The sequence below is a fragment of the Falsiroseomonas sp. CW058 genome (assembly GCF_050563535.1).
Taxonomy (GTDB): domain Bacteria; phylum Pseudomonadota; class Alphaproteobacteria; order Acetobacterales; family Acetobacteraceae; genus Falsiroseomonas.
In genome coordinates, this window is record NZ_JBNXUO010000036.1 from 1 (window position 1) to 46,110 (window position 46,110).

Consider the following 46,110-nt stretch of genomic DNA (forward strand, 5'->3'; position numbering starts at 1 on the left):
CGCCCTGGGCCTTCGTGGCGGCGCCGGAACACGCGGCCTCGGCCACCGCCATCCGGGCGGGGATCGCGCCCGCGAAGCCGCCGCCGCGGGCGGAGTTTCCGCGGGTGCTGCGCGCATGGCGGATGCAGCCGGACGCGCTGGCTGCTAGTTGACGTCGAATCGAACGAGAGAGGAGGCGGCCATAGCCCGCGCCCCGAAGGCAGACGACGAAACCCCGAAGCCGCGGCGCACCGCGGCGAAGCCCGCCGCGAAGCCGAAATCCGGCGCCGCCGGCACCCGGCCGGCCGCGAAGGCGGCCACGAAGCCGAAGGCAAGCGCGCCGAAGGCCGCGGCCGGGAAGGCGGCGACCAAACCGAAGGCGGCAGCGCCGAAGGCCGCCGCGAAGACGAAGGCCGCCGCGCCGAAGGCCGCGCCCAGCAAGGCCGCGGCGAAACCCGAGGCCCCGGCCGGGGCGAAGCCGAAGGCGGCGGCCGCGAAGCCGAAGGCCGCCGCGGCCCGGAAGGCGGCCGCCGGAACGTCGAAGGCCGCCGCGCCCCGGAAGGCGGCCGCGAAGCCCGGGGCAGCCGCGAAGGCGGCCGCCCGCAAGCCGGCCAGCCCGCCAGCCCCGCCCCGCCCCGCCCGCGCGAAGCGCGCGCCGCGCCAGAAGGTCGAGCCCGCGCTGCTCGACCGCCTGGTCGTCGCCGCGACGCGGAGCCTGGAGGACGACAAGGCCGAGAATGTCCTCGTGCTCGACGTCACCGGCCGCGCCGACTACGCCGACCGCCTGGTGATCGCCACCGGCCTCGCCGACCGGCAGATCCAGGCCATGGCGACGCATCTGGAGGACGCCTTCGAGAAGGAGGGCATGAAGCTGAAGCGCGATGCCATCCAGGGCTCGCCGGATTGGGTGCTGATCGACTGCGGCGACCTGGTGGTCCACCTGTTCAAGCCGGAGGCCCGCGCGCTCTACGCACTGGAACGGATGTGGGGGCCCGACAGCCCCTCCGCGCAGGACCGGACGCCGCTGCCGGATGACGGCGCGGGCGGGTCGACCGCGGGGGAGGAGGACGAGGAATAGCGGCGCCGATGCCGGCCGCGCCCCGCCCCGGCGCGCCCGCGCGGGGCGGGCCGGGGTTGGCGGCGTGACCGCGCGCGCCGTCACGCTTCTCGCGGTCGGGCGGATGAAGCCCGGCCCGGAACGCGCGCTCTACGAGCATTATGCCGAACGGCTCCGCCCCGCCCCCGTGGTGGTGGAGATCCCGGAAGCCCGCGGCAGCGCCGCGGAGATCCGCCGGCGCGAGGGCGCGGCGCTGCTCGCCGCGCTGCCCGCGGGGGCGGTCGCCGTCGCGCTCGACCTCGGCGGGGAGGCGCCGGGCAGCGAGGGCTTCGCCGCCCTGCTCGACCGCTGGGCGGGCACCGGCAAGCCGCTCGCCTTCCTGGTCGGCGGGGCGGAGGGGCTGGACCCCGGGGTGCTGGCGCGGGCCGACCACCGCATCGCGCTCGGCCCCATGACATGGCCTCATTTCCTGGTGCGGGGGCTGCTGGCCGAACAGCTCTACCGCGCGCAGGCGATCCGGCGGAACCACCCTTACCACCGCGCCTGGCGGCCCGGGTGACGGGGCGGCACGCGGCGGCTGTTGCGGGGAAGGGGCATGGTGGGGGCATCATGCGCGGCACCCCGAATCGGACCCGCGCCCCATGACCGCCCTGATCCTCGCCGCCCTGCTCTGGGTCTTCATCCATGTCGGCATCTCCGGCACGCGGCTGCGCGATGCCGTGGTGGCGCGGCTGGGGGAGCGGCGGTTCACCCTGGTCTTCTCCGTCGCCTCCGCCGTCGCGATCCTGCTGCTCGTGATGGCCTGGCGGGGGGCGGAGACCACCTTCCTCTGGGCCGCGCCGGCGTGGCTGCGCTGGATCCTCGCGGCGCTGATGCTGCCGGCCTTCGTGCTGTTCATGGCCAGCCACCGGCGAAACCCCACCGCGGTCGGCGCGAAGGGCCTGGGGGAGGAGCCGCGCGGCATCCAGCGCATCACCCGCCACCCGATGCTGTGGTCCTTCGCCATCTGGGGCTTCGTGCATGTCGTTGGCAACGGCGACAGCGCCAGCCTGGTGTTCTTCGGCACCTTCCTCGTCACCGCCCTGGCCGGGATGCCCTCGATCGACGCGAAGCTGGCACGGCGCCACGGCGTGGCGTGGGACGGCTTCGCGGCGAGGACATCCGTGGTCCCCTTCGCGGCCATCGCCGCCGGGCGGAACCGGCTGGCGCTGGGGGAGATCGGGTGGATGCCGCCGGTGGCGGGCCTGGTGCTGTGGGCGGCGCTGCTGCATTTCCACCGCGGCATCTTCGGCGTGCCGGCGCTGATCCTGGGCTGAGCCGCGGGCGGCCCTTGAAGCCGGGGCGCGGCCGGGCCATTCCCTGCCGCGCCGCATCAAGGGGGCCGGGGTCGGATGCAGGAAGTTCTCATCGCGGCGGATGCCGCCGACACGCCGCGCGCGCGCGTCGCGCGGCTCGTCGCCTCCGCGCCGTTCCAGCGGACGGTGATCGGGCTGATCCTGTTCAACGCCCTCACCCTCGGGCTCGAGACCTCGGATGCGGTGATGGAGGAGTGGGGCGGGCTGCTGCATGCGGTCGACCGCGCGCTGCTGGTGCTGTTCAGCGTGGAGCTCGCGCTGCGCGCCTATGCCTTCCGCGCCCGCTTCCTGCGCGACCCCTGGGGCATCTTCGACCTGGTGGTGGTCGCCGTCTCCTGGGCGCCGGACAGCGGGCCATTGGCGGTGCTGCGCGCATTGCGCGTGCTGCGCGTGCTGCGGCTGGCGAGCGTGGTGCCGAGCCTGCGGACGGTGGTGGAGGCGATGCTGGCCGCGCTGCCGGGGATGGGCAGCATCGTGCTGCTGATGCTGCTGATCTTCTACGTCTTCGCGGTGATGGCGGTGAAGCTGTTCGGCGGCGCGATGGAGGAGCAGTTCGGCGACCTCGGCACCGCGCTGTTCACGCTGTTCCAGCTGATGGCGATGGACGACTTCGGGAATGTCGTGCGCCAGGCGATGGGCCACCACCCCTGGGCCTGGCTGTTCTTCATCCCCTTTTCCATCATCGCCACCTTCGTGGTGCTGAACCTGTTCATCGGCGTCATCGTCGAGAGCATCCAGACGCTGCGCGAACAGCGCGAGAGCGCGGATGCGCGCGCCGCGCAGGTCGCCACCGACGCGGCGCGGAGCGAGGCGCACCTGGACGCGCAGGCGCTGCTGGCCGAGATCCGCGCGCTGCGGGCGGAGGTCGCGGCGCTGCGGCAGGAGAGGGCCGGTTGACCGCCCGCGCGACGCGGCGCTAGGTCCGCCGAAGCCCCGCCGGAGAACGCCCGATGCCCGCCCCCCGCCCCGTGATGCTCGTGATCCTCGATGGCTGGGGCTGGCGTGAGGAGGCGGCGGACAATGCCGTGCGGCAGGCCGACACGCCCTGCTTCGACGCGCTCTGGGCGAAGGGGCCGCGCGCCTTCCTCCGCACCTCGGGCCGCGATGTCGGCCTGCCCGACGGGCAGATGGGCAATTCGGAGGTCGGGCACCTCAACATCGGCGCGGGGCGCGTGGTGATGCAGGACCTGGTGCGCATCGACGCCGCCTGCGAGGACGGGTCCATCGCCGCCATGCCGCCGCTGGCGGAGCTGTTCGGCCGGGTGAAGGCCGCGGGCGGCGTGCTGCACCTGATGGGCCTGCTCTCCCCGGGCGGCGTGCACAGCCACCAGGACCACGCCGTCGCGCTGGCGCGCGCCGCAACCGGGCAGGGCCTGCGCGTGCTGGTCCATGCCTGGACCGACGGGCGCGACACGCCGCCGCAATCCGCGCCCGGCTACCTCGCCCGGTTCGAGGCGGCGCTGCCCGCGGGCGCGAAGGTCGCGACCCTGTCCGGCCGCTACTTCGCGATGGACCGCGACAACCGCTGGGAACGCGTGCGCCTGGCGCATGACGCGATGGCCGCCGCCCGCGCGCCGCGCTTCGCCACCGCGCAGGCCGCGGTCGCCGCCGCCCATGCCGCCGGCACGACGGACGAGTTCATCCCCCCCGCAGCCATCGGCGACTTCGCGGGGATGCGCGACGGCGACGGGCTGCTCTGCTTCAACTTCCGCGCCGACCGGGTGCGGCAGACACTGGCCGCCTTCCTCGATCCCGGCTTCGGCGGCTTCCCCGTCTCCCCCGCCATCCGCTTCGCCGGCGCGCTGGGGATGACGGAGTACAGCGCCGCGCTGAACCCCTTCATCGCGACCCTGTTCCCGCCGCAGTCCATGGCCAACATCCTGGGCCAGGTGGTCGCCGCGGCGGGGCGCACGCAGCTGCACATGGCGGAGACGGAGAAATACCCGCACGTCACCTACTTCCTGAACGGCGGCGAGGAGGCGCCCTATCCCGGCGAGGACCGCATCATGGTCCCCTCCCCCAAGGTCGCGACCTACGACCTCCAGCCCGAGATGTCGGCGGCCGAGCTCGGCGCGAAGGCGGAAGCCGCGATCCGCAGCGGCAGGTACGACCTGATCGTGCTGAACTTCGCCAACCCCGACATGGTGGGCCACACCGGCAGCCTGCCCGCCGCCATCCGCGCCTGCGAGGCGGTGGACCACGAGCTGGCGCGCATCGCCGAGGCGGTGGAGGCGATGGGCGGCTGCCTGCTGGTCACCGCCGACCACGGCAATGCGGAGCTGATGCGCGACCCCGCCACCGGCGGCCCCCACACCGCGCACACGACCAACCCCGTGCCGGTGCTGCTGCACATGCCGCCCCGCGCGGCGTCGCAGGGCGGCCCCGCCGTGGTGCTGCATGACGGGCGGCTGGCCGACATCGCGCCGACGCTGCTGGCGCTGATGGACCTGCCGCAGCCGCCGGAGATGACCGGGCGGTCCCTGCTGGGGTAGCGGCCCGCCCCGTCAGCCCAGCAGGCGGCGATACGCCCCGGCCTCCACGCAGGCGGCCTGGGCCGCGACGCCCGCCTCGATCGCGTCGCGGAAGCCGCCCTCGGACCGGGACCGGATGTAGTCCTTGCTGGCCCGGAAGGCGTCCGGGTCGGCGGCGGCCATCGCCTGCGCGGCGGCGACAGCGCGCGCGGGCAGCACGGCCGCCGGCACCACCGCATCCACCAGCCCCGCGGCCCGCGCGGCCTCCGCATCCAGGCCCTCGCAGGCGAGCGCCATGCGGCGGACCACGCCCTCGCCCGCATGCAGCCCGATCAGGAAGGGGCCCATCACGCTGGCCAGGCCGGCGCGGATCTCGGGCTGGAGCAGCCGCGCCGCCGGCGACGCCAGGCGCAGGTCGCAGCACAGCGCCATCTGCAGCCCCGCGCCCGCCGCCGCGCCGCCGACCGCGGCGACCATCGGCTTCGGGAAGCGCCGGATGGCGTCGTACAGCGCGCCGAGCCCGCGCACCCAGCCCTCCACATTGGCGGCATCCAGCGCCCGCAGCACCGCCCGGTCCTGCCCGGCGCAGAAGCCCTCGTCGGTGCCGCCGAGCACGACGGCCCGCACCGCGGGGTCGGCCGCCGCCCCGTCCAGCGCGGCGATGAGGGAGAGGCGCATCGCCTCGGTCAGCGCGTTGCGCCGGCCCGGATGGAACAAGGTGAGGAGGAGGATGCCCTCCTCCGGCGTGGTGGACAGGACGGCGTCGTTCGGCATCCGCCCCGCATAGCGCGCCCCTAGTTCAGCAGGAACTGCCCGTCGGCATAGGTCAGCTCCGCCGGCCGCATCAGGGCGGAGGAGGCGACGCGGACGGAATGCAGCGGCGCCTCGATCTCGCGCTTCCAGAAGTCGAGGAAGCGGCCGAGTTCGGGGAAGCGGGGCGCCATGTCGTGCTTCTGCCAGATGAAGGTCTGGAGCAGGCCCGGATGGTCCGGCAGGTGATAGAGGATCTCGGCGGTGGTCAGCCGCCAGTCCGGCAGCGTTTTGAAGCGGGCGAGGTGCTGGAGGTGGCTGAGATCCATCTTGCTCCCCATGCGGCCCCGCGATGCGGGGCGGTTGCCGGTTGCGCCGCCGCGCGGCGTTCCTTTCCTGTTCCGGCGCCGGTTGCGGATGCGGTGGCGCCGGAGGGAAAGGATGCCACGAGGTCAGGGCGGGAACGCAAGAAAAAGCTTTTGGTTTCAATGCATTAGCACTCGCACTCCGAGAGTGCTGCCGATGCTTGACGCAGCCGCGTGCTTCCCCTAGATCGTTGGCACTCCTCTGGGGGGAGTGCCAACGGGTGCCGCAACGGGCCCGGCGGCCGACATGATCTCCGGAAGAGCTTGCCACTCAATTGGAAGCGACAGGAGAGGATCCTATGAAGTTCCGACCCCTGCATGACCGCGTTCTCGTTCGTCGCGTGACGGCCGAGGAGAAGACCGCGGGCGGCATCATCATCCCCGACACCGCCAAGGAAAAGCCGCAGGAGGGCGAGGTCATCGCCGTCGGCTCCGGCACGCTGAACGACAAGGGCGAGCTGCGCGCGCTCGACGTCAAGGCGGGCGACCGCATCCTGTTCGGCAAGTGGTCGGGCACCGAGGTGAAGCTCAATGGTGAGGAGCTCCTCATCATGAAGGAGAGCGACATCATGGGCATCCTCGACAACCCTTCCGTGGCGAAGGCCGCCTGACGACGCAAGGGGGCGGGCGCGCGGATCGCGACAGCCCCCTGAGGTCGGCCTCCAGGCCGCATCTTCGCATCGTCTCCTCAACGGACCAGATCAGGGATTAACCACACATGGCTGCCAAGGACGTGAAGTTCGGCGCCGGCGCGCGCGAGCGGATGCTGCGCGGCGTCGACATCCTCGCCGATGCGGTGAAGGTGACGCTCGGCCCCAAGGGCCGCAACGTCGTGATCGACAAGAGCTTCGGCGCGCCGCGGATCACCAAGGACGGCGTGACCGTCGCCAAGGAGATCGAGCTGGCCGACAAGTTCGAGAACATGGGCGCGCAGATGGTGCGCGAAGTGGCCTCGAAGACCAACGACATCGCGGGCGACGGCACCACCACCGCCACCGTGCTGGCCCAGGCGATCGTGCGCGAGGGCGCCAAGTCGGTCGCCGCCGGCATGAACCCGATGGACCTGAAGCGCGGCGTCGACAAGGCGGTGGCCGAGGTCGTCAAGTACCTCGAGTCCAACACCAAGAAGATCACGACCTCCGCCGAGGTCGCCCAGGTCGGCACGCTGTCGGCCAACGGCGAGGCCGAGATCGGCGAGATGATCGCCAAGGCGATGGAGAAGGTCGGCAACGAGGGCGTCATCACGGTCGAGGAAGCCAAGAGCATCCAGACCGAGCTCGACGTCGTCGAGGGCATGCAGTTCGACCGCGGCTACGTCTCCCCGTATTTCATCACGAATGCGGAGAAGATGATCGCCGAGATGGACAACCCCTACATCCTGATCTTCGAGAAGAAGCTGTCGGGCCTGCAGCCCATGCTTCCCCTGCTCGAGTCGGTGGTGCAGTCGGGCCGTCCGCTGGTGATCGTGGCCGAGGACGTCGAGGGCGAGGCCCTCGCCACGCTCGTCGTCAACAAGCTGCGCGGCGGCCTGAAGGTCGCGGCCGTCAAGGCGCCGGGCTTCGGTGATCGCCGCAAGGCGATGCTCGAGGACATCGCGATCCTGACCGGCGGCCAGGTGATCTCCGAGGATCTCGGCATCAAGCTCGAGAACGTCACCCTCAACATGCTGGGCAAGGCCAAGACCGTCCGCATCGAGAAGGAGAACACCACGATCGTCGACGGCGCCGGCTCCAAGGAGGAGATCAACGGCCGCTGCGAGCAGATCAAGGCGCAGATCGAGGAGACCACCTCGGACTACGACCGCGAGAAGCTGCAGGAGCGGCTGGCGAAGCTCGCCGGCGGCGTCGCCGTGATCCGCGTGGGCGGCTCCACCGAGGTCGAGGTGAAGGAGCGCAAGGACCGCGTCGACGACGCGCTGCACGCGACCCGCGCCGCGGTCGAGGAAGGCATCGTGCCGGGCGGCGGCGTCGCCCTGCTGCGCGCCTCAACCAAGCTCGGCCACCTCAAGGGCCTGAACAACGACGAGCAGGTCGGCATCGAGATCGTCCGCCGCGCCATCCAGGCGCCGCTGAAGCAGATCGCCGAGAACGCCGGCAAGGACGGCGCGGTCGTGGCGGGCGAGACGCTCCGCAACGACAGCCCGACCTTCGGCTACGACGCCCAGAAGGACGAGTACAAGGACCTCGTGGCCGCCGGCATCATCGACCCGACCAAGGTCGTGCGCACGGCGCTGCAGGATGCGGCTTCCGTCGCGTCGCTGCTGATCACCACCGAGGCGATGATCGCCGAGCGTCCGGAGAAGAAGGCCGCGGCCCCGGCCGGCGGCCCCGGCATGGGCGGCGACATGGACTTCTGATCCGCTCCGCGGATCGGGGACTTCTGATCCGCTCCGCGGATCGGGGACTTCCAATCCGCCACGCGGATCGGATGCGAAGGGGGGCGGGCCGCAAGGCCCGCCCCTTTTTTCATTCCTGCCCGCACCGCCGCCGTTGCATTGACAAGCGCGTGACCGACCCGCCCCGTCGTTGATTCACGCGCGCGGCACCGCGCATCCTCGGCCCGTCATCGCGTGTGGTTCGCCTTGCCGTGCCTCCCGGGCCGTCGCCCGGGCCGCCTCCAGGTTCCGCCGTCGCATGGCGCCCCGTCCGGGCGATCGGCGCCCGGACACAGGTCTTGAGGAGCGCGGATCGCATGGCGACCGGCACCGTGAAGTGGTTCAACGCGACCAAGGGCTTCGGCTTCATCGTCCCGCAGGATGGCGGGAAGGACGTGTTCGTCCACATCACCGCCGTGCAGAAGGCAGGGCTCCAGGGCCTGAACGAGGGCCAGAAGGTGACGTACGAGATCGCGATGGAACGCGGCAAGGCCGCCGCCATCAACCTCCGCCCCGCCTGATTCGGCCGGCAGGGGGCGACCGGTCACCCCACGTGACCGGTCCCGCCTGACGCCGCCACCGGGCCGGCGGGGCCGGCCCCCGGCGTCACCCCGCGCGCGTCTCCTGCACGAAGACGCGGCGCGCCCCGGCTTCCCGCAGCAGCTGCTCCACCCGCGCGCGCGTCTCGGCATCCGGCGCCTGCAGGCCGATCACCGGGCCATCCGCCACCGGCGGGTCCATCGCGCGGCCGCTGTCGGTCGCCGGCGCCGCGGCGTTGCCGATCGCCTCCCCCACCGCGCCGGAGGCGACCCCGGCCGCCGCCGCGGCCGCCACCGCCGGCAGCGCCGCCCCGCCGGTGGCGATGACGATGCCGGCCGCCGCCATGGCGCTGCCCGCCATTGCGATGCCGACCGCGTTCTGGCGCAGGTTCCGGCGGTCCGCCTGCTCGGGATTTTCGTCGGGCGGGCCGACCTGGCCCTCATTCGCGGCGATGCCGGCCGGCGCGACGCCGGCCGGCGCGGCTTCCAGCCCGGGGTCGCGCGCGCCGGCGGCGCGCAGCCGCGCCATGGCGTTGTCGCGCGCCGCCTCGTCGGCGAATTCGCCCCAGACGACGGGGATCGCAAGCGGCGTCTCGTCCCGCTCGCCCGTCCACTGGCTGCTGTCGACCACGATGGCCATGGCTGCACCCTCCGCTATGCTTGGCTGTCGCCGCGGTGAACGCCGCGCCGCCACCATGTTTCCGCCGGAGGCCCCCGCGTGTTCGACCTGCCCGCCCTGGAGGACGCCGCCCGCCTGGTGCATGGCGTCTTCCCGCCCACGCCCCAATACGCCTGGCCCCTGCTGGCCGCGCGCAGCGGGGCGGAGGTCTGGGTCAAGCACGAGAACCACACGCCGACCGGCGCCTTCAAGGTCCGAGGCGGCCTGGTCTACCTCGACCGGCTGAAGCGGGAACGCCCGGCCACGCCCGGCATCGTCTCCGCCACCCGCGGCAACCACGGGCAGAGCCTCGCCTTCGCCGGCGCGCGGGCGGGCGTGCCGGTGACCGTCGTCGTCCCCCGCGGCAACAGCACGGAAAAGAACGCCGCGATGCGCGCCCAGGGCGCGCGCCTGGTCGAGCACGGCGCGGATTTCGACGCGGCGCGGGAGGAGGCGATGCGCCTCGCGGCCGAAGGGGGGCTGGAATTCGCGCCCTCCTTCGCGCCGGACCTGGTGCGCGGCGTCGCAACCTATGCGCTGGAACTGTTCCGGGGCGCGCCGCCGCTCGATGCGCTCTATGTCCCGGTCGGGCTCGGGTCCGGCATCTGCGGCTGCATCATGGCGCGCGACCTGCTCGGCCTGCGGACCGAGATCATCGGCGTGCAGAGCACGGGCGCGCCGGCCTATGCGCTCTCCCTCGCCGCCGGGCATGTCGTGACCACGCCCACCGCCGTCACCCATGCCGACGGCATGGCGACGCGGGTGCCCGACCCGGCAGCCTTCGAGATGATCCGGCGCGGCGCATCACGCATCGTCACCGTGACGGATGACGAGGTGGCGGCCGCCATCCGCGCCTACTGGCAGGACACCCACAACCTGGCCGAGGGCGCCGGCGCCGCCCCCCTCGCCGCCCTGCTGCAGGAGAGGGAGAGGATGCGCGGCCGGCGCGTCGCCACCATCCTGTGCGGCGGCAACATCGACCTCGACCTGTTCCGCGACTGGGTGCTGGCATGACCGGCCTGCTGATCCGCGACTGCCGCCCGATGGGCGGGCCGGCGGCGGACATCCTCGTCGCCGCCGGGCGCATCGCGGCGATCGGCCCGGGCCTTTCCGCCCCCGCCGGGACGCCGGTGGAGGAGGGCCGCGGCCTGCTCGCCCTGCCCGCCTTCGTCGAGGGGCACACCCATCTCGACAAGACGCTCTGGGGCACGCCCTGGTGGGTGAACGAGGTCGGCCCGCGGTTGATCGACCGGATCGAGGCGGAGCGGCGGGAACTCGCCCGCCGCGACCACGACCCCGCGGCCGCGGCGGAACGCCTGGCGCGCGCCTTCCTCCTCCGCGGCACCACCCGCATCCGCAGCCATGCCGATGTCGCGCCGGAGATCGGTACCCGCCACGCCGATGCGCTGGTCGCGCTGCGGGACGCGCTGCGCGGGACGATGGACATCCAGGTGGTCGCCTTCCCGCAATCCGGCCTGCTGGTGCGGCCCGGCACGCTGGACCTGCTGGACCGCGCGCTGCGGAACGGGGCGGACATCCTGGGCGGGCTCGACCCCTCCGGCATCGACCGCGACCCGAAGGGGCATTGCGACGCGATCTTCGGCCTGGCGGCGCGGCACGGCGTGCCGCTCGACATCCACCTGCACGAGCCGGGCGAGCTCGGCGCCTTCGCGCTGGAGCTGATCATCGAGCGGACGCTGGCGCAGGGCATGCAGGGCCGCGTGGTGGTCAGCCACGCCTTCTGCCTGGGCGAGGTGGCGCGCGCCCCGGCGCTGCACGAGGCGCTGGCCGCGGCGGGCATCGCGCTGGCCACCACCGCGCCGCCGTCGCGGCCGGTGCCCTCGGTCCGGGCGGCGCGGGCGGCGGGGGGGCGGATCTTCGCCGGCAATGACGGCATCCGCGACACCTGGAACCCCAACAACGGCCCGGACATGCTCCAGCGCGCCTGGCTCGTCGCGCTGAAGAACGACTTCCGGCGCGACGACGAGATGGAGCTCGCCTTCCGCATGGTCACCGACTGGGCGGCCGCGGCCTGCGGCTTCGAGGCCTGCGCCCTGGCGGAAGGGCAACGCGCCGACCTCGTGCTGCTGGAGGCGGAGAACCCGCTGGAGGCGGTGGCGGTGCAGCCGCCGCGGCGGCTGGTGGTCAGCCATGGGCGGGTGGTGGCACGGGACGGCGCGGCGGTTCCGTAACGAACGACGGGGGCGCGGCGCCGTTTCCTGCCGGAACGCCGCAGGAGCCGCGCATGAAGATCCACCATCTCGACCTCGGCCCGTGCCGCCCGCTCGGCGGCCGGCTGATGGATGGCGTCAGCCCCGGCACGGTGGCGCGGCTGTCCTGCCACTGCCTGCTGGTCGAGACGGACCACCACGGTCTGGTGCTGGTCGATACCGGCTTCGGCCTGCGCGACGCGCTGCGCCCGGCGCCGCGGCTGCCCGCCTGGAACATCGCCCTGCTGCGCCCGCGGCTCGACCCCGAACGCACGGCGATCCGGCGGCTGAAGAAGATCGGCTTCCGACCGACCGATGTGCGCCACATCGTGATGACGCACCTGGATTTCGACCATGCCGGCGGGCTGGTGGACTTCCCGCATGCCGCCGTCCACCTGACCGCCGCCGAGGCCGAGGCCGCGACCCATCCGCGCGGCCTGCGCGACCGCACGCGCTGGCGGCGGGTGCAGTGGGGCGACACGCGGCGCTGGCACACGGTGGAGACGCGGCTGGGCAGCCGGGGCGGCGGGGAGACGTTCTTCGGCCTGCGCAACGTTCGAGAGATCGAGGGGCTGCCGCCGGACTTCCTGTTCGTCCCCCTGCCCGGCCACACGCCGGGCCATGCCGGCGTCGCGGTGAAGGGCCCGCGCGGCTGGATGCTGCATGCGGGCGACGCCTATTTCAACCGCGACGAGGCGCATGGCGACGGATCGGCCCCGCCGCTGGTCGCGGCCTATGAGCGGCTGATGGCCGACAACGACGCGGCGCAGCGCGACAGCCTGATGCGCCTGCGGCAGATGCTCCGCACGCCGGAGGCCGACCTCGCGGTGTTCTGCACCCATGACGCGGTGGAGTTCGTCGCCATGGCCGCCTGGAGCGAGAGCGACTACGCGCCCCCCGTCTCGGCCCCCGCGCCGGCCGCCGGGAACGAGGCGCTCGCGGCGGACGAGGCCGCGGCCTGACGCGCGGCCCACTTCGTGGGCCGCTTTGCGCGCCCTCAGGCGCCGGGCGGCCGCATCCGCGGCCTTGGCTCGCCGCACATGCGGCGGCGGCCATCCGGCCGCTCGGCCCACTTCGTGGGCCGCACAGGCCACCGCCTTGTGCCGCTCGCGTCAATCGGCCAGCGCGCGTGCCGCGCTCAATCGGCCAACGCGCGTCCCGCGCGATGCCGCCGCAGCAGCCACAGCCCGATCCCCACCGACACCGCCAGCAGCACCACGGCCAAGCCGAGCTGCCACGTCCCCTCGACCCGGACCCCCTTGCCGAGCAGCGCGAAGACCACGGTCTGCGGCAGGTAGCCCACCGCCGACCCCAGCAGGAAGGGCAGCGCCTTCAGCCCCGCCAGCCCCGCCAGCAGGTTCAGCGCCAGGTTGTTGCCGACCGGCAGCAGCCGCAGCGCCAGCGTCGCCTCGAAGGGGTTGGCGGTCAGCGCGTCGCGCAGCGGCCGCAGGCGGTGGCCGAAGCGCCCGGCCATCCGCCGCTCCGCCCAGTCCCGCCCCAGCAGCCGCGCCCAGCCATAGCTGGCAGCGCAGCCCAGGAGCTGCGCCCCCAGCCCCAGCAGCGTGCCGAGCGCCGCGCCGAAGGCGTAGCCGCCGAGGAAAGCCACGCCCTGCCGCGGCACGCCAGCCGCGGTGATGGCGGCGCCGACCAGCACGAAGACCAGCTCGCCCCACAGGCCCTCGTCCCGGATCGAGGCATCGACCCAGGCCGTGCCGGGCACGCCGCCCATCTCGCGCAGCAGCGCGCCCGCGGCGACCAGCCCCGCCGCCAGCACCAGCAGCTTGCCCAGCGCCCGCCAGCGGCCCTGCATCAGCCCGCCGGCCCGGCCTGCCCCGCCGGCGGCACGCCGGCCATCCGCTCCGCCACCGGCGGCACGCCGGCCATCCGCTCCGCCACCGGCCGCTTCCAGCGCCGCTGCAGCCAGATGACGCCCAGCATGTCAGCGATGCTCACCGCCAGCCGGTCCAGCGTGCCGTAGTTGGACACGCCGCGGATCCGCGGCCGGTGGTTCACCGCCTCGCTCACCACCCGCCCGCCCTGGCGCAGCACCAGCGCGGGAAGGTAGCGGTGCATGTGGTCGAAGCGCGGCAGGTCCAGGAACAGGGCGCGCGGGAACAGCTTCAGCCCGCAGCCGGTGTCGGGCGTCGCATCGCCCAGCAGCCGCGCGCGCACGGCATTGGCCACCCGGCTGCTGATCCGCTTCACGCCGCTGTCCCGGCGCGTCACGCGGTGGCCCGCCACCATCACCATCGGCGCCGCCGTCCCCGCCGCCTCGGACCGCGCGCGGGCCCAGAGCCGGGGGATGTCCGACGGATCGTTCTGCCCGTCGCCATCGAGCGTCGCGATCCAGGGCGCGCGGGCGGCGAGCACGCCGCTGACCACCCCGGCCGACTGCCCGCAGGATGCGCGATGGCGCAGCACCACCACGGGAAAGCGCGCCGCGGCCTCCGCCAGCCGCGCCGCCGTGTCGTCGGTGGAGCCGTCGTCGACGCAGACCACCTCGTGCGGCGTGTCGCCCAGCGCGCGGGCGATCTCCTCGACCAGGGGCAGGACGTTCGGGCCCTCGTTGCGCATCGGGATGACCACGGACAGCAGCGGGGCATCGGGCAGGGGGCGGGATGGGAAGGCGGGCGCCGGGTCGGCGCCGAGCGGCCGGTCCGGCCCCGTGATGTGGTCGGGGGCCATGCGGCGCGGGGTAGCAGGGGGCGCCCGGGCCGGCAAGCGCGCATGATGCCGCGCGGCATTCTGCGGAGTGGGGCTGCTGCGAAGTCGGAAACTCGCTTCTATATAGCGCCCATGCCCTTCGACCTGCATCCCCTGACCCTTCCCGATGCCGAACGTCCCGCCCGCCGCGATGCCCGCGCGGTCGCGCTCTGGCTGCTGTCCGTGGCGGGGCTGGTCTGGGCGATGGTGGCGATCGGCGGCGCGACGCGGCTGACCGGGTCGGGCCTGTCCATCATGGAATGGGCCCCGCTGTCCGGCGCCATCCCGCCGCTGACGGAAGCCGAATGGCGCCGGCTCTACGACCTCTACCGCACCATCCCGCAATACGCCCTGGTCAACCAGGGCTTCGGGATCGAGGGGTTCAAGGAGATCTTCTGGCTGGAATGGATCCACCGGCAGTGGGGCCGGCTGATCGGGCTGGCCTATGCCGGCGGCCTCGCCTGGTTCTGGCTGCGCGGGCGCATCCCGGCCGGCGCCAAGCCGAAGCTGCTCGGGCTGCTCGCGCTTGGCGGGCTGCAGGGCGCGATCGGGTGGTACATGGTCGCCTCCGGCTTCGAGGCGGACCGCACCGCCGTCTCCCCCTATCGGCTGGTCATCCACCTCGGCCTGGCGCTGGTGATCTTCTCCGCCCTGCTCTGGACCGCGCTCGGCCTGCTGCGGCCCGAAGGCGCGGCGCCGGCCGAGGCACGGCCGGTGCGGCGAATGGTGAAGGCCGCCGCCTGGGCGGTGGTGGCGGCGATGCTGGCGGGCGGCTTCGTCGCCGGCATCCGCGCCGGCTTCACCTACAACACCTTCCCGCTGATGGACGGGCGGCTGGTGCCGGAAGGGTATCTCGACCTCGCGCCCTGGTGGCGGAACCTGACCGCCAACCTCGCCGCGGTGCAGTTCAACCACCGCCTGCTCGCCACCCTGGCCGGGCTGATGGCGGCGGGCAGCGTCTGGGCGGCCTTCCGCCGCCTGCCGGACAGCTTCGCCCGGCGCGCGGTGCTGGCCTTCGGGGCCGCGGTCGCGCTGCAATACGCGCTCGGCGTGGTGACGCTGCTGCATGTGGTGCCCGTCGCCCTCGGCACCGCCCACCAGGCGGTGGCGGTCCTGGTGCTCGCCGCCGCGCTCGTCGCGCTGCATGCGCTGCGGCCGAAGCCGGGCACGGCATGACGGACGGGCCCGCCCTGCGCCCGGTGCTCGACGCGCTGCCCTATGGCATCGCCGTCATCGATGGCGCGTCGCGGCTGGCCTACACCAATGCGGGTTTCTGGCGGCTCGTCGGGGTGGATGCGGCGCTCTGCCCGCCGGGGACGGCCCTGCGCGACCTCGTGCGGATGCTCTGCTACCGCGGCTTCTACGGCGCGGGTGACCCCGAGGCGCAGACCGTGGCGGTGATGGCGGTGGACCGCAGCCGCCCCTCGGTCCGGCGCCTGCGCCTGCTGGACGGCACGCGCATGGTGGAGATCGCCTCCGTCCCGCTGCCCGGCGGCGCCTTTGCCACCTGCGCGCACGAGATCACGGACCTGGTGCAGGCCGGCGCGCAGGCGCAGGACCGCGTGCGCCTGGCCGAGAACGTGCTGGCCAGCCTGAGCGGCGGGGTCATCGCCTATGACGGCGCGCACCGCGTGACGCTGGCCAATGCCGCGATGGAGACGCTGACCGGCTGCCTGCCGGGCTCCATCCGGCCCGGCATGACGCATCGCGACGTGCTCGCCGCGCAGGTCGCGCGCGGCGAGTTCATCAACACCGATGCCGCCGCCGAGGTGGCGGAGCGGCTGGCGCGCAACCGCGCGGTGCATTCGGTGCGTCAGCGCGAACGCCCGGACGGCAGCGTGCTCCGGCTGGAAAGCCACCCGCTGGCCGATGGCGGCTTCGTGGTGGAGGTGAACGACATCACCGCCCTGAAGCGCGCCGAGGACGAGGCGCGCCGCCGCGCGGCCGTGCTGGACGGCGTGCTGGAGGCGCTGCCGCACGGCGTGGTGGTGTTCGGCCCCGACCGGCGCGCGGTGATGTTCAACGCCGCCTATGCCCGCATCATGTCCGGCACCGGCGCGCGCATCGGCGAGACGGTGGAGGACCTCGTCGCCCGCCGCCGCGCCGAGGGCGAATACGACGAGGCGACCGCAGCCCAGGTCCTGCTGCGCTTCGCCGCGACGGCGGAAGGGGAGGCGGCGCGCCGGGCCGGCATGTACCGCGTGCGCCGCGACGGCACCGCGGTCGACAACCGCATGGCGCGGCTGCCCGACGGCGGCATCATCTCCGTCTTCACCGACGTCACCGCCCTGCACCGCGCGGAGGAGGATGCGCGCGCCCGTGCCGCCCTGCTCGACGCCGTGCTGGATGCGCTGCCGGACGGGGTCGTGGTCTACGACGCCGACCGGCGCGCGCGCATGGCCAACGCCGCCTACCGCCGCATCATGGGCGAGGCGGGGGTGCGGATCGGCGAGACCCTGGAGGAGGTCGCGGCCCGCCGCGTCGCCTCGGGCGAGCTGACGCGGGAACTGGCGGACGAGCTGCTGTGCCGCCATTCCGGCCCGGTCGAGCAGACGGGGCGGCCGATCCGGCGCGTGCGCGCCAACGGCACCGCCATCCTCACCCGCGCCGGGCGCCTGCCGGATGGGGGCCACATCGCGGTGATCAGCGACATCACCGCCCTGCACCGCGCGGAGGAGGAGCTGCAGCGCCGGGCCGCGCTGCTGGAGGCGAGCTTCGCCGCGATCCGCCACGGCATCGCGATCTTCGGCCCCGACCACCGCCTGCTCGCCTGGAACGACCGCACCGCCGATCTGTCGGGCATCCCGCTGGTGCACCACGCGGTCGGCCGCAGCATGGCGGAGCTGGTGGAGGAGCAGGTCGCGACCGGCGTGCTCTCCGCCGCGCAGGCGGAGGAGGCGGCGCTGATCGACCGCGCGCGCCCGCACCGCGTGGTGCGCGCGCGCGACGACGGCCGGCTGATCGAGATGCTGAGCGACCCGACGCCCGATGGCGGCTTCGTGGTCACCTTCACCGACGTCACCGCGCTGCACCGCGCCGAGGCCGAGGCGCAGCACCGCGCCGCGATGCTGGAGGCGATGCTCGGCACCATCCGCCACGGCATCATCATGTACGGCCCGGACCGCCGGCTTCTCGCGGCCAACGCCAAGGCCGCGGAGCTCACCGGGCTGCCGGCCGGGCGGATGCGCCCCGGCCGTTCCCTCGACGAGCTGATCGACGAGACGGTGCAGCTCGCGCAGCTCTCCCCGCAGGCTGGGGCGGAGATGAAGGCGATGGACCGCGACCGGCCGCAGCGGTACTGGCGCCACAAGCCGGATGGCCGCGTGCTCGACGTCGCCTCCGACCCGACGCCGGATGGCGGCTTCGTCATCACCTATGGCGACGTCACCGACGAACAGCGCATCCGCGCCGAGCTCCAGGCGGCGCGGGAGGCGGCGGAGGCGGGATCGGCCGCCAAGTCCCGCTTCCTGGCCACGATGAGCCACGAGCTGCGCACGCCGCTGAACGCGGTGATCGGCTTCTCCGAGGCGATCGCGGGCGAAGCCGACCGCGCCCGCATCGAGGACTACGCCGCTGCCATCAACGACGCCGGGCGCCAGCTGCTGCTGGTGATCGACGACATCCTCGACGTCGCGCGCAGCCAGACCGGCGCGCTGGCCATCGCGGAGGAGCCGGTGGCGATCGCGCCGCTGCTGCAGGCCGCGGCGCGCGACATGGCGCCCGCCGCCAAGGCGGCCGGGCTGGCGCTGGAACTCGTCCTGCCGGACGGCCTGCCGGCGCTGCGCGGCGACCCGCGGCGGCTGGCGCAGGTGCTGCACAAGCTGCTGTCCAACGCGGTGAAGTTCACCCCCGCGGGCGGCCGCGTCTCCCTCTCGGCCGGGCAGGAGGCGGGGGGGGTTGCGATCCGCGTGGCCGACAGCGGCATCGGCATCCCGCCCGGGGACCGCGAGCGCAGCTTCGAGCCCTTCACCCAGCTCGACGGCTCGCTCGCCCGGCGCTTCCAGGGCTCCGGCCTCGGCCTGCATCTCGCGCGCAGCCTCGCCACCGCGCTCGGCGGCACGCTCACCCTCGAGGATGCGGAGGGGCCGGGGATCGTCGCGGTGCTCCGCTTCCCCGCCGCACGCCTGGTGCAGCCGGCCACGGCCAGGTGATCTCGAACGGAAGGAGTCCGACGTGACGGACGCATTGGCTGCCACCGACACCCTGTTCTTCTCCACCCTCGACCGCGCCGCGGCCGAACGCCGGGTCGCGGAGGCGACGCGCGGCGCCGAGGACGGGGAGCTGTTCCTCGAACACCGCGAGAGCGAGGCGATCAGCCTGGAGGACGGGCGCATCCGCAGCGCCTCCTTCGACGCCACGCGCGGCTTCGGACTGCGGAGCGTGGCGGGCGAGGCCGCGGGCTACGCCCATGCCGCCGAGCTGAGCGACGCCGCGCTGGGCCGCGCGGCGGAGACGGTGAAGGCGGTGGCGGCGGGCCGTTCCGGCACGCTCGACGTGGCGCCGCGCGCCACCAACCTCCGGCTCTATTCCGAGCTGAACCCGCTTTCCGCCATGGACTTCGCGCGCAAGACCGCGCTGCTGCAGGAGATCGACGCCTTCGCCCGCGCGCGCGACGGCCGCGTGAAGCAGGTGATGGCGTCCATCACCGGCGAATGGCAGGCGGTGCAGATCCTGCGCCCCGACGGCCGGCGCGTCGCGGACCTGCGCCCGCTCGTGCGGCTCGGCGTCTCCGTCGTGGTGGAGGCGAATGGCCGGCGGGAGACGGGAAGCTTCGGCACCGGCGGCCGCTTCGCCTATGACCGGGTGCTGGGCGAGGCGTCGTGGAAGGCGGCGGTGGAGGAGGCGCTGCGCCAGGCGCTGGTCAACCTCGACAGCATCCCCGCCCCGGCGGGCGAGATGGAGGTGGTGCTCGGCCCCGGCTGGCCGGGCATCCTGCTGCACGAGGCGATCGGACACGGGCTGGAAGGCGACTTCAACCGCAAGAAGACCAGCGCCTTCGCCGGGCTGCTCGGCCAGCGCATCGCCAGCCCCGGCGTGACGGTGGTGGATGACGGCACCATCCCCGACCGCCGCGGCAGCCTGACGGTGGATGACGAGGGCACGCCCACGGGCCGCACCACGCTGATCGAGGACGGCATCCTGGTGGGCTTCCTCCAGGACCGCCAGAATGCCCGCCTGATGGGCGTGGCGCCCACCGGCAACGGGCGGCGCCAGAGCCACGCGCACATCCCGATGCCGCGCATGACCAACACCGTCATGCTCGGCGGCGCGCACGACCCGGCGGAGGTGCTGGCCAGCGTGAAGCGCGGCATCTACGCGGTGAATTTCGGCGGCGGGCAGGTGGACATCACCTCCGGCAAGTTCGTCTTCAGCGCCTCCGAGGCCTACCTGATCGAGGACGGGAAGCTCGGCGCGCCGGTGAAGGGCGCGACGCTGATCGGCAACGGGCCGGATGCGCTGACGAAGGTGGCGATGGTCGGCAACGACATGGGCCTCGACCCCGGCATCGGCACCTGCGGCAAGCAGGGGCAGGGCGTGCCGGTGGGCGTCGGCCAGCCGACGCTGAAGATGACGGGGCTGACCATCGGCGGCACGGCCGTCTGAAGGGGGCGCTGCGTCAGGGGCGCGGCGTCACCAGCTTCCCCAACGCCGCCGCCCATTGCGCCCCGTCGCCCTCGTGGTCGGTGGTGTCGGGCTCCAGCACGGCCAGCGGCAGGCCGCAGCCGCGCGCATCCGGGGCGAGGCGCGACGCATAGGCGACGAACAGCACCTCCGTCCCCTCGGCGCCGAACAGCGCCTGCACGGCCCCCGCCACCGCGCGCATTCGTCGCGCATCCAGGCGGAAATCCAGCCGCTGCGGCGCGATGTCGGGCAGGCGCGCCAGGTTGTTCTGCGTGTTGGACAGCACGAAGACGCGGCGTTCGAGCGACCGCAGCGCGACGAAGCGGTCCCAGCGGCGGGCCATGCGGGCCTGCATCGCCGCGAAATCCCCTGCCGCGCCGTCCCCCTCCATCGGGTCGTGCCACAACCAGACGCCGTGGCGCGGCCAGAAGGGGCGCTGCGCCGCCACCAGTTCGCCCGGCTCGGCCGGGATGCGGGTCTCGCTCCGCAGCAGCCGCGCCACCGCATCGGGCGGCGCGAACATCCAGTCCAGCGGGAAGGACCGCGGGGCCAGCGCCTCGCCCATGCGTTCGGCCAGCAGCGGGGCGTGCAGCCGGATCTGCCGCGCCGTCTGGCAGGACGCGCCGAGGCTGACCACGGCCGAGCGGGCACCGAGGAGGGACATGCGCGCGGACCATCGCAGGGTGGGCCCCGGCGCGGAACCCCGGCGCTTTCCTTTTCGCCCGTTTGCGCGGACAAACCATGGTGGGGCGGAACCGCGCCCCGCCAGACGTCCAGGGACGACACCATGCTGCTGCGCGGCCGTCACTTCTTCGCCAATCCGGGCCCCACCAATATCCCCGACAGCGTGCTGCACGCCGTGTCGCACCACACGGTGGACTTCATGGGCCCCGACTTCCTCGCGGTCTACGATGCCTGCGTGGCCGGGCTGAAGCGCGTGCTGCGGACGGAGCAGCACCTGTTCATGTACACCGGCTCGGGCCATGCGGCGTGGGAGGCGACGCTCGCCAACCTGTTCTCGGCGGGCGACCGCATCCTCATCGTCGAGACGGGGCATTTCTCCGTCTCATGGGGCGCCATGGCGGCCGATCTCGGGCTGGTGGTGGAAGGCTGCGCGGCGGATTGGCGGCGCGGGCTGGACTACGCCGCGCTGCGCGCCGCGCTCGCCGCCGATGCGGCTCACGGGCTGAAGGCGGTCTGCGTGGTCCACAACGAGACCTCCACCGGCATGACGCTCGACCTGCCGCGCATCCGCGCCATCCTGGACGAGACGGGGCACCCCGCGCTGCTGCTGGCCGACACCATCTCCTCGCTCGGCTCCATCGAGTTCCGGATGGACGAATGGGGCGTCGATGCCGCGGTGGGCGGCAGCCAGAAGGGGCTGATGCTGCCGGTCGGCTTCAGCTTCACCGGCGTGTCGGAAAAGGCGATGGCGGCGCACCGGGCCTCGACCCTGCCGAAGCACTATTTCGGCTGGACCACCATGCTCCAGCGCCGCCACAAGTCCTTCATCGGCACCGTGCCCATCGCGCTGTTCTACGGCCTGCAGGAGGCGCTGCGCCTGATCGAGGAGGAGGGGCTGGACCGCGTGCTGGCCCGCCATGCGCGGCTGGCGGAGGCGACGCGCCGCGCGGTGCGGCACTGGGCGGGCAATGACGGCCCGCAGTTGTTCTGCCTGTCGCCCGAGCGCGTGTCGAACTCCGTCACCTCCATCCTGGTCCCGGAGGGGTTCGACGCCGAGGCGCTGCGCCGGCGCGTGGCGACGATGAATGTCGCGCTCGGCACCGGGCTCGGCCGGCTGCACGGCAAGGTCTTCCGCATCGGCCATCTCGGCGACCTGAACGAGCCGATGATCCTAGGCACCCTCGCCGCGACCGAGATCGCGCTGAAGCTCGAAGGCGTGCCGCATGCGCCGGGCGGCGTCGATGCGGCGATGGCCTGGCTCGCGCAGACCGCGGGCTGAGCGGAGCGGGGGCGGCGCGCGCCACCCCCGCCCGCCGCGCTCCTACCCCGCCAGCGCCGCGCGCACGCGGTCCGGCGTGAAGGGGATCTCCGCCACGCGGCGGCCCGTCGCGTCGAGGATGGCGTTGGCGATCGCCGCCCCGGTCGGGCCCTGGCTGCCCTCTCCCACGCCGAGCGAGGGCAGGTCGGGGCGGTCCATCAGCACGCTCTCGATCGGCGGCACCGCCTCGAATCCCAGGATCGGGTAGGCGGCGTAGTCCTCGCTGACCATGCGCCGCGCGTCCCAGCGCCCCTCCTCCAGCAGCGTCCAGGACGCCGCCTGCACCATGCCGCCCTCGATCTGGTTGGTGACGCCGTCCGGGTTCACCAGCCGCCCGGCCTCGGTCGCGGCCCACATCTTCCGGACATGGACCCTGCCGGTCGCGGGCTCCACCGCCACGCGGGCGACCACGGCGACATGGCTGTCGCTGTTCTTGTATTTCGACAGCCCGACGCCGGTGCCGACCAGCAGCGTCCCCTCCGCCTGCCCGCGGCCGGGGGTCACGGCGCGCGGCTGCCAGCCCGAGACCTCGACCGCGCGGCGCAGCACGGCGGCCAGCCGCGGGTCCCGCAGGTGGCGCAGCCGCCAGGCCACCGGATCGACCCCGGCCTCGGCCGCCAGGTCGTCCATGAACATCTCCGCCGCGACCGCGTTGAAATAGCCGCCGAGCGTGCGGAGCGCGGAGGTGCGGACCGGCATCTCCGCGTGGAAATGCGTGGTCACGCGCTGGCCGGGCACGGCGTAGATCGGCACCGCGTTGCGCGCGGCGGCGCCGTTCGGCAGCGGCCCGTCCACCACCGGCGACATCGGCACCGGGTTCTCCAGGTACCAGGCGGAGCGCAGGTTGCAGCCCGTGGTGCCGCCCGGCCGGGTGGAATGGGGGAAGGACCAGACATCGTGCCCCCAGGACGCGATGGACCCGTCCGCGCCGAGCCCCGCTTCCATCCGCACCACCATGGCGGAGCCCCAGGGCTCCCACACCATCTCCTCCTCATGCGTCCAGTGGACGCGCACGGGGCGGCCGGGCACGGCGCGCGCCAGCAGCGCGGCATCCAGCGCCACGTCGTCGGCGCCGTTGTGGCCGTAGCAGCCCGAGCCCTGGACATGGATGACGCGCACCGCCGCCGCGTCCATCCGCAGCCCGCGCGCCAGGTCGCCGCGCAGCGGGAAGGGCCCCTGGGCGTGCGACCAGACGGTCAGCCGCCCGTCCTTCCACTCCGCCAGCGCGCAGGACGCGCCGATCGAGGCATGCGCCTGGAAGCCGCGGCGGTACTCCGCCCGTTTCGTGCGCACCGCGGCGGGACCGGCGGGGGTCGTGTGGATGGTGTCCACCTTCGCCGGCGCGGTCAGCAGGTGGTCGAACACGCCCCGGCCGCCGAAGATCGGCGCGCCGTCCTGCCAGGTGGCGGCGGCGGCGATGCGGCGGGCGGCGTCGTTGGCCTGTTCCTCGCGCCGGGCCACCACGCCCAGGAAGCTGCCGTCGCGCACCACCTCCACCACGCCCGGCAGGGACTTCGCCCAGGCGAGGTCGAGCGCCACGAGCCGCGCCGCATAGGCCGGCGGCCGCGCCACGGCGCCGAACAGCATCCCCTCCGGCCGCAGGTCGTGGATGAAGACCTGCCGGCCGAACACCTTGGCCGGGATGTCGGTGCGCGGCATCGAGGTGCCGACAAGGGTCGCGGCCCCCGGCGGCTTGCGCCGCGCCGCCGTGTCCACCGGCCGCACCAGGGACACGCGGGCGGCGGCTTCCGCATAGGTCATGCGGTGGCCGCCGATGCCCTCGATCACGCCGTCCTTCACGCTGACCGCCGCGCGTTCCACCCCCCAGGCCTCGGCCGCGACGCCCACCAGCGTGGCGCGCGCATCGGCGCAGGCGACGCCCAGCGCCTCCCCCCCGAAGCGGATGGACTGGCTGCCGGCGGTGACCCCCTCATCCGCCGTCTCGGCGGTGTCGCCGGAGATCAGCTCCAGCCGGTCGGGCGCGACGTCCAGTTCTTCCGCCGCGATCTGGCGCATCGCGGTCAGCACGCCCTGGCCCAGCTCGACCCGGCCGGTCAGCACCACGATGCGCCCGTCCGGCGTGATGCGGACCCAGCTGTCGAGCCGCGGGTTGGCGCGCAGCATCGGCGTGACGGCCGGCGCCTGCGCCTGCGCGCCGTCCAGCCGGAAGCCGATGGCGAGGCCGGCCGCGCCGGCACCGAGTGCCGCGAGGAAGCCGCGGCGGGAGGGGGAGAGGCTCTCGGCGCCCATGGTCATGCCCCCTGCCCGCCGGCCGCGCGCATCACGGCGCGGACGATGCGCGGCTGCGTGCCGCAGCGGCACAGGTTGTGGTCCAGCGCGTCGCGCACCGCCGCCTCGCTCACCGGGCCACGATGCTCGGCGAGCAGCCCGGCCGCCTGCATGATCATGCCATTGGTGCAGTAGCCGCATTGCGCCGCCTGTTCGGCGATGAAGGCGGCCTGGAGGGGATGCGGGCGTTCCGGCGTGCCGAGGCCCTCGAGCGTCGTGATCTCGTGGCCCACCGCGTCGCCCGCGCGCATCTGGCAGGACCGCGTGGCGCGGCCGTCGACCAGCACGGTGCAGGCGCCGCATTGCCCGCGCCCGCAGCCGAGCTTGGGTCCGTTGAGCCGCAGGTCGTTCCGCAGCGCATAGACCAGCGGCGTGTCGGCCTCGGCCTCCACCGCGGACGCGCGCCCGTTGACACGGAGCTGGAGCATCCGGCGTTTCCTTTCCCCTCATTGCCCCGCGGTCGCGCCGCGGAACTTGGGCGAAAGGATATATCCGGGTCGCCTCCGCTGGGAAGCGGCCCGTTGCTCAGCCGAACTGCACCAGGTGGCGGTTGCCGAACAGGAAGTTCTTCTTGTAGCCGATGGCCTTGTAGTATTTCGGGAACCAGGCCGCGAGCGAACCCTGCGCCGTCGGGTTGTCGTTCCACTGCCACCAGCCGGAATTGGCATCGAACATGATGACCGGGCCACGGGTGTCGAAGGCGATGGCGTGGCCCGTGGTGTTCCAGAAGTTCCGCAGCGCGAGGTAGTAGAGCCCGGGCGGGTTGAACATCTCCTTGATGATGGACCCCTTGTTGCCCAGCATCTTGTCGCCGTTCTGGTCCAGGTCGCCGCGGTTGCGGGTGGAGATGGGGTGCTTGCCGGCCAGGGTCAGCTTCGTCGCATGGACCTTGGCGTGGACGTCCTGGATGATCATCGCCTGCCGCACCGCGGTGCTGTCGCCCATGCCCAGAGCGAATTCGGCGAAGGGGCGGGTGAAGCGGATGCCCGCGCCGTTGACCCCGCCGAAATCGGGGTCCGAACTGGCCTTCGGCGGGTTCAGGCGGAAATGGATGAAGTAGAGCGCCAGGGCGCGGCATACCCCGGCCTCGCTGACGCGCTTCTCGCCGTTCGACCCGCGCTCCCGGTTCAGCTCCCGCAGCATCTGGCCCTGGTCGAGCGGGTAGATGAAGTGGTTGGCGTCGTTGTTGAGCTTCTGGAAGTCGCTCCTCACATCGGCCGGTGCGATGTCGATGAAGGTCTTCGTCATGCCTGCCCCCGTGACGAGGACCGCAGGTTACGGATTTCTCCCCGTCATTCAACTGTCGCTTGCACCCTTGACCGCGCCTGCCGGCTGGGCGACGTCCCGGGCATGACCGGCCCATCATCGGAGGCCCGCGCGGCGCTCGACGCCGCGGGGCAGCTGCAGGACGAGGAGATCGACATCGCCTCGGTCGCCCTGCAGCTTGCGCGCATCGATGCGCCGGAGGCGGACTGGCGCGCCGGGGCGGAACTGCTGACCGCGATCGCCCGCGCGGCCGTGGAAGCCGCCGCGGCGGACCCGCAGGCCGATGGCGGCGACCTGCAACGCCGCCGCGCCGTGCTGGCGGAGGTGCTGCACGGCCGCTTCGGCTTCGCCGGCGACGGCGAGACCTATGACGACCTGTCGAACGCCAACCTGCTGCGGGTGATGGAACGGCGGCGCGGCCTGCCGGTCGCGCTCGGCATCCTCTGGCTGCACGCGGCGGAAGCGGCGGGCTGGGCGGCGCATGGGGTGGATTTCCCCGGCCATTTCCTGGTGGCGCTGGCCGGGCGCGGGCAGGTGGTGGTGGATGTCTTCGCGGGCGGCGCGGCGATGGATGCCCGCGCCCTGCGCGGCCTGCTGAAGCGCTTCGCCGGCGATGCCGCGGAACTCGGCCCCGACACGCTGGCGCCGATGGGCCGGCGCGCGGTGCTGCTGCGGCTGCAGAACAACATCAAGGTGCGCCGCCTGCGGGATTCCGACCTGCGCGGCGCGGTCGCCTGCACGGAGGACATGCTGCGCATCGCGCCCGACGCCGCGCCGCTGTGGCGCGAGGCGGGGCTGATGCACCAGCGGCTGGACCATATCGGCGCCGCGATCGCCTGCCTCGAAAGGTTCCTCGCCCTGGCGCCCGACGGCCCCCAGGCAGGCCGCGTGCGCGGCCTGCTGGAGGAATTGCGGCAGCGGCTGAACTGATACGATGGGTCGGATGCCTCGACCCATCGTATGCTTTTTCGTGCCCTCGTACCGGCCGGCGTTGAAGGTGATCCGATGGCGGCGGGCGAAGCCCGCCGAGCCGCCGGATGGCAGCCGCCGCATCTGCGGCGAAGCCGGGGGACGCGGATGCGGCCCGCCCGGCGTCTGAAGGGCGTGAATGTGTCAGCATTCACGCCGGTCAGTATCAGACGCCGGGCGCCGGCATCCGCCGGCTGGGCTTCGCAGCATTTGCCGCGGCGGCCGCTCGGCCGCTCGGCCCGCTCCGTGGGCCGCATGGGTCGGTGCATGACGCCGGGCGCATGACCGCGCCCGGTGCGTCCGGCGCTGCCGCTACTTCACCGTCATGTTGCCGAACATCAGCACCTTGCGGTCGAGGTCGAAGGTGGTGTGCGCGCTGCGCGCGAACAGCTTCAGGATGACGTCGATATCGTCGGAGTCGGGTTGCAGGATGTATTCCTCGACCCCGTTGTCGAGGATGAGCTGGAGGGTGAACTTCCCCTCCTCGCCGCGCTCCGTCTCCGTCCAGGAAGCCTGGATGTTGGTCACCTGGCGGATCGTGTAGCGGCGCTTCGTCTGTTCGTCGTCCCGGCTCATGCGCGGCCTCCTTGCTGGCGGCGAGGGGACGCGGGGCGGCGGCGCGGGTTCCCTGCGGCGGTCAGTGGACCCGGGCCTGCGCGGCGCGCAGGTCCTCCACGAACCTTGCATATTCGCGCTGCTGCCCGGCCTGGTCGGGCAGGCGCAGCAGGTAGCTGGGATGGACGGTGGCGAAGACCGGGTGGCCTTCCAGCCCCGCCACCACCTGCCCCCGCGTCTTCATCACCGGCATCGGCTTGCCCGTCAGCGCCCGCAGCGCGGTGGCGCCGAGCGCGACGACGAGCTTCGGGCCGACGATGCCGACCTCCCGCAGCAGGAAGGGGCGGTACCAGGCGATGTCGCCGGCATCGGGGGACTGGTGCAGGCGCCGCCGGCCGGTGGGGACGAACTTGAAGTGCTTCACCGCATTGGTGACATAGGCCGCCTCGCGCGGCACCCCCGCCTCGGCCAGCGCGCGGTCGAACAGGCGGCCGGCGGGGCCGACGAAGGGGCGGCCCTGGATGTCCTCCTCGTCGCCCGGCTGTTCGCCCACGAACAGCAGCGGCGCGCCGGGCGGCCCCTCGCCGAAGACCGGTTGGGTGGCGCGGGCGGCGAAGTCCGGCAGGTCGTTGCGGCCCAGCAGTTCCTGCCGAAGGGCGGCGAGCGCGGCGGCGGGATCGTCGGGGGTGTCGAGCAGGTCCATGCCCTCGCCAACGCATGGGGCGGGCGCGAGGTGCAGGCGCCGCTGCGGGCGCGGGTTGGGCGCGGTGCCGCCGCGGGCCACCATCTCCGCCACGCGCTTCGGCGCCTCGGCGATCAGGCGGGGGATCTCCGCCGTCTCCGGCATGTTGCGCCAGTACCTCCGCGGCATCTCGGCGCGCATCGCGCCGGGCTTCAGCCGGGCGGGGTTGAAGATGGCAGCGTAGTAGGCGCGCCACAGCGGCTCCACCGCGTCGTCGGGCGGCACGTCCCGGCGGCTGCCGCCGGGGCCGAGGCGGAGCGCCCCGCCATCCCAGTGGACGCTGCGCTTCGGCGTGACGATCGACCATTGCAGCCCGGCGAAGCGGCGGACGAAGAAGCCCGCCTCCGCCTCCTCGATGTGGTGCTCCGGCTCGAACCAGGCGACGTGGCGGACGCCGTCCTCCGTGGGCACCATCCGGAAGCGCAGGAAGGCGTGCATCTTGTGCGCGTCGCGCCGCACCGCCTTCGCCATGGCGTGCAGCCTTGCCGTGTCCGGGTCCGTCGCGACCTCCATCAGCGAAGGCTCGCCATGCGTCAGGCGCCACAGCATGCGGTAGAGCAGGCCGAAGCGGTCCCGGTCGGCATGGCGGATCGCGGTGGCGGCAGCCTCGACGAAGGCGCGCGGCACACGGGGGACGCCCGCATCCGGGCCAGGGGCGGAGGGGTGCGCGGCTTCGGCGAACAGGCCGGCGGCCTCGCCCGGGACGCACCACTCCGCCTCCGCGGGCGGCACGCCGGCTGCCAGCAGGCCGCGCGCGGCGTCGCGCCAGGCGTCGAAATCGGCCGGGCCGGGCAGGACGGTGGCGACCGTCATCTCAGAACAGGGAGAGCTGCGCGGGACGCGCCGCCGCGGCGAAGGCGGTGCGCGGCACGACCAGCCCGCGCAGCCCGGCGCTGTCGAGCAGACGCGGGCGGTGGTCGGCGGTGACGACGAAGGGCAGCACCTTCGCCAGGCTGACGCGCAGCCGCGCCAGGTCCTCGGTGCGGATCGCCCGGTGGCGGCGCGCCGCGACCAGCCGGTCCACCGCCTTCACGCCGAGGCCGGGGACGCGCAGCATCGCCTCCCGCTCCGCGCGGTTCAGGTCGACCGGGAAATCGGCGCGGTGCTTCAGCGCCCAGGCCGTCTTGGGGTCGAGCTCGGGGTCGAGCATCCCGCCCTCCCCGCCCGCGATCACCTCCTCCTTCGTGAAGCCGTAGAAGCGCAGCAGCCAGTCGGCCTGGTACAGCCGGTGCTCCCGCACCAGCGGGGGGGCGATGAGGGGCAGCAGGCGCGACGCGTCGGGGATGGGCGAGTAGGCCGAGTAGTAGACGCGCCGCAGCCGGTAGCCGGCATAGAGGTCCGTCGCGGTGCCCAGGATCGCCGCGTCGTCGGCGGCATCGGCGCCGACGATCATCTGCGTGCTCTGCCCGGCCGGGGCGAAGCGCGGGGCGGCGGCGCGGCGGGCGGCCCGCGCCTCCTCCTTCGCGCCGTCGATGCGGGTGCGCAGCCCGGCCATGGCGCGGCGGATGCCGGTGGCGTCCTTCTCCGGCGCCAGCGCCTTCAGGCTGGCCGGCTGCGGCAGCTCGATGTTGATCGACAGGCGGTCGGCATGGCGCCCCGCCTCCTCCAGCAGGGCCGGGTCGGCGTCGGGGATGGTCTTGAGGTGGATGTAGCCCTGGAAGCCGTGCTCCTCCCGCAGGGTGCGGGCGACGCGGACCATCTGCTCCATCGTCGCGTCGGGCGAGCGGATGATGCCGGAGGAGAGGAACAACCCCTCGATCGCGTTGCGGCGGTAGAAGTCGAGCGTGAGCTGCACGACCTCCTCCACCGTGAAGCGCGCCCGCGGCACGTTGGAGGAGGCGCGGTTGACGCAGTAGACGCAGTCGAAGACGCAGGCATTGGTCAGCAGGATCTTCAGCAGCGAGATGCAGCGCCCGTCCGGGGCATAGGCATGGCAGATGCCGCTGCCTTCCGTACTGCCGAGCCCACCCCGCAGGCTGTCCCGCTTCGCCGTGCCCGAGGAGGCGCAGGAGGCGTCGTATTTCGCGGCATCGGCGAGAAGCTCGAGCTTCCGGAGGAGGTCCATCGCGGCTCCGCGGCAGGGTGGCAGGGTCTGTTCATATTATGTTCCAGACCCGCCGCCGCAAGCGGTTCCATGGCCCTCATTGCGGATGGCGGTCCCGCCAGGCGCGCATCGTGGCGATCCAGGCGCCGATCCCGCCGACCAGCAGCACCGAACCGCCGGCCCAGACGGCCAGCGCCAGCAGCAACAGGCCGGGAAGCGACATGTCCGGCGGAAGGATGGCCCAGTCCGCGCCTGCCGCGTTCTCGTGCCCTCCTCCCGCCATCAGTCCGCCTCCTGACGTCCTTGCGAGGAAAACGCGGCGGTCACGGATCGGTGGGCGTTGATCGCGCAATCGTGATTGCAACGCAGGGAGGGGTGGCCGCCCCATCTGTCCAGATGCGTGGCGCGCGTCCATCATGGACGCATGACGGCATGTTCCTGCCCGGGACGGTCAGTCCCGCATGAGTGACCCGCAGCACCCGGCGGCACCGGTGGCCGACCCGCCGGCCCCGACACTCGAAGGCGTGGTGGCCGCGCTGCGCCGCCTGGCCATCACCGCGCTGGATGCGGGGCATCCGATGGCGGCCGCCCAGATCGCCGGCACGGCGGACAGGGTGGAGGCGGAGGCGTGGCCGCCGCTGCCTGCGCGGCCGGACTACCGGGCGCCGCCCCGGCGATAGCGCGCGCGCAGCGGGGTGGTACCGGGACGCTTCAGGTGCGGCGCGGCGGAGTCCGGGCGCGCCCCGGCGCGGGTCCGGCGCGCCCCGGTGCGGGTCCGGCGCGCCCCGGCGCGACGACGAGGCAGTGGTGCATCGCCTGGCGGAAGGTGGGGGGCAGGTCCGCCTCGATCCGCTGGAAGGCGGCGGCGCGCAGTTCCGGCGTCATGCAGCCGGCGCCGGGGGCATGGACCCCGCGCGGGTCATGCGACACCTGCTCGGCCGCCCGCGCGGATCCGGCCGCGCAGAGCATCAGCAACAGTGCAAGGCGCATCTCGGCTTCGCCTCCGGTCTTGACACGACGTCTCAGCTGCGTTCCGCAACGCGACGAAGGGCCTGCCCGTTGCGCGGGAATTTGTCCTGCGCTGCGGAACCGTCCATGCCGCCACCGTCTAAAGGGGCGGAGCGCGCGCCGCAGCCGCGCCGAAGGGGGCAGGATGTCAGACTATTCCGACGACGACGAAGTCGACCTCGGCGTCAGCCTCGAGACGGTGGCGACGGTGGTCGACCATGTCAGGGCGTTGCAGGGCAAGGAGGAGACGGAGCCCGAGCAGGCCAGCGAGGACGAGAACAGCGAGGCCGCGCTGCTGCAGGAGACGCCCGACGACATGACCGAGGCGGCGCTGCGCGCCTTCCTCGGCGAGTTGAACGAGGACGAGCAGGCGAGCCTCATCGCGCTCGCCTGGACCGGGCGCGGCGACTACGGCCCGGAGGAATGGGACGAGGCGCGCGCCCTTGCGGTGGAACGCAACGACGGGCGCGACATCGGCGACTACCTGCTCAGCATGGACAATCTCGGCGACCTGCTGGCCGAGGGCGTCGCGGCCTTCGGCCTGTCGATCGAGGATGTGGAGCGGTAGGCGCCGCGCGGCGGGCTATCCGCGCATCAGCCCGGGCCCGTCGCGGCCCGCGATCTCCCGGATCAGCTTGCGGCGCACGGCCTGGCCGAAGGCCTCGAAATCCTCGGCGGCGATGACGAAGGCGCCGGCCCCGCCGATCACGCTCTCGCGGAAGTAGATGTCGAGCGGGACGGGCGGCGGGCGGCCGAAGGTCGGGCGGTCGTTCAGGATGGGCAGGCCATTGATGGTGATGCCTTCCGCCACCGCGCGGTCGCGCGCCTGTTCGGCCGGCGGGCCGCTGTTGTTCACGCCGTCGCCGGAGACGTCGATCACCCGCCGCGTCGCCTCGTAGGGACATTCGCCGAGCACCCGGCGCGCATGGTCGATCCCGCCCGAGACGGAGGTCCAGGACAGCGACGCCCGCGGCGCCTGCGCCAGCGCCTCCGCCCAGGCCTCCGCATCGCGCTGGCTGGCGATGCGCGTCCAGGGGATCACCAGGCGCTGGTACTCGACGCCGGCCCATTCGGTGTAGGCGACCGCGACCGATCCCAGCATGCCGCCGCGGATCGCCTCCACCACGCGCGGGTCGCTGACCGCCGCGCGGTAGCCCTCGCGCTGCAGCCGCGCCTCGTCCTCGTCGATCGAGCGGCTGACATCGACGGCCATGACGAGCGCGACATCCACCGGTTCCTCGGCGCGGGCCGGCGGCACCCGGTGGAGGCTCGCCGCGGCGCCGGCCACGGCGAGGAGGGATCTGCGGCGCATCCGCGCCTCCTGCTGCGTCTTGCGTCATGCAACAGCAACAGGGCGCACCGGTTCAAGCGCGAAGTCGGCCGGCGCTGGAAGGGCGCGCGGTCAGGCCGCGGCGCGCACCGCCGCGACCACCCGCGCGACCTCCTCCTCCGTCAGGTAGGGGTGCATGGGCAGGGACAGGATGCGCCCGCACAGCATCTCGCTCACCGGCAGCGGCGGCGGGCCGCCGGCGACCGCCCCGGCATGGGCGGCGGCATAGGCGGGCTGGTGGTGCAGCGGCTTCGGGTAGTAGATGCCGGTCGGCACCCCCGCCGCCTGGCAGGCCGCCTGCACCCGCGCCCGCGCCGCCGCGTCCTCCACCAGGATGGAATAGAGCCCCCAGGCATGGTCCGCGCCGGGGGTGGAGGACGGCACCCCCACCGCGCCGGCCAGCCCTTCGCCATAGCGCGCGGCGATGCGCGCGCGGGCGGCGAGTTCGGCTTCCATCAGCGGCAGCTTGCACAGCAGGATCGCCGCCTGGATGGTGTCGAGCCGGCCGTTCATGCCGGTGCGCTCCACCTCGTAGCGGGTCTTGCCTTCCCCATGGGTGCGGAGCTGGCGGTAGAGATCGGCGCGCTCCGCGCTGTCGGTCAGCAGCGCGCCGCCATCGCCGTAGCAGCCGAGCGTCTTGGTCGGGTAGAAGCTGAGCGCCGCGGCGCCGCCCCAGCGGCCGAGCCGCCGGCCGTGCAGCCCCGCGCCGAAGGCCTGCGCCGCATCGTCCAGCGCGAACATGCCGTGGCGCGCGCAGACCGCCTCGATCGCCGGCCAGTCAGCGGGCAGGCCGAACAGATCCACGCCCACCACCGCACGCGGCCGCAGCCGCCCTTCCGCCTGCACCAGCGCGATGCGCCGTTCGAGGTCGGCGAGGTCGATGTTGAAGGTGGCCGGGTCCACGTCCACGAAGACCGGCGTCGCGCCGAGCACCAGCGGCACCTCCGCCGTCGCGGTGTAGGTGAAGGCGGGCAGGAACACCGCGTCACCGCGGCCGATCCCCTCCGCCATCATCGCGATCTGCAGCGCATCGGTGCCCGAGGAGACGCCGACCGCGTGCGCGCATCCCGCGAAGGCGGCCAGCTTCCCTTCCAGCTCCACCACCTCCGGCCCGTTGATGAAACGCCCGCCGTCGAGCACGGAGGCGAGGCGGCGGTCGATCTCGGCGCGGATCAGCGCCTGCTGCGCCTTCATGTCGAACAGCGCGATGGGGGCGGGAGAGGTCATGGAGGTCCGTGGCAGCGGGAAGGAAGGGCGTTCTAGCCCCGGCCGGCGGCCCCGGCCAAATCACCGGGGGTTTCGATGCGTTGCGGAACGACCGGGCGGGGGTCAGCCGCCCGGCGCGTCATGCTCGAATTCCGGCACCAGCCGGGCCAGTTCGGCCAGCGCGCCGCGGCGGTCCCCCGCGATGGCGAGCGCGGCGATGCGGTCGATCGCGGCCGCCATCTCGGCGGCGTCGGTGGTGCGCGGCACGGCGACCAGCAGGCCGGGGAAGTTGGTGGGGTGCGGCGGCTCCTGCCCGTGGAACAGCTCCTCGAACAGCTTCTCGCCGGGGCGCAAGCCGGTGAAGCGGATCTCCACGTCGTCGTCGGGGCGCAGCCCGGCAAGGCGGATCATCCGGCGGGCCAGGTCGACGATCTTCACCGCCTCCCCCATGTCCAGCACGAAGATGCCGCCCTCCCGCAGCTCGGCCGGCTGGTCGGCGCGGTCGACCGCGCCGACCACGCTGGCCTGCAGCACCAGGCCCACCGCCTCGCGCACCGTCATGAAGTAGCGGCGCATGTCGGGATGCGTGACGGTCAGCGGCCCGCCGCGTTCCAGCTGGCGGCGGAACAGCGGCACGACGGAGCCGGTGGAGCCGAGCACGTTGCCGAAGCGCACGGTGACCAGGCGCATGCCGCCCCGGGCGGCGCGGGACTCGTCGCCGTTTGCGGCGCGGGACTCGTCGCCGCTGGCGGCGCGGGACTCGTCGCCGCTGGCGGCGCGGGACTCTCTATCGCGCGCCTGGCAGTACATCTCCGCCACGCGCTTCGACGCGCCCATCACGCTGGTCGGGTTCACCGCCTTGTCGGTGGAGATGAAGACCATCAGCGAACAGCCCGCCTCGCGCGCCGCATCGGCGACGACGCGGGTGCCGAGCGCGTTGGTCAGCAGCCCCTCCAGCGGGTCGTTCTCCACCATCGGCACATGCTTCAGCGCGGCCGCGTGGAACACCAGTTCGGGGCGGATGTCGGCGAACAGGCGGCGGATGCGGGGCTCGTCGCGCACATCGGCCAGCACGGCGCGGCGCGGCACGTCGGGGTGGCGCTCCCGCAGTTCCAGGTCGATCTCGTAGAGCACGTATTCGCCGTGGTCGAGCAGCGTCAGGCTGGCGGGGCCGAGGGCCGCGACCTGCCGCGCCAGCTCGCCGCCGATGGTGCCGCCGGCGCCGGTCACCAGCACGCGCCGCCCCTGGATCAGCCGCGCCATCCCTTCCCGGTCGAGCGGCACCTGCGGGCGGTCCAGCAGCTCCTCGATCTCGATGGGGCGCAGCGTCACGCGGCGCTCCGGCTCGGCGCGTTCGCCGGGGCGGCGGCTGAGCGCGCCGAGCGCGGTGACGCGCGGCGCGCGGCGCACCGGCACGCCGTGGCGGTCGGCGGCATCCAGCAGGCGCTGCAACTCCAGCCCCTGCAGCTGCGGCGTGGCGAGGATGATCTGCGCCGGCAGCCGCGCCGCGTCGCGCAGCGTCTCCAGCACCGTCGCCGCATCCTCGGCGGTGCCGAGCACGGGCACGCCGTGGATGCGCCGCCCCATCTGCCGCGACCGCAGCGACAGGATGCCGGTGACGTTCACGGCCGGGCTGCGTTCCTGCGCCAGCGCGCGCAGGAACAGGTCCGCCCCGTCGCCGGCGCCGACCAGCAGGGCGGGCTGGGCGGGGTTGCCGGTCTCCGGCCCGACGCGGCCGGCATGGCGGATGCGGGCCGCGATGCGCGGGGCGGCGAGCAGCGCGGCCAGCACCAGCGCGTGCAGCACCGGGAAGGCCGGGTTGGGCGGCCGCCAGGCCTCCACCGCATGCAGCATCCCCCACAGCATCGCGGCCGAGGCGGCGGCGGCGGCGGAGGCGGCGAGGAAATCGGGCAGCGCGGCGAAGCGCCAGTACTGCCGCGGCAGGCCGAGCGCCCAACCCGCCAGCAGCAGCGCCGCCGCCGCCGCGGGCACCGCGGGCAGCCACCAGGCCCCGGGCGGCCAGGCGCCGGGCGCGGCCAGCCAGACCGCCGCCGGCAGCGCGAGGGCCGCCACCAGCGCGTCGAGCCCGAGATTGAGGAGGATGCGGTCCCTAGCCGAAGCAGCCATCGGCTTCCCATAGACCGCCGGGCGCGTGGCCGGAAGGCGCCACCCCCGCCACCCCCGCGACGAAACGCGGCCGGCATGGCAAGAAGGCCCGTCACGAGGGACGGGAGACCGGGATGGCCGAGGGCAGGCTGGTGATCGGGACGAAGCGCTACTCCTCCTGGAGCCTGCGCGGCTGGCTGCTGGTGCGGCTGGCGGGGCTCGACGTGGAGGAGGTGGTGGTGCCGCTGGCCGGCGGCGGCGGGACGGAGGCGATCAAGGCCATCTCGCCCAACGGGATGGTGCCCTACCTGGAGCACCGCGGCGCGCGCATGTGGGAGAGCATCGCCATCGCCGAATACTGCGCCGAGATCGCCCCCGCGCTGTGGCCCGCCGACCGCGTCGCCCGCGCCCATGCCCGCAGCATCGCGGCCGAGATGCATGCGGGGTTCCGCGGGCTGCGGATGGCGATGCCGATGAATCTCGGCCGGACCTTCCCCGGCCGCGGCCGCAACCCCGACAGCCTGGCCGACATCGCCCGCATCGAGGCGATCTGGGCGGAAGCCATCGCCGCGGGTGGCGGGCCCTTCCTGATGGGCCGCGACTTCGGCGCGGCGGATGCGATGTATGCCCCCGTCGTGACCCGCTTCCGCACCTGGCAGCCGGAGCTGTCGGCGACCAGCCGCGCCTATTGCGACGCGGTGCGCGCGCATCCGCTGGTGGATCGCTGGCACCGGGAGGCCGAGGCGGAGCCGGCGGAATGGCTGCTCGACAAATACGAGAACCCGGCCGGCTGACGCGCATGGCCGGCAACTCCGCCCTCGCGCTCGACCATGTCGGGCTCTGCGCGCGCGACCCGGCGCCGCTCTGGGCGGCGTGGGAAGGGCTGGGCTTCGCGCTGTCGCCGGTGGCGCGGCAATCGGGGCGGCGGGGCCCGGACGGGCCGGTCGAGCCCTTCGGCAGCGGCAACCGCTGCGCCTTCCTCCGCCACGGCTATGTGGAGCTTCTCGGCATCCTCGACCCCGCGCTGTTCGCCAATGGCGTGGACCGCTTCACCGCGCGGCACGAGGGGATGCACATCCTGGCCTTCGGGATGGAGGAGGTGGAGGGCAACCTCGCCCGGCTGCGCCGCGGCGGGCTCGACATCCCCGGCATCGCCTGGCTGGAACGGCCGGTGGAGCCGGGCGGGCCGATCGCCCGCTTCGCCCGCCTGCCCTTCCCGGACGCGCCGGAAGGCCGCATCCAGCTGATCCGCCACATGACGCCCGACCTCGTCTGGGACCCGCGCTGGATGGGCCACCGCAACGGGGCGGAGGCGCTGGAAGGCGCCATCCTGGCGGTGGGGGACCCGGCCGCCACCACCGCGCGGCTGTCGCGCCTGACCGGCCTGCCGGCGCGGCCGGACCCGGTCGCCGGCTTCCGCATCGCGCTCCCCGGCGCGGCCGGCGCGGCGGGCCCGCATTCCCCGGCGATGGAGACCTGGCTGCGGGTCCTGCCGGCCGGGGCGCTGGACGGGGTGCTGCCGGGGGTCGTCCCGCCCACCCTGCCCTTCATGGCGGGACTGGTGCTGCGCACCGGCGACGGCGCCGCCGCGGCGCGCCGCCTGCTGGCCCACCTGCCGTTGCGCGACGCGCCGGGGGGCGGCGTCATGGTGCCGCCCGGACATGCCGGCGGCGCCGCGGTGGTGTTCCGGTGAGCGGCGCCGCCGCGATCGGCCGGTCGCTCCGCACCTACTACGCCGCCGGGCGCGCCGCGGCGCTGGACGCCTTCCATGCCCGCTTCCTCGGCCCCGGCGACCTCGGCTTCGATGTCGGCGCCCATGTCGGCGACCGGACGGCGAGCTTCCGGCGCCTCGGCGCCCGCGCGGTGGCGGTGGAGCCGCAGCCGCGGCTGGCCCGCCTGCTGCGGCTGCTGTTCGGGCGCGATCCGGGGGTGGCGCGGGTCGCCGCCCTGGTCGGCGCCGAACCGGGCGAGGCGGTGCTGCGGCTGAACAGCGCCAATCCCACCGTCGCCACCGCCTCCGACGCCTTCGTCGCCGCCGCGGATGGCGCGGCGGGCTGGGAGGGCCAGGTCTGGGACGCGGCGCTGCGCCTGCCGGTCACCACGCTCGACGCGCTGGCGGCCGCGCACGGGATGCCCGACTTCGTGAAGATCGACGTGGAGGGCTACGAGGCGACCGCGCTGGCCGGGCTGACGCGCCCGCCCCGCAGCCTGTCCTTCGAGTTCACCACCATCCAGCGCGAGGTCGCGGCGCAATGCCTGGACCGGCTGGAGGCGCTCGGCTACCGCGCCTTCAACGCCTGCCTCGGCGAGGGGATGGACCTGTCCCATCCGGAGCCGGTGCATGCGGCGGCGATGCGGGGCTGGATCGCCGCCCTGCCGCACGCGGCCAATTCCGGCGATGTCTATGCCAGCCTGGAGCCGGCGCGGCTGCGGCGCTGACCGCCCCGCGCGGGCGGGTTGCCCGCACCGGGCGGCGCGTGCATGACGCGCCCGGCATGCTCCTCTCCGCCCTGCTCCAGCACCTGGCCTTCGCGCTGCTGCTCGCCCTGCTCTCGGCCGGGGTGGTGCGGCTGATGATCGCGCGGCCGATCCTGGACCACCCGAATGCCCGCAGCGCCCATGCGCGGCCGACGCCGCGGGGCGGCGGGCTCGGCGTGGTGGTGGCCTTCGTGGCGGGGATGCTGGTGCTCTACCAGGTCGCGCAGTTCGCCCGCATCGCGGAGCCGCAGTTCCTCGGCGTGATCGGCGCGGCGGTCGCCATCGCCGCCGTCGCGCTGGTGGACGACATGCGCGACCTGTCGGCGCGGCTGCGGCTGGCGGCGCAGTGCGGCGCGGCGCTGGTGGCGGTGGCGAGCGGGCTGGTGGTGTCGCGGCTCGCGATCCCCTGGGTGGGGGTGGTGGAGCTGGGCTGGGTCGGCGTGGTGCTGACGCTGGTCTGGATCGTCGGCTGCACCAATGCGGTGAACTTCATGGACGGGCTGGACGGGCTGGTGGGCGGGACGCTGCTGGTCGCGGCCGCCGCGCTGGCGCTGGTCGCGGCCCTGCAGGAGGGGTGGTTCGTCTACGCCGCGGCGTTGTTCCTGGCGGCGGGCTTCGCGGGATTCCTGCCATTCAACCTGCACCCCGCGCGCATCTTCATGGGCGATGTCGGCAGCCAGTTCGCGGGCTTCACGCTGGCGGTGCTGGCGGTGGCGGCGGCGCGGTTCGACACGGTGCAGCTGTCCTTCCTGATCGTGCCGCTGCTGGTCTTCGGGCTGCTGTTCGACGCCGCCTTCACCCTGGCCCGCCGCGCCTGGATGGGCGAGAGGCTGGCGGAGGGGCACCGGACACATCTGTACCAGTTGGCGCAGCGCGCCGGCGTGCCGGTGCGCGCGGTGGCCGGGGCGCATTGGGCCTTCGCCGCGCTGCATGCGCTGCTGGCCGTGGTGTTCCTGCACCTGCCCGGCGCGCTGAAGCCGCTGGTCGTGCTGCCGGCGGTCGCGGTGCAGCTGGGCTGGCTGGCCTTCGTGGTGCGGCGGATGCGCCGGGCGGGGCTGGGCTGGCGGTAGCGCCCGCCGGTCAGGGCCCGATCAGGCGGAAGGCCAGGGGGGCCAGGCCGTCGCCCACCCACTGCTCGCTCCGCAGCACCGCGCCGCCGGCGGGCGAGATCCAGAAGCGGTTGGTGAAGCCCGTCCCGCCGCCGGTGCAGCGTTCCTCCACCAGGATCGCCTCCGCCTCCTCCCGCGCGCGCAGGGTGCAGTCGAGGGTCAGGCCGAAGCGCATCCCGGCCGGGTCGCGGTCCGCGCCGGACAGGTCCACCAGGCGCCGCGCGGCGGCCGGCGCGCGCAGCAGCGCGGCGGGGTCCTCCAGCGGGTCCGGCCCCTCGAAGCGGGTGGACATCAGCATCGGGCCGAGCCCCGCGGTGGCGGTGACGCGCGCGCCCTCCGTCTCGATCGCGATGCCCTCCTCGGCGCGCCAGATCCGGCGCGGGCCGGCCCCGGGCAGCGGCCGCAGCACCGCCTGGCGCGGGGCGGAGAGCAGCAGCGCGGGCCCGCCGGCCACCGGGCCGGGCGCCGCGTCCGGCGCCGGGGCGCGGTCCCACGGCATCCCGCAGCCGGCCAGCAGCAGCGCCGCGGCCGCCGGGATCAGCCGCGGGCGGATCGCCATTGGACCCCCATCAGCAGCAGCGCGAGCGCCAGCCCGACCAGGTGCGGATGCGGCAGCAGGCCGGGCGCAAGCGCATCGAGCGAGGCGGGGAAGACCATCAGCAGCCCCGCCAGCGTCAGCGCCGCCCTCTCCCACCCCGCCAGGGCGCGCAGCAGCCAGCCCTGGCAGGCCGCCGCCAGCGCCGCGAGGCCAAGCGTCGCCAGCACGATCTGCCACGCCACGTCCACCCAGGTCATGTCGCCGCGCATGTTCAGCAGCAGACCCACCCCTTCGGGGTCGGTGACGAAGACGAAGGGCAGCACGAAGGCGGGCAGGGTGTATTTCCAGGCCATCAGCGTGGTGCGGTAGGGTCCCGCCCCGGTGATGGCGCTGGCCGCGAAGGGCGACAGCGCGGTGGGGGGCGAGACCTCGCTCAGCACCGCGTAGTAGAAGACGAACATGTGCGCCGCATAGTCCGGCACGCCGAGCTTCATCAGGGCCGGCGCGGCGACCACGGCGCAGATGATGTAGCTGGCCGTCACCGGCACGGCGAGGCCGACGACCCAGACGATCAGCGCCGTGTAGACCGCCGTGATCACCAGGCTGCCGCCCGCCGCCTGGATCGCGATGTCGCTGAACTTGAGCCCGAGCCCGGTCAGCGTGATGACGCCCACGATGATGCCGGCGCAGGCGCAGGTCGCGGCGATGCCCACCGACTGCACCGCGCCGCTGGCCAGCGCGCCGACCAGCTTGCGCGGGGTGATCGCCGTCTCCCGCTTCAGCCAGGACAGCACGACCGCGACGGCCATGGCGTAGAGCACCGACAACGTCGCCGAATAGCCCATCAGCATGAAGACGACGATCGCGACGAGGGTGGAGAAGTGGAAGCCGTATTCCCGCACCAGCTTGCCGACGGGGTCGACCTTCATCTCCACCGGTGGCGGCGCGTCCGGGTCCGCCGCCGCGCGCGCCGCGATGCGCCGCTGGTCGAGTTCCACCATGAACAGCAGCGACGCGTAGTAGAGGCAGGTCGGCACGATCGCCATGACGATGACGTCGAGATAGCCGATCTTGAGGTATTCCGAGATCAGGAAGGCTGCCGCCCCCATCACCGGCGGCGAGATGATGGCGCCGAGCCCCCCCGCCGCCAGCAGCCCCCCCGCATCGTCCGCGCGGTAGCCGACCTGCCGCATCATCGGCCAGGCGACGGTGCCGAGCGTGACGGTGGTGGCCACCCCCGACCCCGACGGCCCGCCCAGCAGGAAGGAGGACAGCACGACGGTCCGCCCCGCGCTGGACGGCTTGCCGCCGGTCAGGCTGAAGGAGAAGTCGACGAAGAACTTCCCCGCCCCCGTCGCGCCCAGGATCGCGCCGTAGATGGTGAACAGCACGATGAGGCTGGCCGAGACGTCGACCGCCGTGCCGAAGATCCCCTCGAGCGTGATGGTGATGTGCGGGATCAGCCGGTCCATGCCGTAGCCCTGGTGGCGCCAGGGCGGGGACAGGTGGTTGCCGAAGAAGCCGTAGAGAAGGAAGGCGATGGCGACCGCGGGCATGATCCAGCCGGTGGACCGGCGCGTCACCTCCAGCACCAGCGCGATCAGCAGCCAGCCGACGACGATGTCCATCGGCTCGGGGAAGATGTAGCGGTCCTGCAGGTCGTCGCCGCCCGAGATCAGGTACCAGATGACGTAGACCGCCACCGCGATCAGCCCGAGGTCCCAGGCCATCAGCCGGTGGCGGAAGCGCCGCGCCACCGGGAACAGCGCGAAGCCCAGCACCATGGCGAAGCCGACATGGACGTAGCGCAGCGTCGTGGTCGGCACGATGTCCCACGCCGCCCAGAGGTGGAACAGCGACATCGCCACCGCGATCGCGACCGCGGCATGGCCGATCAGGCCCGGCAGGCGGTTCTGCGCGCCCTCCTCCTGCTCGATCAGTTCCTCGACGCGGCGCGCGGTCGCGTCGTCGAGCGCGCCCGGCGGCACCTCGGGCGGAAGGGCGGTGCTGGACATGCGGCCTTATGCCTAAGCTCGCGTTGCGCAGAAGGCCGCGGGAGGGGCCGCGCCCCTCCCGGGAACCATCGGCATCACGCCAGCGTCGCGCCGGCGGCCCGCCAGAAGGCTTCCGCCGCCGGGTGCCAGGGGATGCCCGCCGCCGCGGTCTTCTGCGCGGCCAGGGTGAAGTTCCGCGCCTCGGCATGGACGCGGGCCCAGTCCTCGCGGTTCTCCCAGGTGACGCGCAGGATGCTGCTGACCATCTCGGCCGGCATGTCCTCCCGCACGGCCAGGATGTTCGCCACCGAAAGCTGGTGGTTGTCGGCGCGCTGGCCGGGATAGGTGTTGGCCGGGATCACCTCGGGGAAGTAGACGGGCCCGTTCTCGGCCACGATCCGCTGGTGCAGCTCGGCATGGTCCACCAGCTGGATGGTGGTGCCGGGCGTCGCCGCGAGGTCGGTGACCGCGCTGGTCGGCACGCCGGAGACGAAGAAGTAGGCGTCGAGCTTGCCGTCGCGGATGGCGTTCGTGCTCTCGGCCGGCGACAGGCGTTCGCGCGCACGGAAGTCCCGCTCGCGGTCGAGGCCCGCGGCGGCGATGACGCGGAAGGCGAACAGCTCGGTCGCGGAGCCGGGCGCGCCGGTGGAGACCCGCTTGCCCCGCAGGTCCGCCATGGAGCGGATGCCACGGTCGGCCGTGGTCACCACCTGCATGCGGTTGGTGTAGAGCACGGCGACCGCGCGCGCGGCCACGGCGCGGCCGCGGAACGGCCCCGCGCCGCGCAGCCCGTCCACCGCCGCATCCACCTGGCCGAACACCATGCCGACGCGCCCGGCGCCGAGCAGCTGGAAATTCGCGACCGAGCCGCCGGTGACCTCCACCGTCGCGCTCATTCCCGGGATCCCGCGGGAGAGGTAGTTCGCCAGCGCGCCGCCGAGCGGGTAGTAGACGCCCCCCGTGGTGCCGGTGGCGATCGCCATCTGCGTGCCCTGCGCGCGCGCGATGCCGGGCAGCGCCAGCGCGGCCGCGCCGAGGCCGACCGCCCGGCGGGTGATGCGGAAGCTCATTCCCTGTGTCCTCCCGTTGGTTTTGAAGACCCAGCAATACAATCGGGACGGCCCACGCGGAAGCCTGCGCCGGCGGGGCGGCAGTTTGCCGCTCCTTGACCTGGGTCAAGGCGCATCGGGCTCCGCCTGCCTAGGATCGGAAGCATGATCCGCCCGACCGAGGAAGGAACAGGACCATGACCAGCCTTCGCGCCCGCGACCTGATGACCGCAGACGTCGTGACGGTGCCGCCCGAGACCCCGTTCATCGCCGTCGCCCGCCTGCTGGCCGATCGCGGCATCTCCGCCGTGCCGGTGGTGGATGCCGAGGGCAAGGTGCGGGGCATCGTGACCGAGGCCGACCTGATCCGCCGCCTCGCGGGGGAGGTGGACCGTCCGACCTCCTGGCTGGCCAGCCTGTTCGGCAACCAGGCCCGCGACGCCGAACGCTACGCCCGCACGCATGGCGTGACGGCGGCCGACATCATGACGGAATCCGTCGTCTCGGTGGATCCGGACCAGCTCGCCTCCTCGGTGGCGATGCTGATGGAGCAGCGCGGCATCCGCCGCGTGCTGGTGACGCAGGAAGGGCGGCTGAAGGGCATCGTCTCCCGCGCCGACCTGCTGCGCGCGCTGGTCGCGCCCTCGCACCAGGAAGGCGACCTGTCCGACGACCGCATCCGCAAGGCGGTGCTGGCGGCGATGAAGAAGGAGCCCTGGGCCGACACCTTCTACACGCTGGTGGACGTGAAGGACGGCGTGGTGGAATTCCACGGCTTCAGCCGCAGCGCCGCCGTGCAGCGCGGCCTGCGCGTGCTGGCGGAGAACGTGCCGGGCGTGAAGGGCGTGGTGGACAGCACCCAGCCCATGCCGATGTACCTCTACGCCTCGGCCTGACGGCCCGGGGGCGGGCGGCGCGGTCAGCCGCCCGCCGCCCAGTCCCGGCTGGCGCCGAATTCGGGCACGCCGAACGCCTCCGCCGCCAGCCCCGCCGCTGCGCGCGCCGCCTCCAGCCGGCGCGGCGGTTCGTCCCAGGGTTCGTCGGTCAACCCCTCGAAGGTGCCGAAATGCATCCCGAGGCTCCGCCGCGCGCCGAGCGCCAGATGGGCCTGCACCGCCTCCTCCGGGTTCATGTGCTCATGGCCGACGAAGTGGCGCGGCGCATAGGCGCCGATCGGCAGCAGGGCGAGGTCGAGGCCGGGGAAGCGCGCGCCGATCTCGGCGAAATGCGGGCACCAGGCGGAATCGCCGGCGAAGTAGGCCCGCGCCCCGTCCGGCGCCTCCACCACGAAGCCGCCCCACAGGTCGCGGTCGCGGTCCCAGCCGTAGCGGGAGGAGAAGTGCTGCGCCGGCGTGCAGGTGACGCGCAGCCCCGCCGCCTCCCTCGCCTGCCACCAGTCCAGCTCCACCGCCTCGATCCCCGCCCGCGCCAGGTGCTTCGCGTTGCCGACCGGCGTCAGCGCCGGCGGGTTCCAGCGGCGGCGGATGGCGCGCAGCGTGGGGATGTCCAGGTGGTCGTAGTGGTTGTGGCTGACCAGCAGCAGGTCGACCCGCGGCAGCGCATCCAGCGCCTGGCCCGGCGCGCGGACCCGCCGCGGCCCGGCGAAGCGCAGCGGGCTGGCGCGGGCGGACCAGACGGGGTCCGTCAGCACCGCGACGCCGCCGACCTGCAGCAGCCAGGTGGCGTGGCCGATGAAGGTCGCGCCGATCCGCCCGGGGCCGAGCCGCCGCGGCGGCGGGTGGAACGGCACCTCCACCTGCGCCGGCCAGGGCGGCGGCCGGCGCGTGGCGCGCCAGCGCCAGGCCTCGAACAGCGAATGGGTGGTGGCGTCGTGCAGGTTGACGAAGCGGCCATCAGGGAAGCGGCGGTCGGGGACCCGCCGGGAGGCGGAGGGGGCGTCGGTCAATCTCTCTCTCGCACGGTGGCGAGGATCAACGCGCCGAGCGCCAGGAAGACCAGCACCGTGGCCATCCCCGCCCGCTGGCTGCCGGTGGCCGCCGTCACCGCCGCCAGCACCGCAGGGCCGAGGAATCCGGTGACCCGGCCCGACAGCGCGAACAGGCCGAAATGGGCCGCCACCTCCCCCGGCGGGGCGAGCCGCGCCATGAAGCTGCGGCTGGCCGCCTGCGCCGGGCCGAAGAACAGGCCGAGCGCGAGGGCGAGCGCCCAGAACCACGCCTCCGTCCGCGCCAGCAGCAGCGCGGTGCCGAGCGCGATCATCGCGGCCAGCGCCAGCAGCACCATCCGGCGCGAGCCCACCCGGTCCTCCACCAGCGCGAAGCCCGCGGCGCCGAGGCCGGCGGCGACGTTCATCGCGATGCCGAAGATCAGGATGCGGTCGATGCCCATGCCGAAGACGCCGGCCGCGTAGATGGCGCCGAAGGCGAACAGCGTGTTCAGCCCGTCCGTGTAGAACAGCCGCGCCACCATGAAGCGCAGCAGGCCCGGCCGGCGCGGCAGGCCGCGGACCAGGGCAGCGACCTCCGCCAGGCCGCGCGCCGCCGCTTCCCCCCAGCCGGGCCTGCGGCCGGGCGGGTCGGGCAGCGCCAGCAGCACCGGCCAGGAGAACAGCAGCAGCCAGGCCGCCACCAGCAGCGCGGTGGCGCGCACATGTTCCGCCTGCCCGCGGTCCAGCCCGAGGGGAGAGGGGTCAGGCTGCACCAGCGCCACCAGGCACAGCGCCAGGCAGGCCAGCCCGCCGGCATAGCCCAGCCCCCAGCCGAGGCCGGAGACGCGGCCCAGCCGGTCCGCGGGCGCCACCTGCGGCAGCATGGAATTGTAGAACACCGTGCCGATCTCGAAGGCGATGGTGGCCAGCCCGACGCAGGCCAGGGCGTAGAGCGCGAAGGCGGGGTCGGGCCTGGCGAACCAGATGCCGGCGGTGAACAGCGCCGTCAGCGCGGTGAAGACGCCGAGCATCAGCCGCCGCCGCCCCCCCGCATCCGCCACCGCGCCGAGCACCGGCGAGAGCAGCGCGATGCAGAGCCCCGCCGCCGACTGCATCCACCCCCATTGCGCCTGCCCCGCCGCGGGGTCGGCCGCGATGCCCTGCGCGAAATAGGCGGCGATGACGAAGGTGGAGACGACGGTGGGGAAGCTGCTGTTTGCCCAGTCGTAGAGCGCCCAGGCCCAGGCCTTGCGCGTCACGCCGCGGAAGCCCCCGCCGGGTGGGGCTGCGTGCGCGACGCCGCGCCCCACCCGGCCGCCCGGCGCGTCACGCCAGGGCGCCCAGCGCCCGCACCGCGACCCCGATCGCCACCAGTTCCCCGGTCGCCGCCGCTTCCCGCGCCAGCCTCGCCGCCTCCCGCGCCGCCTCGGGCGCGGGGGGGGCGCCGGCCAGGC

Annotated in this window: 46 protein-coding genes; 23 read left to right on the forward strand and 23 right to left on the reverse strand. The window is 73.8% G+C overall.

Annotation, left to right across the window (positions count from 1 at the left end; translation table 11 throughout):
- Window positions 1-144: 144 nt before the first annotated feature.
- Entirely contained in the window at window positions 145-708 is a 564-nt protein-coding gene (locus tag ACK8OX_RS21470; protein ID WP_430666297.1) for a hypothetical protein, read from the reverse strand.
- A gap of 16 nt (window positions 709-724) precedes the next feature.
- On the opposite strand from ACK8OX_RS21470, the gene rsfS reads away from it, so the two are divergent.
- The 5 genes from rsfS (at window position 725) to gpmI (ending at window position 4,883) form a co-directional block, all read left to right on the forward strand.
- Window positions 725-1,057: a ribosome silencing factor gene (gene rsfS, locus ACK8OX_RS21475; RefSeq protein ID WP_430666298.1), complete on the forward strand. Its 333-nt coding sequence runs from the start codon at window positions 725-727 to the stop codon at window positions 1,055-1,057.
- Window positions 1,058-1,121: 64 nt separating this feature from the next.
- Window positions 1,122-1,595 (forward strand): 23S rRNA (pseudouridine(1915)-N(3))-methyltransferase RlmH, encoded by a 474-nt coding sequence (locus tag ACK8OX_RS21480; RefSeq protein ID WP_430666299.1) that lies wholly within the window; start codon window positions 1,122-1,124, stop codon window positions 1,593-1,595.
- 82 nt (window positions 1,596-1,677) lie between these two features.
- Window positions 1,678-2,352, forward strand: a complete 675-nt coding sequence (locus tag ACK8OX_RS21485) for an NnrU family protein (protein WP_430666300.1) — start codon at window positions 1,678-1,680, stop codon at window positions 2,350-2,352.
- Window positions 2,353-2,427: 75 nt separating this feature from the next.
- Window positions 2,428-3,288: an ion transporter gene (locus ACK8OX_RS21490; protein ID WP_430666301.1), complete on the forward strand. Its 861-nt coding sequence runs from the start codon at window positions 2,428-2,430 to the stop codon at window positions 3,286-3,288.
- Between the two features lie 53 nt (window positions 3,289-3,341).
- Window positions 3,342-4,883 carry a 2,3-bisphosphoglycerate-independent phosphoglycerate mutase gene (gene gpmI, locus ACK8OX_RS21495; protein ID WP_430666302.1) on the forward strand — a complete coding sequence of 514 codons (1,542 nt, stop codon included), beginning with the start codon at window positions 3,342-3,344 and terminating at the stop codon, window positions 4,881-4,883.
- Between the two features lie 12 nt (window positions 4,884-4,895).
- Here the strand turns inward: gpmI and ACK8OX_RS21500 are convergent, their stop codons facing one another.
- Together ACK8OX_RS21500 and ACK8OX_RS21505 are read right to left on the reverse strand one after the other, a co-directional pair.
- Window positions 4,896-5,636, reverse strand: a complete 741-nt coding sequence (locus tag ACK8OX_RS21500) for an enoyl-CoA hydratase/isomerase family protein (RefSeq protein WP_430666303.1) — start codon at window positions 5,634-5,636, stop codon at window positions 4,896-4,898.
- 20 nt (window positions 5,637-5,656) lie between these two features.
- Window positions 5,657-5,941, reverse strand: coding sequence for an usg protein (locus ACK8OX_RS21505; protein WP_430666304.1), 285 nt, complete (start codon window positions 5,939-5,941; stop codon window positions 5,657-5,659).
- Window positions 5,942-6,276: 335 nt separating this feature from the next.
- Between ACK8OX_RS21505 and groES the strand changes: the two genes are divergently transcribed.
- The 3 genes from groES to ACK8OX_RS21520 all read left to right on the forward strand — a co-directional run bounded on the left by groES (window position 6,277) and on the right by ACK8OX_RS21520 (window position 8,872).
- Complete coding sequence (gene groES / locus ACK8OX_RS21510; protein WP_430666305.1) at window positions 6,277-6,588, forward strand: co-chaperone GroES; 312 nt, start codon at window positions 6,277-6,279, stop codon at window positions 6,586-6,588.
- A 107-nt stretch (window positions 6,589-6,695) separates the two neighbouring features.
- Window positions 6,696-8,333, forward strand: a complete 1,638-nt coding sequence (gene groL / locus ACK8OX_RS21515; protein WP_430666306.1) for a chaperonin GroEL — start codon at window positions 6,696-6,698, stop codon at window positions 8,331-8,333.
- A gap of 335 nt (window positions 8,334-8,668) precedes the next feature.
- On the forward strand, window positions 8,669-8,872 hold the full coding sequence (locus ACK8OX_RS21520) for a cold-shock protein (RefSeq protein WP_430666307.1): 204 nt from the start codon (window positions 8,669-8,671) through the stop codon (window positions 8,870-8,872).
- Between the two features lie 85 nt (window positions 8,873-8,957).
- Here the strand turns inward: ACK8OX_RS21520 and ACK8OX_RS21525 are convergent, their stop codons facing one another.
- Window positions 8,958-9,530, reverse strand: coding sequence for a hypothetical protein (locus ACK8OX_RS21525; protein ID WP_430666308.1), 573 nt, complete (start codon window positions 9,528-9,530; stop codon window positions 8,958-8,960).
- Window positions 9,531-9,608: 78 nt separating this feature from the next.
- On the opposite strand from ACK8OX_RS21525, the gene ACK8OX_RS21530 reads away from it, so the two are divergent.
- From ACK8OX_RS21530 to ACK8OX_RS21540, 3 genes are read left to right on the forward strand one after another with little or no spacing between them, the layout of a single operon-like run.
- A complete protein-coding gene (locus ACK8OX_RS21530) occupies window positions 9,609-10,562 on the forward strand; it encodes a threonine dehydratase (protein ID WP_430666310.1) in 954 nt (317 codons plus the stop codon).
- Window positions 10,559-11,740 carry an amidohydrolase family protein gene (locus ACK8OX_RS21535; RefSeq protein WP_430666311.1) on the forward strand — a complete coding sequence of 394 codons (1,182 nt, stop codon included), beginning with the start codon at window positions 10,559-10,561 and terminating at the stop codon, window positions 11,738-11,740. The genes ACK8OX_RS21530 and ACK8OX_RS21535 overlap by 4 nt, the downstream gene beginning before the upstream one ends.
- 53 nt (window positions 11,741-11,793) lie before the next feature.
- Window positions 11,794-12,720: an MBL fold metallo-hydrolase gene (locus ACK8OX_RS21540; protein WP_430666312.1), complete on the forward strand. Its 927-nt coding sequence runs from the start codon at window positions 11,794-11,796 to the stop codon at window positions 12,718-12,720.
- A gap of 176 nt (window positions 12,721-12,896) precedes the next feature.
- Here the strand turns inward: ACK8OX_RS21540 and ACK8OX_RS21545 are convergent, their stop codons facing one another.
- Window positions 12,897-13,568 carry a TVP38/TMEM64 family protein gene (locus ACK8OX_RS21545; RefSeq protein ID WP_430666313.1) on the reverse strand — a complete coding sequence of 224 codons (672 nt, stop codon included), beginning with the start codon at window positions 13,566-13,568 and terminating at the stop codon, window positions 12,897-12,899.
- Window positions 13,568-14,443 carry a glycosyltransferase family 2 protein gene (locus tag ACK8OX_RS21550; protein WP_430666314.1) on the reverse strand — a complete coding sequence of 292 codons (876 nt, stop codon included), beginning with the start codon at window positions 14,441-14,443 and terminating at the stop codon, window positions 13,568-13,570. The genes ACK8OX_RS21545 and ACK8OX_RS21550 overlap by 1 nt, the downstream gene beginning before the upstream one ends.
- Before the next feature lie 111 nt (window positions 14,444-14,554).
- Here ACK8OX_RS21550 and ACK8OX_RS21555 point away from each other — a divergent pair, with 111 nt between their 5' ends.
- From ACK8OX_RS21555 to tldD, 3 genes are read left to right on the forward strand one after another with little or no spacing between them, the layout of a single operon-like run.
- Window positions 14,555-15,637, forward strand: coding sequence for a COX15/CtaA family protein (locus ACK8OX_RS21555; RefSeq protein WP_430666315.1), 1,083 nt, complete (start codon window positions 14,555-14,557; stop codon window positions 15,635-15,637).
- Window positions 15,634-18,612 (forward strand): PAS-domain containing protein, encoded by a 2,979-nt coding sequence (locus ACK8OX_RS21560; RefSeq protein WP_430666316.1) that lies wholly within the window; start codon window positions 15,634-15,636, stop codon window positions 18,610-18,612. Before ACK8OX_RS21555 ends, ACK8OX_RS21560 begins: the two co-directional genes overlap by 4 nt.
- Window positions 18,536-20,065 carry a metalloprotease TldD gene (gene tldD, locus ACK8OX_RS21565; protein ID WP_430666317.1) on the forward strand — a complete coding sequence of 510 codons (1,530 nt, stop codon included), beginning with the start codon at window positions 18,536-18,538 and terminating at the stop codon, window positions 20,063-20,065. The genes ACK8OX_RS21560 and tldD overlap by 77 nt, the downstream gene beginning before the upstream one ends.
- A gap of 13 nt (window positions 20,066-20,078) precedes the next feature.
- Here the strand turns inward: tldD and ACK8OX_RS21570 are convergent, their stop codons facing one another.
- On the reverse strand, window positions 20,079-20,747 hold the full coding sequence (locus ACK8OX_RS21570) for a hypothetical protein (protein ID WP_430666318.1): 669 nt from the start codon (window positions 20,745-20,747) through the stop codon (window positions 20,079-20,081).
- Between the two features lie 123 nt (window positions 20,748-20,870).
- Between ACK8OX_RS21570 and ACK8OX_RS21575 the strand changes: the two genes are divergently transcribed.
- Complete coding sequence (locus ACK8OX_RS21575; RefSeq protein ID WP_430666319.1) at window positions 20,871-22,046, forward strand: pyridoxal-phosphate-dependent aminotransferase family protein; 1,176 nt, start codon at window positions 20,871-20,873, stop codon at window positions 22,044-22,046.
- A gap of 42 nt (window positions 22,047-22,088) precedes the next feature.
- On the opposite strand, the gene ACK8OX_RS21580 is transcribed toward ACK8OX_RS21575, so the two are convergent.
- The 3 genes from ACK8OX_RS21580 to ACK8OX_RS21590 form a co-directional block, all read right to left on the reverse strand.
- Entirely contained in the window at window positions 22,089-24,341 is a 2,253-nt protein-coding gene (locus ACK8OX_RS21580; RefSeq protein ID WP_430666320.1) for a molybdopterin cofactor-binding domain-containing protein, read from the reverse strand.
- Window positions 24,338-24,802 carry a (2Fe-2S)-binding protein gene (locus ACK8OX_RS21585; protein ID WP_430666321.1) on the reverse strand — a complete coding sequence of 155 codons (465 nt, stop codon included), beginning with the start codon at window positions 24,800-24,802 and terminating at the stop codon, window positions 24,338-24,340. Before ACK8OX_RS21585 ends, ACK8OX_RS21580 begins: the two co-directional genes overlap by 4 nt.
- 97 nt (window positions 24,803-24,899) lie before the next feature.
- The gene (locus ACK8OX_RS21590; protein ID WP_430666322.1) at window positions 24,900-25,622 is read right to left on the reverse strand and encodes a hypothetical protein; all 723 of its coding nucleotides are present in this window, start codon (window positions 25,620-25,622) and stop codon (window positions 24,900-24,902) included.
- 102 nt (window positions 25,623-25,724) lie between these two features.
- Here ACK8OX_RS21590 and ACK8OX_RS21595 point away from each other — a divergent pair, with 102 nt between their 5' ends.
- Window positions 25,725-26,570: a SirB1 family protein gene (locus ACK8OX_RS21595; protein ID WP_430666323.1), complete on the forward strand. Its 846-nt coding sequence runs from the start codon at window positions 25,725-25,727 to the stop codon at window positions 26,568-26,570.
- A 351-nt stretch (window positions 26,571-26,921) separates the two neighbouring features.
- Here the strand turns inward: ACK8OX_RS21595 and ACK8OX_RS21600 are convergent, their stop codons facing one another.
- The 4 genes from ACK8OX_RS21600 to ACK8OX_RS21615 form a co-directional block, all read right to left on the reverse strand.
- A complete protein-coding gene (locus ACK8OX_RS21600) occupies window positions 26,922-27,185 on the reverse strand; it encodes a hypothetical protein (RefSeq protein WP_430666324.1) in 264 nt (87 codons plus the stop codon).
- Between the two features lie 61 nt (window positions 27,186-27,246).
- Entirely contained in the window at window positions 27,247-28,719 is a 1,473-nt protein-coding gene (locus ACK8OX_RS21605; RefSeq protein ID WP_430666325.1) for a UdgX family uracil-DNA binding protein, read from the reverse strand.
- A gap of 1 nt (window position 28,720) precedes the next feature.
- A complete protein-coding gene (locus tag ACK8OX_RS21610) occupies window positions 28,721-29,971 on the reverse strand; it encodes a putative DNA modification/repair radical SAM protein (protein ID WP_430666326.1) in 1,251 nt (416 codons plus the stop codon).
- A 76-nt stretch (window positions 29,972-30,047) separates the two neighbouring features.
- Window positions 30,048-30,173 (reverse strand): hypothetical protein, encoded by a 126-nt coding sequence (locus ACK8OX_RS21615; RefSeq protein ID WP_430666327.1) that lies wholly within the window; start codon window positions 30,171-30,173, stop codon window positions 30,048-30,050.
- Between the two features lie 238 nt (window positions 30,174-30,411).
- On the opposite strand from ACK8OX_RS21615, the gene ACK8OX_RS21620 reads away from it, so the two are divergent.
- The gene (locus tag ACK8OX_RS21620) at window positions 30,412-30,630 is read left to right on the forward strand and encodes a hypothetical protein (RefSeq protein ID WP_430666328.1); all 219 of its coding nucleotides are present in this window, start codon (window positions 30,412-30,414) and stop codon (window positions 30,628-30,630) included.
- A gap of 31 nt (window positions 30,631-30,661) precedes the next feature.
- Here the strand turns inward: ACK8OX_RS21620 and ACK8OX_RS21625 are convergent, their stop codons facing one another.
- Window positions 30,662-30,940 (reverse strand): hypothetical protein, encoded by a 279-nt coding sequence (locus ACK8OX_RS21625; protein WP_430666329.1) that lies wholly within the window; start codon window positions 30,938-30,940, stop codon window positions 30,662-30,664.
- Between the two features lie 163 nt (window positions 30,941-31,103).
- On the opposite strand from ACK8OX_RS21625, the gene ACK8OX_RS21630 reads away from it, so the two are divergent.
- Entirely contained in the window at window positions 31,104-31,526 is a 423-nt protein-coding gene (locus ACK8OX_RS21630) for a DUF3775 domain-containing protein (protein WP_430666330.1), read from the forward strand.
- A gap of 15 nt (window positions 31,527-31,541) precedes the next feature.
- Here the strand turns inward: ACK8OX_RS21630 and ACK8OX_RS21635 are convergent, their stop codons facing one another.
- The 3 genes from ACK8OX_RS21635 to ACK8OX_RS21645 all read right to left on the reverse strand — a co-directional run bounded on the left by ACK8OX_RS21635 (window position 31,542) and on the right by ACK8OX_RS21645 (window position 35,621).
- Window positions 31,542-32,270: a DUF1194 domain-containing protein gene (locus ACK8OX_RS21635; RefSeq protein ID WP_430666331.1), complete on the reverse strand. Its 729-nt coding sequence runs from the start codon at window positions 32,268-32,270 to the stop codon at window positions 31,542-31,544.
- A gap of 90 nt (window positions 32,271-32,360) precedes the next feature.
- Entirely contained in the window at window positions 32,361-33,515 is a 1,155-nt protein-coding gene (locus tag ACK8OX_RS21640; RefSeq protein ID WP_430666332.1) for a DegT/DnrJ/EryC1/StrS family aminotransferase, read from the reverse strand.
- Between the two features lie 102 nt (window positions 33,516-33,617).
- On the reverse strand, window positions 33,618-35,621 hold the full coding sequence (locus tag ACK8OX_RS21645; protein WP_430666333.1) for a polysaccharide biosynthesis protein: 2,004 nt from the start codon (window positions 35,619-35,621) through the stop codon (window positions 33,618-33,620).
- A gap of 113 nt (window positions 35,622-35,734) precedes the next feature.
- Between ACK8OX_RS21645 and ACK8OX_RS21650 the strand changes: the two genes are divergently transcribed.
- From ACK8OX_RS21650 to ACK8OX_RS21665, 4 genes are read left to right on the forward strand one after another with little or no spacing between them, the layout of a single operon-like run.
- Window positions 35,735-36,394 carry a glutathione S-transferase family protein gene (locus tag ACK8OX_RS21650; protein WP_430666334.1) on the forward strand — a complete coding sequence of 220 codons (660 nt, stop codon included), beginning with the start codon at window positions 35,735-35,737 and terminating at the stop codon, window positions 36,392-36,394.
- A gap of 5 nt (window positions 36,395-36,399) precedes the next feature.
- A complete protein-coding gene (locus ACK8OX_RS21655) occupies window positions 36,400-37,293 on the forward strand; it encodes a VOC family protein (RefSeq protein WP_430666335.1) in 894 nt (297 codons plus the stop codon).
- Complete coding sequence (locus ACK8OX_RS21660) at window positions 37,290-38,039, forward strand: FkbM family methyltransferase (protein WP_430666336.1); 750 nt, start codon at window positions 37,290-37,292, stop codon at window positions 38,037-38,039. Before ACK8OX_RS21655 ends, ACK8OX_RS21660 begins: the two co-directional genes overlap by 4 nt.
- Window positions 38,040-38,095: 56 nt before the next feature.
- The gene (locus ACK8OX_RS21665) at window positions 38,096-39,148 is read left to right on the forward strand and encodes a glycosyltransferase family 4 protein (protein WP_430666337.1); all 1,053 of its coding nucleotides are present in this window, start codon (window positions 38,096-38,098) and stop codon (window positions 39,146-39,148) included.
- Between the two features lie 10 nt (window positions 39,149-39,158).
- Here ACK8OX_RS21665 and ACK8OX_RS21670 read toward each other — a convergent pair whose 3' ends face one another.
- The 3 genes from ACK8OX_RS21670 to ACK8OX_RS21680 form a co-directional block, all read right to left on the reverse strand.
- Window positions 39,159-39,746 carry a YjbF family lipoprotein gene (locus tag ACK8OX_RS21670; protein WP_430666338.1) on the reverse strand — a complete coding sequence of 196 codons (588 nt, stop codon included), beginning with the start codon at window positions 39,744-39,746 and terminating at the stop codon, window positions 39,159-39,161.
- A complete protein-coding gene (locus ACK8OX_RS21675) occupies window positions 39,725-41,740 on the reverse strand; it encodes a TRAP transporter permease (RefSeq protein WP_430666339.1) in 2,016 nt (671 codons plus the stop codon). The genes ACK8OX_RS21670 and ACK8OX_RS21675 overlap by 22 nt, the downstream gene beginning before the upstream one ends.
- Window positions 41,741-41,814: 74 nt before the next feature.
- Entirely contained in the window at window positions 41,815-42,789 is a 975-nt protein-coding gene (locus ACK8OX_RS21680) for a TAXI family TRAP transporter solute-binding subunit (RefSeq protein ID WP_430666340.1), read from the reverse strand.
- Between the two features lie 176 nt (window positions 42,790-42,965).
- On the opposite strand from ACK8OX_RS21680, the gene ACK8OX_RS21685 reads away from it, so the two are divergent.
- Window positions 42,966-43,664 carry a CBS domain-containing protein gene (locus ACK8OX_RS21685; protein WP_430666341.1) on the forward strand — a complete coding sequence of 233 codons (699 nt, stop codon included), beginning with the start codon at window positions 42,966-42,968 and terminating at the stop codon, window positions 43,662-43,664.
- Window positions 43,665-43,687: 23 nt separating this feature from the next.
- Here ACK8OX_RS21685 and ACK8OX_RS21690 read toward each other — a convergent pair whose 3' ends face one another.
- Window positions 43,688-44,674 carry an MBL fold metallo-hydrolase gene (locus ACK8OX_RS21690; RefSeq protein WP_430666342.1) on the reverse strand — a complete coding sequence of 329 codons (987 nt, stop codon included), beginning with the start codon at window positions 44,672-44,674 and terminating at the stop codon, window positions 43,688-43,690.
- Window positions 44,671-45,915: an MFS transporter gene (locus ACK8OX_RS21695; RefSeq protein ID WP_430666343.1), complete on the reverse strand. Its 1,245-nt coding sequence runs from the start codon at window positions 45,913-45,915 to the stop codon at window positions 44,671-44,673. The genes ACK8OX_RS21690 and ACK8OX_RS21695 overlap by 4 nt, the downstream gene beginning before the upstream one ends.
- Window positions 45,916-46,110 lie beyond the last annotated feature (195 nt).

Excerpts from the sequence above, each read along its gene's own strand:
- ACK8OX_RS21585 (WP_430666321.1), bottom strand. The coding sequence starts at position 24,802 with ATGCTCCAGCTCCGTGTCAACGGGCGCGCGTCCGCGGTGGAGGCCGAG.
- ACK8OX_RS21560 (WP_430666316.1), top strand. The coding sequence starts at position 15,634 with ATGACGGACGGGCCCGCCCTGCGCCCGGTGCTCGACGCGCTGCCCTAT.
- ACK8OX_RS21670 (WP_430666338.1), bottom strand. The coding sequence starts at position 39,746 with ATGGCGATCCGCCCGCGGCTGATCCCGGCGGCCGCGGCGCTGCTGCTG.
- ACK8OX_RS21595 (WP_430666323.1), top strand. The coding sequence starts at position 25,725 with ATGACCGGCCCATCATCGGAGGCCCGCGCGGCGCTCGACGCCGCGGGG.
- ACK8OX_RS21590 (WP_430666322.1), bottom strand. The coding sequence starts at position 25,622 with ATGACGAAGACCTTCATCGACATCGCACCGGCCGATGTGAGGAGCGAC.
- tldD (WP_430666317.1), top strand. The coding sequence starts at position 18,536 with ATGCGGAGGGGCCGGGGATCGTCGCGGTGCTCCGCTTCCCCGCCGCAC.
- ACK8OX_RS21620 (WP_430666328.1), top strand. The coding sequence starts at position 30,412 with ATGAGTGACCCGCAGCACCCGGCGGCACCGGTGGCCGACCCGCCGGCC.
- ACK8OX_RS21505 (WP_430666304.1), bottom strand. The coding sequence starts at position 5,941 with ATGGATCTCAGCCACCTCCAGCACCTCGCCCGCTTCAAAACGCTGCCG.
- ACK8OX_RS21635 (WP_430666331.1), bottom strand. The coding sequence starts at position 32,270 with ATGCGCCGCAGATCCCTCCTCGCCGTGGCCGGCGCCGCGGCGAGCCTC.
- gpmI (WP_430666302.1), top strand. The coding sequence starts at position 3,342 with ATGCCCGCCCCCCGCCCCGTGATGCTCGTGATCCTCGATGGCTGGGGC.
- ACK8OX_RS21615 (WP_430666327.1), bottom strand. The coding sequence starts at position 30,173 with ATGTCGCTTCCCGGCCTGTTGCTGCTGGCGCTGGCCGTCTGGGCCGGC.
- groES (WP_430666305.1), top strand. The coding sequence starts at position 6,277 with ATGAAGTTCCGACCCCTGCATGACCGCGTTCTCGTTCGTCGCGTGACG.
- ACK8OX_RS21500 (WP_430666303.1), bottom strand. The coding sequence starts at position 5,636 with ATGCCGAACGACGCCGTCCTGTCCACCACGCCGGAGGAGGGCATCCTC.
- ACK8OX_RS21575 (WP_430666319.1), top strand. The coding sequence starts at position 20,871 with ATGCTGCTGCGCGGCCGTCACTTCTTCGCCAATCCGGGCCCCACCAAT.
- ACK8OX_RS21645 (WP_430666333.1), bottom strand. The coding sequence starts at position 35,621 with ATGGCTGCTTCGGCTAGGGACCGCATCCTCCTCAATCTCGGGCTCGAC.
- ACK8OX_RS21570 (WP_430666318.1), bottom strand. The coding sequence starts at position 20,747 with ATGTCCCTCCTCGGTGCCCGCTCGGCCGTGGTCAGCCTCGGCGCGTCC.
- ACK8OX_RS21540 (WP_430666312.1), top strand. The coding sequence starts at position 11,794 with ATGAAGATCCACCATCTCGACCTCGGCCCGTGCCGCCCGCTCGGCGGC.
- ACK8OX_RS21630 (WP_430666330.1), top strand. The coding sequence starts at position 31,104 with ATGTCAGACTATTCCGACGACGACGAAGTCGACCTCGGCGTCAGCCTC.
- ACK8OX_RS21610 (WP_430666326.1), bottom strand. The coding sequence starts at position 29,971 with ATGGACCTCCTCCGGAAGCTCGAGCTTCTCGCCGATGCCGCGAAATAC.
- groL (WP_430666306.1), top strand. The coding sequence starts at position 6,696 with ATGGCTGCCAAGGACGTGAAGTTCGGCGCCGGCGCGCGCGAGCGGATG.
- ACK8OX_RS21550 (WP_430666314.1), bottom strand. The coding sequence starts at position 14,443 with ATGGCCCCCGACCACATCACGGGGCCGGACCGGCCGCTCGGCGCCGAC.
- ACK8OX_RS21640 (WP_430666332.1), bottom strand. The coding sequence starts at position 33,515 with ATGACCTCTCCCGCCCCCATCGCGCTGTTCGACATGAAGGCGCAGCAG.
- ACK8OX_RS21600 (WP_430666324.1), bottom strand. The coding sequence starts at position 27,185 with ATGAGCCGGGACGACGAACAGACGAAGCGCCGCTACACGATCCGCCAG.
- ACK8OX_RS21680 (WP_430666340.1), bottom strand. The coding sequence starts at position 42,789 with ATGAGCTTCCGCATCACCCGCCGGGCGGTCGGCCTCGGCGCGGCCGCG.
- ACK8OX_RS21665 (WP_430666337.1), top strand. The coding sequence starts at position 38,096 with ATGCTCCTCTCCGCCCTGCTCCAGCACCTGGCCTTCGCGCTGCTGCTC.
- ACK8OX_RS21605 (WP_430666325.1), bottom strand. The coding sequence starts at position 28,719 with ATGACGGTCGCCACCGTCCTGCCCGGCCCGGCCGATTTCGACGCCTGG.
- ACK8OX_RS21685 (WP_430666341.1), top strand. The coding sequence starts at position 42,966 with ATGACCAGCCTTCGCGCCCGCGACCTGATGACCGCAGACGTCGTGACG.
- ACK8OX_RS21655 (WP_430666335.1), top strand. The coding sequence starts at position 36,400 with ATGGCCGGCAACTCCGCCCTCGCGCTCGACCATGTCGGGCTCTGCGCG.
- ACK8OX_RS21525 (WP_430666308.1), bottom strand. The coding sequence starts at position 9,530 with ATGGCCATCGTGGTCGACAGCAGCCAGTGGACGGGCGAGCGGGACGAG.
- ACK8OX_RS21490 (WP_430666301.1), top strand. The coding sequence starts at position 2,428 with ATGCAGGAAGTTCTCATCGCGGCGGATGCCGCCGACACGCCGCGCGCG.
- ACK8OX_RS21650 (WP_430666334.1), top strand. The coding sequence starts at position 35,735 with ATGGCCGAGGGCAGGCTGGTGATCGGGACGAAGCGCTACTCCTCCTGG.
- ACK8OX_RS21485 (WP_430666300.1), top strand. The coding sequence starts at position 1,678 with ATGACCGCCCTGATCCTCGCCGCCCTGCTCTGGGTCTTCATCCATGTC.
- ACK8OX_RS21555 (WP_430666315.1), top strand. The coding sequence starts at position 14,555 with ATGCCCTTCGACCTGCATCCCCTGACCCTTCCCGATGCCGAACGTCCC.
- ACK8OX_RS21520 (WP_430666307.1), top strand. The coding sequence starts at position 8,669 with ATGGCGACCGGCACCGTGAAGTGGTTCAACGCGACCAAGGGCTTCGGC.
- ACK8OX_RS21625 (WP_430666329.1), bottom strand. The coding sequence starts at position 30,940 with ATGCGCCTTGCACTGTTGCTGATGCTCTGCGCGGCCGGATCCGCGCGG.
- ACK8OX_RS21675 (WP_430666339.1), bottom strand. The coding sequence starts at position 41,740 with ATGTCCAGCACCGCCCTTCCGCCCGAGGTGCCGCCGGGCGCGCTCGAC.
- ACK8OX_RS21580 (WP_430666320.1), bottom strand. The coding sequence starts at position 24,341 with ATGACCATGGGCGCCGAGAGCCTCTCCCCCTCCCGCCGCGGCTTCCTC.
- ACK8OX_RS21545 (WP_430666313.1), bottom strand. The coding sequence starts at position 13,568 with ATGCAGGGCCGCTGGCGGGCGCTGGGCAAGCTGCTGGTGCTGGCGGCG.
- ACK8OX_RS21535 (WP_430666311.1), top strand. The coding sequence starts at position 10,559 with ATGACCGGCCTGCTGATCCGCGACTGCCGCCCGATGGGCGGGCCGGCG.